The organism is Erwinia sp. PsM31, assembly GCF_030433775.1.
GTDB classification, from domain to species: domain Bacteria; phylum Pseudomonadota; class Gammaproteobacteria; order Enterobacterales; family Enterobacteriaceae; genus Erwinia; species Erwinia aeris.
Window position 1 is genome coordinate 1 of sequence record NZ_JARUWZ010000035.1, and the last position, 42,853, is coordinate 42,853.

Annotated in this window: 38 protein-coding genes, 1 tRNA gene and 4 pseudogenes; 23 read left to right on the forward strand and 20 right to left on the reverse strand. The window is 55.9% G+C overall.

Going from position 1 to position 42,853, the window contains the following annotated elements; genetic code table 11:
- From QCD69_RS19890 to QCD69_RS19920, 8 genes and pseudogenes are all read right to left on the reverse strand, one after another.
- Window positions 1-745: pseudogene (locus tag QCD69_RS19890) on the reverse strand (peptidoglycan-binding protein LysM); the annotation flags it as partial.
- Window positions 746-763: 18 nt separating this feature from the next.
- Window positions 764-1,180 carry a DUF4431 domain-containing protein gene (locus tag QCD69_RS19895; RefSeq protein WP_301253295.1) on the reverse strand — a complete coding sequence of 139 codons (417 nt, stop codon included), beginning with the start codon at window positions 1,178-1,180 and terminating at the stop codon, window positions 764-766.
- A 3-nt stretch (window positions 1,181-1,183) separates the two neighbouring features.
- Window positions 1,184-3,883, reverse strand: coding sequence for a type VI secretion system Vgr family protein (locus tag QCD69_RS19900; RefSeq protein WP_301253297.1), 2,700 nt, complete (start codon window positions 3,881-3,883; stop codon window positions 1,184-1,186).
- Window positions 3,880-4,081: pseudogene (locus tag QCD69_RS19905) on the reverse strand (hypothetical protein); the annotation flags it as partial. The gene QCD69_RS19900 and the pseudogene QCD69_RS19905, both read right to left, overlap by 4 nt.
- A 525-nt stretch (window positions 4,082-4,606) precedes the next feature.
- Window positions 4,607-5,098, reverse strand: a complete 492-nt coding sequence (gene hcp / locus QCD69_RS19910; RefSeq protein ID WP_301253299.1) for a type VI secretion system effector Hcp — start codon at window positions 5,096-5,098, stop codon at window positions 4,607-4,609.
- 4 nt (window positions 5,099-5,102) lie between these two features.
- Window positions 5,103-5,330: pseudogene (locus QCD69_RS19915) on the reverse strand (OmpA family protein); the annotation flags it as partial.
- Between the two features lie 59 nt (window positions 5,331-5,389).
- Window positions 5,390-5,668 (reverse strand): annotated as a pseudogene (locus QCD69_RS22910) (type VI secretion system contractile sheath small subunit); the annotation flags it as partial.
- 843 nt (window positions 5,669-6,511) lie between these two features.
- Entirely contained in the window at window positions 6,512-6,739 is a 228-nt protein-coding gene (locus QCD69_RS19920) for a putative hemolysin (RefSeq protein WP_301253300.1), read from the reverse strand.
- A gap of 183 nt (window positions 6,740-6,922) precedes the next feature.
- Here QCD69_RS19920 and QCD69_RS19925 point away from each other — a divergent pair, with 183 nt between their 5' ends.
- The 3 genes from QCD69_RS19925 to QCD69_RS19935 all read left to right on the forward strand — a co-directional run bounded on the left by QCD69_RS19925 (window position 6,923) and on the right by QCD69_RS19935 (window position 9,332).
- The gene (locus QCD69_RS19925) at window positions 6,923-7,246 is read left to right on the forward strand and encodes a hypothetical protein (RefSeq protein WP_253459578.1); all 324 of its coding nucleotides are present in this window, start codon (window positions 6,923-6,925) and stop codon (window positions 7,244-7,246) included.
- A 117-nt stretch (window positions 7,247-7,363) separates the two neighbouring features.
- Entirely contained in the window at window positions 7,364-7,576 is a 213-nt protein-coding gene (locus QCD69_RS19930) for a hypothetical protein (RefSeq protein ID WP_125290841.1), read from the forward strand.
- A 142-nt stretch (window positions 7,577-7,718) separates the two neighbouring features.
- Window positions 7,719-9,332 (forward strand): NAD-dependent malic enzyme, encoded by a 1,614-nt coding sequence (locus QCD69_RS19935; protein ID WP_301253301.1) that lies wholly within the window; start codon window positions 7,719-7,721, stop codon window positions 9,330-9,332.
- Window positions 9,333-9,438: 106 nt separating this feature from the next.
- On the opposite strand, the gene QCD69_RS19940 is transcribed toward QCD69_RS19935, so the two are convergent.
- Entirely contained in the window at window positions 9,439-11,358 is a 1,920-nt protein-coding gene (locus QCD69_RS19940; RefSeq protein WP_253459572.1) for a methyl-accepting chemotaxis protein, read from the reverse strand.
- A gap of 283 nt (window positions 11,359-11,641) precedes the next feature.
- On the opposite strand from QCD69_RS19940, the gene QCD69_RS19945 reads away from it, so the two are divergent.
- Both QCD69_RS19945 and QCD69_RS19950 read left to right on the forward strand, forming a co-directional pair.
- Window positions 11,642-12,886 carry a mechanosensitive ion channel family protein gene (locus QCD69_RS19945; RefSeq protein ID WP_253459568.1) on the forward strand — a complete coding sequence of 415 codons (1,245 nt, stop codon included), beginning with the start codon at window positions 11,642-11,644 and terminating at the stop codon, window positions 12,884-12,886.
- A gap of 285 nt (window positions 12,887-13,171) precedes the next feature.
- The gene (locus QCD69_RS19950; protein ID WP_301253304.1) at window positions 13,172-14,395 is read left to right on the forward strand and encodes an L-lactate MFS transporter; all 1,224 of its coding nucleotides are present in this window, start codon (window positions 13,172-13,174) and stop codon (window positions 14,393-14,395) included.
- Window positions 14,396-14,414: 19 nt separating this feature from the next.
- Here QCD69_RS19950 and QCD69_RS19955 read toward each other — a convergent pair whose 3' ends face one another.
- Window positions 14,415-15,296 carry an SMP-30/gluconolactonase/LRE family protein gene (locus QCD69_RS19955; RefSeq protein ID WP_253459563.1) on the reverse strand — a complete coding sequence of 294 codons (882 nt, stop codon included), beginning with the start codon at window positions 15,294-15,296 and terminating at the stop codon, window positions 14,415-14,417.
- 290 nt (window positions 15,297-15,586) lie between these two features.
- Between QCD69_RS19955 and QCD69_RS19960 the strand changes: the two genes are divergently transcribed.
- Window positions 15,587-15,730 carry a hypothetical protein gene (locus QCD69_RS19960; protein ID WP_301253305.1) on the forward strand — a complete coding sequence of 48 codons (144 nt, stop codon included), beginning with the start codon at window positions 15,587-15,589 and terminating at the stop codon, window positions 15,728-15,730.
- 111 nt (window positions 15,731-15,841) lie between these two features.
- Here QCD69_RS19960 and QCD69_RS19965 read toward each other — a convergent pair whose 3' ends face one another.
- The 3 genes from QCD69_RS19965 to QCD69_RS19975 all read right to left on the reverse strand — a co-directional run bounded on the left by QCD69_RS19965 (window position 15,842) and on the right by QCD69_RS19975 (window position 17,707).
- Window positions 15,842-16,126: a hypothetical protein gene (locus QCD69_RS19965; RefSeq protein ID WP_253459560.1), complete on the reverse strand. Its 285-nt coding sequence runs from the start codon at window positions 16,124-16,126 to the stop codon at window positions 15,842-15,844.
- 333 nt (window positions 16,127-16,459) lie between these two features.
- The gene (locus QCD69_RS19970) at window positions 16,460-16,912 is read right to left on the reverse strand and encodes a universal stress protein (protein ID WP_301253307.1); all 453 of its coding nucleotides are present in this window, start codon (window positions 16,910-16,912) and stop codon (window positions 16,460-16,462) included.
- Between the two features lie 12 nt (window positions 16,913-16,924).
- The gene (locus tag QCD69_RS19975; protein ID WP_253459558.1) at window positions 16,925-17,707 is read right to left on the reverse strand and encodes an IclR family transcriptional regulator; all 783 of its coding nucleotides are present in this window, start codon (window positions 17,705-17,707) and stop codon (window positions 16,925-16,927) included.
- A 162-nt stretch (window positions 17,708-17,869) separates the two neighbouring features.
- Here QCD69_RS19975 and QCD69_RS19980 point away from each other — a divergent pair, with 162 nt between their 5' ends.
- From QCD69_RS19980 to ypdK, 3 genes are all read left to right on the forward strand, one after another.
- Window positions 17,870-19,462 (forward strand): MFS transporter, encoded by a 1,593-nt coding sequence (locus tag QCD69_RS19980; RefSeq protein ID WP_301253309.1) that lies wholly within the window; start codon window positions 17,870-17,872, stop codon window positions 19,460-19,462.
- 5 nt (window positions 19,463-19,467) lie between these two features.
- Window positions 19,468-20,490, forward strand: coding sequence for an HlyD family secretion protein (locus QCD69_RS19985; protein ID WP_301253310.1), 1,023 nt, complete (start codon window positions 19,468-19,470; stop codon window positions 20,488-20,490).
- A gap of 198 nt (window positions 20,491-20,688) precedes the next feature.
- Window positions 20,689-20,760 (forward strand): membrane protein YpdK, encoded by a 72-nt coding sequence (gene ypdK / locus QCD69_RS22915; protein WP_125290871.1) that lies wholly within the window; start codon window positions 20,689-20,691, stop codon window positions 20,758-20,760.
- 574 nt (window positions 20,761-21,334) lie between these two features.
- Here ypdK and mchS3 read toward each other — a convergent pair.
- The 3 genes from mchS3 to QCD69_RS20000 form a co-directional block, all read right to left on the reverse strand.
- Complete coding sequence (gene mchS3, locus QCD69_RS19990; protein ID WP_301253312.1) at window positions 21,335-21,748, reverse strand: MchS3 family protein; 414 nt, start codon at window positions 21,746-21,748, stop codon at window positions 21,335-21,337.
- A 119-nt stretch (window positions 21,749-21,867) separates the two neighbouring features.
- The gene (alaC, locus tag QCD69_RS19995; protein ID WP_301253314.1) at window positions 21,868-23,112 is read right to left on the reverse strand and encodes an alanine transaminase; all 1,245 of its coding nucleotides are present in this window, start codon (window positions 23,110-23,112) and stop codon (window positions 21,868-21,870) included.
- A gap of 105 nt (window positions 23,113-23,217) precedes the next feature.
- On the reverse strand, window positions 23,218-23,742 hold the full coding sequence (locus QCD69_RS20000) for a GNAT family N-acetyltransferase (RefSeq protein WP_253459546.1): 525 nt from the start codon (window positions 23,740-23,742) through the stop codon (window positions 23,218-23,220).
- A gap of 218 nt (window positions 23,743-23,960) precedes the next feature.
- On the opposite strand from QCD69_RS20000, the gene QCD69_RS20005 reads away from it, so the two are divergent.
- Together QCD69_RS20005 and QCD69_RS20010 are read left to right on the forward strand one after the other, a co-directional pair.
- On the forward strand, window positions 23,961-25,640 hold the full coding sequence (locus QCD69_RS20005) for a sensor histidine kinase (RefSeq protein WP_301253332.1): 1,680 nt from the start codon (window positions 23,961-23,963) through the stop codon (window positions 25,638-25,640).
- 24 nt (window positions 25,641-25,664) lie between these two features.
- Entirely contained in the window at window positions 25,665-26,393 is a 729-nt protein-coding gene (locus tag QCD69_RS20010; protein WP_253459540.1) for a LytR/AlgR family response regulator transcription factor, read from the forward strand.
- A 28-nt stretch (window positions 26,394-26,421) separates the two neighbouring features.
- Here the strand turns inward: QCD69_RS20010 and glk are convergent, their stop codons facing one another.
- Window positions 26,422-27,387 (reverse strand): glucokinase, encoded by a 966-nt coding sequence (gene glk, locus QCD69_RS20015; RefSeq protein WP_125290855.1) that lies wholly within the window; start codon window positions 27,385-27,387, stop codon window positions 26,422-26,424.
- A gap of 181 nt (window positions 27,388-27,568) precedes the next feature.
- Window positions 27,569-29,215, reverse strand: a complete 1,647-nt coding sequence (locus QCD69_RS20020) for an alpha-keto acid decarboxylase family protein (RefSeq protein ID WP_301253317.1) — start codon at window positions 29,213-29,215, stop codon at window positions 27,569-27,571.
- Window positions 29,216-29,415: 200 nt separating this feature from the next.
- On the opposite strand from QCD69_RS20020, the gene mgrA reads away from it, so the two are divergent.
- The gene (gene mgrA / locus QCD69_RS20025; RefSeq protein ID WP_301253318.1) at window positions 29,416-30,405 is read left to right on the forward strand and encodes an L-glyceraldehyde 3-phosphate reductase; all 990 of its coding nucleotides are present in this window, start codon (window positions 29,416-29,418) and stop codon (window positions 30,403-30,405) included.
- Between the two features lie 155 nt (window positions 30,406-30,560).
- Complete coding sequence (locus tag QCD69_RS20030) at window positions 30,561-30,902, forward strand: DUF2502 domain-containing protein (RefSeq protein WP_253459530.1); 342 nt, start codon at window positions 30,561-30,563, stop codon at window positions 30,900-30,902.
- Between the two features lie 53 nt (window positions 30,903-30,955).
- Here QCD69_RS20030 and QCD69_RS20035 read toward each other — a convergent pair whose 3' ends face one another.
- Window positions 30,956-32,194, reverse strand: a complete 1,239-nt coding sequence (locus QCD69_RS20035) for an Nramp family divalent metal transporter (RefSeq protein ID WP_301253319.1) — start codon at window positions 32,192-32,194, stop codon at window positions 30,956-30,958.
- 363 nt (window positions 32,195-32,557) lie between these two features.
- Here QCD69_RS20035 and QCD69_RS20040 point away from each other — a divergent pair, with 363 nt between their 5' ends.
- From QCD69_RS20040 to QCD69_RS20085, 10 genes are all read left to right on the forward strand, one after another.
- Window positions 32,558-33,745: a NupC/NupG family nucleoside CNT transporter gene (locus tag QCD69_RS20040; protein WP_253459524.1), complete on the forward strand. Its 1,188-nt coding sequence runs from the start codon at window positions 32,558-32,560 to the stop codon at window positions 33,743-33,745.
- A gap of 165 nt (window positions 33,746-33,910) precedes the next feature.
- Window positions 33,911-34,402, forward strand: a complete 492-nt coding sequence (locus tag QCD69_RS20045; protein ID WP_301253320.1) for a hypothetical protein — start codon at window positions 33,911-33,913, stop codon at window positions 34,400-34,402.
- A complete protein-coding gene (locus tag QCD69_RS20050; protein WP_301253322.1) occupies window positions 34,380-34,538 on the forward strand; it encodes a hypothetical protein in 159 nt (52 codons plus the stop codon). Before QCD69_RS20045 ends, QCD69_RS20050 begins: the two co-directional genes overlap by 23 nt.
- A 492-nt stretch (window positions 34,539-35,030) precedes the next feature.
- Window positions 35,031-36,113 (forward strand): LLM class flavin-dependent oxidoreductase, encoded by a 1,083-nt coding sequence (locus QCD69_RS20055; protein WP_253459518.1) that lies wholly within the window; start codon window positions 35,031-35,033, stop codon window positions 36,111-36,113.
- The gene (locus tag QCD69_RS20060; RefSeq protein ID WP_301253323.1) at window positions 36,113-37,099 is read left to right on the forward strand and encodes an ABC transporter substrate-binding protein; all 987 of its coding nucleotides are present in this window, start codon (window positions 36,113-36,115) and stop codon (window positions 37,097-37,099) included. Before QCD69_RS20055 ends, QCD69_RS20060 begins: the two co-directional genes overlap by 1 nt.
- On the forward strand, window positions 37,092-37,685 hold the full coding sequence (locus QCD69_RS20065; protein ID WP_301253325.1) for a cysteine dioxygenase: 594 nt from the start codon (window positions 37,092-37,094) through the stop codon (window positions 37,683-37,685). The genes QCD69_RS20060 and QCD69_RS20065 overlap by 8 nt, the downstream gene beginning before the upstream one ends.
- Window positions 37,678-39,282, forward strand: a complete 1,605-nt coding sequence (locus tag QCD69_RS20070; RefSeq protein WP_301253326.1) for a rhodanese homology domain-containing protein — start codon at window positions 37,678-37,680, stop codon at window positions 39,280-39,282. The genes QCD69_RS20065 and QCD69_RS20070 overlap by 8 nt, the downstream gene beginning before the upstream one ends.
- A 236-nt stretch (window positions 39,283-39,518) precedes the next feature.
- Window positions 39,519-40,382: a glucose 1-dehydrogenase gene (locus QCD69_RS20075; protein ID WP_125290865.1), complete on the forward strand. Its 864-nt coding sequence runs from the start codon at window positions 39,519-39,521 to the stop codon at window positions 40,380-40,382.
- Between the two features lie 119 nt (window positions 40,383-40,501).
- Window positions 40,502-41,569, forward strand: a complete 1,068-nt coding sequence (locus QCD69_RS20080; protein WP_301253328.1) for a class I mannose-6-phosphate isomerase — start codon at window positions 40,502-40,504, stop codon at window positions 41,567-41,569.
- Window positions 41,570-41,578: 9 nt separating this feature from the next.
- On the forward strand, window positions 41,579-42,334 hold the full coding sequence (locus QCD69_RS20085; protein WP_301253329.1) for an alpha/beta fold hydrolase: 756 nt from the start codon (window positions 41,579-41,581) through the stop codon (window positions 42,332-42,334).
- 344 nt (window positions 42,335-42,678) lie between these two features.
- Here QCD69_RS20085 and QCD69_RS20090 read toward each other — a convergent pair.
- Window positions 42,679-42,754: transfer RNA gene (locus QCD69_RS20090), tRNA-Ala, on the reverse strand.
- Window positions 42,755-42,853 lie beyond the last annotated feature (99 nt).

Consider the following 42,853-nt stretch of genomic DNA (forward strand, 5'->3'; position numbering starts at 1 on the left):
TCTCGGAAAGTGTTTTTGCAGAGAATTGCGAAAATTTTCTTGTAAGCAGTATATTTTTCGTTTCATCCCCAGCAACACCTGAATAAACAACATCCTCTTTTCCAGCAGAATTCATATATTTGACAACAATAGCCATTCCTTGTTTCGTATGGATGATTGTCTTGAGCTTGCCGTAAGCATCTGTTTTCCACTCGTAGCTAGTGCTTCCTAGTGTCACTTTAAATGGCACATCAGCAACTGGTCGAGAGCCATCAGAAACAGTCACATTTGTCACATACACCCATTTTTCAGTGCCCGGCTTCAAGCCACCTTCCTTTTTGCTAATTGCCTTGATTACCTTACTGAATTTTGTATCGTCAAGATCTCCTACTTTCTCCCCCTTGGCGACCCCGCTTTCAGACATGATAAAATCGGCATAAGCTTCAGGGTTATTACCATCACTCCACGGTGCATATTTTTCCATCATTTCTGGAATAGTATAATCATTATATTTTCTTTTAAGAAGAGATCGTTTTGCATTATCACCAGCTTCTATGCTAGAAAATATAGCAAATGAATGTTTTCCTGGATTGTAGACAACCCCAACACCGATTTTTCCTTGCTGGTTTTTTACAGAAATGAGATTCCCCGGGTTATTGAATCGCCAATTCAGTGAGCCCCCAGTTTTTAACAATCTTGTGCCACTTGATGACTCATATTCTACCGTTTTCGTCGATGCATGATAGATAGCATTTATAAAGCGCATTTTAATTAATCCTCTCTACTATTTGCTTGCAACTTCAAACCTGGCATCATCTAATAAAACTGGCGTCATGTGATATCCGGTCTCGGCAAGAAATATTACACCATCAATAGTGACACTTTTCCCAAGAAGATTTTTATTTACTTTATACTCATTACTATCATGCATTATCAACTGAACGTCCTGATTCCAGTTTTGATTGTCAGTATCTGCGTCTATTACACATGTGAGTGGCTGTTTTAAATGCAATATCCACTCATATAGTTTCTCATCATTGATTTTATCCTCTCCCCAGCCAGGAGGGCCGTAGTATAATTCTTCGCTAACAACTCCTGTGAGACTTACTTTATCCCCTTCCTTTAGGCAAGTTGCAGATGCACTAAAGCCAGAAAGCACGATTATAAAGCAAAAAATAGACTTCCAAATTTCCTTTAACATAGTTCATCCTGTCGTAGTTAAATTTAATAGTTTTGCAATCATTGATTCAGTTAGCGCAGAAGTATGACTTTCAGCTGTCTCGGTATCATCCGAATCAGTATCAGGCTCCAGTGATTCTATATCTTCCGCACTATCTACCTCAGCCTCTGCAACTGATGTTGGAAGCTCTTCTTTAACCCAGGTTTCTCGCCCTATGATTAAGTTTAATGTATCGCTTTCAGGAAGCACTATTTTCGGGAAGCGACCTGAACTGTCTACTGTGCCGGTCGACAGGATTTTCCCATTGCTGTCAGTAATGTTGTATGGCTGATTTGTCATCCAGTCCATACTTTGAATGACACTATCGGCACCAGGGAAAGCAAAACGTAAACTTTGTTCGCCAGGTTCCATTACAGGAAATACAGGCAGCGTGACCTTTTCTGATGCGCTTGCCTTACGCCCATAGTGTCCTGCTTTCGTACGATATTCACCTGCAGTAGCAGATTCAATCGCACTTGCATCAATCCTGATATAGCTTCCACCACCATTCAGAGTCAGCTTCTTCTTCGCGATGATTTTGATTTCATCCTCCGTACTGACGATACTGAGTTCCCCACGCGCCACCAGTTCCATCAAATCATTCTGCGCCTGTATTTTTACCGGCCCCTGGTTCGCGATGAGCTTGATCCCCAGCTTCCGAACAAACATGCTCAGGGCATTACCCACGCCGATGAACAGATTTTTCACCACGCTGACGTCAGCATTTTTACCGGCAGTGGCTATCAGGTTCTGGCCAGCAGACACCTGCAGATGTTGTCCGCTGGTCAGCGCCATACCCTCCGGCGCGCTGAGCAGCAGCACCGATTTTTTGAGGCCCGTCAGCTGCTGTTCCAGCAGCATGACCTGCGCCTGGAGATCGGCCGGGTTCGCGGTCGCCTTCTGCGCGTCATCGGAGATGGATGTCATCTGCTCCCGGGCATTACCCAGATTGCTGACCGCCGGCTGCATCTCCAGCACCTGGCCCTGCGCTTTCGTCTGGCCATCAGCGCTGATGAACATCCCTTTCTGTGCCCGGATGGCTCCCCAGCTGTCGGTTCTGAGCTCAAAACCCTCACCGCGCTTCTGCTTCTCAGCATCCACTAAATGTCCCAGATTCAGCTGACTCTTGCCGCCGTACTCGGTGGAGACCTTGATATGCTCCTGATCACGACTGTCATCAAGGCGGATTTTGTTGTTCGCCGGGGTGCGCAGGACGTTACGTTTGTAGTTTCGGATAGTGACATGGTCGCCGTGGGCCGAGTCGTGCAGCACGCCGGAGATGTACGGCCGGTCCGGGTTACCGTCCTCAAAGCCAATCGCCACTTCGGTGCCCGCCAGCAGCGGCAGGTGCAGGCCGTAAGTATCGCCGGCATAGGGACGTGACTGCCGGACCCACAGGCTCTCGAACCCGGTCTCCCGGTTATCACGGTCAAACAGCATGTTGACGCGGTAGCGGCCGTCTTTATCGATATGGCCGTAGGTGTCATTTTCGATGGTGCTGGTGACGCGGGCCGGTAATGTGCCGGCCATCACCGGGCGTGAACCGGGCTCAGGACGATAACAAAAGTCGGTGCTGTCCGGGATACCGTCAAACCTGACGCCGAAGTCCTCATCACGCCGCGCATGGCTGTGCATCGCCGTGATGACCACGCCATGAGCAAACACGTCGGCCACTTCGTACCCGCCGGTGACTTTCATAACCTGACCCGGAGAGAGCGTCGGGCAGCTGGTGATGGCATGGGTCTGCGTCTGGCCATTCAGGTAGCGCTCATGACGAATGCGGGCATAAAACACCCCGGACTCCGGTGCCGGATGGTGGTCATGGGTATCACCCGCCGTCAGATAGTTATCCGCATAGTGATAGGCCTCACCGTAGGTGGTGGCATCCCCGCGGGTGGCATCGACCCGGGTGTCCATGTCATCCGTGGCCTGACGGTAGTTGTAATCACGGGTGCTGACCTGCTTCTGTACCACGTTATGGTGGCTCTCCATGCCCCAGACCGGGTCCACGCCCTCCGAATGCTGTCCTGATGGCGGAACCGATGGCAGCGTCAGGCCTTTTTCATACCCCTGCTGACCGTCGTAAAACTCCACGACGTCGATGTTCAGACGCGTATCAGTGGTAAAGCGGAACCAGATACCCACCTCACTCAACAGGCGGGTGATGAAGTGCAGGTCGTCTTCACCGTACTGCATCACCTGTTCACGCTGCGGGTATTCACGACTTAGCGAGAACAGAAAATCCTGACCGCGCATGTTGTGACGCTCGCGCAGGACTTTTTCCACGATTTGTGGCACCGACATGTCCTGGTAAATGGCGTTCTGGTGTGAACGGTCAAGCAGGGCCAGGCGTGGCCGGAGCGTCAGGGCATAATGCGTCTCATCTTTTGAGGTACTGAGACGTTCAAAGCCCGTAACCACGCCCTGAATTACTCGCACTGGCTGCTGCACTTTAATACCGTAACCCCGGTCAACCGGGGCCTGCAGCGTCAGGGAGGAGGCTTTCATCAGCATCATTTCTTTGCTGATGGCATGGTTACCGCTGGTAAATTCAATACGGTAGCTGAACGGCGTGCTCAGGGCTTCATCACCTTCAAACGCCAGCACATCAAGCTCCGAACTGCACTCTTTTACCGCCAGCTGATGGTGATTATGGCTGAATCTTATCGGCAAGTTGATGCTCATACGTTCACTCCTTGTGTACGGCCAAACTCCAGTCCGATACCCTCTTTCTCACTCGGGCTAAGGCGTACGACCGGGTTTCTGTTTTGCAGCCATGTGGGTCAGCAACTGCTGACTCAGCACCGGCAGAATTTGTTGATTGAGCAGACTGTTGACGTTGCGTGCGCCGGTATCCGGCAGCAGGCAGGCGGCGGTCAGCGCGGTTTTACCCACGCCAGGCTCGCCAACCAGGATCGGGTTGTTCTTACGACGAAGGGAAAGAATGTCCACCCTCTGATGGTCTTCCCCCTGTTCGGGCAGCGTCAGCAGCCAGTGCTCAGGCAGGATTTCTGCATGGGTGCGGGTCTGACACAGGGAGGCAGCCCCTTCCATCGCACGGGCGCAGTAGGGATTAAGACGTTGAAGAAGGCTTGCCGGATTCTCCATGAGATTCTCTCTTTATCGGTTCCTGGTCACGCTACCGCCCTTCGCTGTTTCCCTTTGTTCAGGGGACCAAAGCGCACAAGGTCAGGCTGGCAGACAGTTTGTCGGTTTCTTTGCTGAAAGCCCGCGTACTGCAGACGTTCAGCAAAACAGCAGAAAGGTTATCCCCTCCGCTTAAAAACGAGGATTACGCTAAAGAGTTCGTGTCGCAGGAAGGCGGCAAGTTCGTAAGTCTCCGGGAACATAGATAACTGTATGACCGGAGCGAGCCAACGCACCTGCGGCGCGAAATATGACGCGTAATCAGGCGGTGGCGCGTTCGTTCCAGGAGTCGGAATGAATGATGTTGCCGTCTTTGTAGGTCCAGGTGATTTTTTCGTAACGCAGCTCGATCTGCTCAAGGTGGTTATGCTTCTCGTAAGCAGGATCCTTGATGTCGTGCATCACCGGGTTTACTTTCACCACTTTCACGTTTTCCAGTTTGGTGTTGAAGTACTCCACTTCCTGGCCCGAGTTGTTGATTTTGTACCACTTGAATTCCGCAGATTTCAGGGTCTGACCGGTGGTCACCGCCTTGTACAGATACGGGCTGGACGAGTCGATTTCCTTGGTGAACAGGAACGGAGTGTGGATACGGGTACCGGTCAGCTTGCCGGTGTTATTGTTGGTCGGGATGTACAGGTTATGCTCCTGCGCCACCACTTCGATGCTGCCGCCACGCTCCTGAACGTCCACAGCCCCTTTGATGTCCGCGCCGCCGTCGTCTTTCAGCCAAAGATAAACAGGAATTGCCATGTAATTACTCTCCATTGTGTTGTGATGCGTCATCATCCTGCGATGACGCAAGGGTTTTGCCCGATATCTGACAGGCGTTGGCCTGCGGTACCAGACTGATTTCGACACGGCGGTTGAGTGCACGGCCCTTCGGGGCGTCATTGGTTGCGATCGGACGGCTTGCGCTATAGCCCTGCACCGCAAAACAGCTTTCCGGCACATCGCCGGTGTCACGCATCCAGTCGCGTACCGCTGCGGGATTTGTCGGGAAACCTGCTCCGGGGAGAATTCATTTATGCTCCGGAACGTCAGACTGACGTTGTCTTCGCAACCGTCACCGGCAAGCTTATTTTTAACGGTCAGATTTATTTTTGGGGAATATTCAGAAAGAACTGAGTCAAAGTTATTTTTGTTCAGATTAACTTTTTTGCGCTCAGATAGTGGTGCAGACTCCCGGCCGTTGCTGAAATCGCCCGCAACCAGTAATTTCAGGGGAAGCTCGGTTTTCTTGCTCGCTCCACCCGTATGCAAATCAATTTTTAAATTAATACGTGCCTTGGGTATTTCGCACTGAAAGGAAGAGTCAGACATGGCTGTCCCTGTTCTATGAAATTATAGAAACGGTCAATACCAGTGAGAAATTAACAAAAAAGGCAAACCCTGCCAGAACAACATCCCGGTTCTCGTCATCCGACAAGAATCAACACCCCGGAATTAAAAGCGAGCGCATTCCATTCACCAGCATATCGACACTATATTTTTTGGGATTTTATCTGAAATCGAAGATTTTCGGACAAGACCTTATAGCCGGAGTGTAAGAATGTTTGCGCATGACTAAAAACAAAATAATGTAACTAAATATTACATCGAAAAGGTTTAACAAAATTAGATCATCTTTATGATTTGTATGAACTTTATTGCATAGCCCTTTCAGACCTTATGGAATAAGGGTGTGCAACAAAAGATCAATTTAACTTAGGGATAAAACCGTATAAAACCTCCTTCAATCACGTGAATTTTTGATTTTGTATTTTTATCAAAAATGAGAGCCAGGACGTGACTGAGCATGTACAAAACTGATGAAATATACAGAATTTCATACCTTTTTATTATTCACTTGAACGAGGCTTATTTATTTTCATCAAAACAATAACGTCAGCCAGCCGGTACAAATCCAACTGTGTAGACCCACGGCCAGCGTAAGATTGTCGGTGGCGAAGGATGACGAGCCTGCAGGCGTTGACGCGAATACTCACTCATACGCAACCAGACTTCAAAAATACATTGCAGCTTTGCCTTAAAATACTCAATCAACTACGGCATAGCAAAAACGTACCTTTATAATTTTACAAGACAGATAAACCGCGTTGTACAGCAATGCCGGCACATAAAGTTATTCCCTTTACTACCGGCATTTCTTTGTTGAGCCCGCCTTTATTTATGATCCCGTCGATAAAGCTGCCACTCGTCGATGCGCTCGCCGCCAGGCAGCGTGCAGTAGCCTCTCTGGTCCTGCGCCGTTTTCACGATCTCTGATGTACCGCCCTGCTCAACGCACCAGGCCGCCGCCGGGTTTTTCATGTTCAACGAGGTTGGTTTACTGGCATTCTGCGCACAGCCGGTTGCCAATAAGGCACAGATAAACAATAAATTCTTTCTCATTATCACCTCTGTTCAGATGGATCCCATTGCGTCTCATTATCAGTCAGATAACAATAGTAAGCGCTATAGTTTAAGGTGTTGTACGTCAATCACCGCTCACTGAGTTAACGATTAACGCCAAAGGATTGGGATTGATACTCGCCTCAGCGCCTGCAACGGCCGACTAACGACAAGGAATGCTCTATGCGAACCGCCACTTTTACCCTGCGTCTTACCCGGGACGTCAGCCAGTTTCTGCTGCCGGATCTGCGCGCGCTGCTGCCGCCGGAAAGCGTACAGTTTTTTTCCAACGAGCTGGATGAGGAGTGGCATTACACGCTGCTCTGTCTGCAAAGCGACCATACCTGCTCGCTGACGGTTTCCGCTATCCTGGTCTGGCATCAGCTGAAGAAAATCCATGTGATGCGCTACCGTTCACCGCAGCTACAGCAGGAGCTTGCTGACCCTTCCTCTGCGGAGCTTTACACCCTGCTACAGGTGCCGGGCGCGGTGCTTTATCTTTCCTGACGCCTGCACCGCCGGGATTTGACGCCGTTATTCTGCGGTATTCCACTGATTGGTTTTTACGCGCCCGCCGTAAAATCACCATAAAGTCACTGGAAAACCGTACCGGAGTCCCCCCTGATGCCAGATAAAGATCCTGTTGTTGAACGTCTTACCGTCGAGCTGCTTGCGCTCAGGCAGATCGTGCAGATGCTGATTGCCTATGGCAACGTGCCGACCGGCGGCAAGCTGAATAAATACCTGCAAAAAGTGGCCGATGATACGGAACAGCGCGAGGATCACCGCGGGCCGAACAAAGCCATTGCTGAGGCTATCCGCAGCTATATTAAGTAGGTTCCTGACCTCGCCAAGGCGAGGTTTTTTTTTGCCCTTACCGTTTATCCTCTTTGATTTTGTTACATTTTCCCTCCAGCAACGTTAAGCGCTTTCAGCCAGGCTTACCGAATTGATGTATTGCGACCAGTAAGGGAATGTGATGACCAGACCAGACTACCGCCTGTTGGCTTCCGCCACGCAGAATAAAGATACCGCTTTCAGCCAGCAGGAAAGAGCGGACGCGCATCTTGAAGGGCTGCTGCCGCCTGCGGTGGATTCGCTGGCAACGCAAATGCAGCGTGTGCTGGAACATCTGGACAACAAACCCGACGATATTGAGAAGTATATCTATTTGCAGGAGCTGGCTGACCGCAACGAAACGCTGTTTTACGCCACGCTGATGTCCGATCCGGTTACTTTTATCCCGCTGGTTTACGATCCGACTATCGCCGACGCCTGCCGAAAATATGGCCATATCTATCGACGTCCCAAAGGCATGTATCTGACCCGGCAAATGAAAGGCCGACTGAAAGAAGTTTTGCGTAACTGGCCGCAAAAAGAGGTGCGCTTTATCTGCGTCACATCTGGTGGCCGCATCTTAGGGCTGGGCGACATCGGCGCCAACGGCGCGCCCATTCCGGTGGGCAAGCTGCAGCTTTATACCGCCTGCGCCGCCGTGCCGCCTCAGGGGCTGCTGCCGGTGCATCTGGATATCGGCACCGGCAACGAACAGCTTCGGGACGATCCGCTTTATACCGGCCTGCGGGAAGCAAAGCTTGACCAGCAGGCGCTGGACGAGCTGCTGGATGAATTTGTCGCCGCCGTCAACGACGTATTTCCCGGCTGCTGCATCCATTTTGAGGACTGGCAGGGCGACGACGCCATCCGCTATCTCCAGCGCTACCAGCAGCAGGCGCTGGTGTATAACGATGATATTCAGGGCACTGCCAGCGTGGTGCTTGCGGGCCTGCTGACCGCGCTGGAGACAACCGGCGGCAGGCTGGCGGAACAGCGCGTGCTGTTTGCCGGTGCAGGTTCGGCAGGCACCGGTATCGCCAATATGCTGGTTGACGCTATGGTGCAGGAAGGTGCCGATCGGAAACAAGCGCAACAGGCAATTACGCTGTTTGATAAACAAGGACTGATTACCGCTGAGCGCGACGACCTGAATACATCGCAAAAAGCCTATGCGCACGACATGCCCGCAGAAAGCGATCTGCAAAAAGTGGTTGAGCGCGTTAAGCCCACCATGCTGATTGGCGTCAGCACTCAGGGCGGGCTGTTCAGCGAAGGCGTGGTAAAAGCGATGAGTAAGCTGAACGACCGGCCAATCATTTTTGCGCTCTCCAATCCCACCGAAAATGCGGAATGTACCGCAAAACAGGCCTATGAATGGAGCGACGGCAAGGCGCTGTTTGCGGCGGGCGTGCAGTTCGGAGAAGAAAAAATTAACGGTGAAACGCGCTATCCCGGCCAGGCGAATAATTTTTATATTTTCCCGGCGGTCAGCCTGGCGATTTACGCCGCCAGACCGGCGCGCGTGGACGACAAGCTGTTTATCGAAGCGGCCCGCCTGTGCGCACAGCAGGTCAGCAAGGCGGAGCGGGAAAAAGGCAAGCTCTATCCTTCCCAGGCCGATATCGTTAAAACGGAAATCGCCATAGCCAGCGGCCTGATACGCTACCTGTTTAAGCACGGTTTGGCCGGTGTGGAAGAGCCGCAGGAGATTGACAACTGGCTGCAAACGCTGATCTACAGGCCGGATTACGCCTGATAAAGATCGCGTAACCCTTTATCCTGAAGCCATCGCCCTTCTCCATAAAGCGATGCAGGAACGAAAATAAAAACCCGGCACGATGCCGGGTTTTTATTAGTTAGCGTCAGGCCACTCTGAACGCGGAGATATCCTGCGCCAGCTGGGCGGCTTCCGTGCGCAGCGCTTCGGTGTTTTCCGCCGTCTGCGTCACCAGCAGCAGGTTCTGCTGAATGCCGCGCTCCATCTGCGACACCGCCAGGGTGACCTCGCTGATGCCTTTGCTCTGTTCGTCGCCCGCTACGCGGATTTCACCCACTACCTCTTTGACTTTCAGCACGTCGTTCACCAGGCCCGCCAGCTTTTCGCCCGCGCCTTCCACCAGCCGACTGCCGGCCAGCACCGTGGTGTCGGACTCGCTAATCAATGCTTTGATCTCCTGCGCCGCAGCGGCGCTGCGCTGCGCCAGAGCACGCACTTCCGCCGCGACCACGGCAAAGCCACGCCCCTGTTCGCCCGCCCTGGCCGCTTCCACCGCCGCGTTCAGCGCCAGTATATTGGTCTGGAAGGCGATCCCATCAATCACGCTGAGGATTTCGCCCACGCGGCTGGAGGACGTTTTGATCGAAGCCATAGTAGCAATCACCTGATTCATTACCTCGCTGCTGCTGCGGGCGATCTGCGCCGTCTGCTCCGTAAAGGAGTCCGCCAGACGGGTATTTTCCGCATTCAGCTGTACCGTGGCGTTGAGCTGCTCCATTGCCGCCGCGCTCTGCTCCAGCGCCGCCGCCTGATCGCTGATTTTCGCCGAGAACGCCTGGTTGCCTTCCGCCAGCGAACTGGCGCTGGCGGCCACGTTGACGCCGCTGGCCTGTACGCTGGTGATCACGCCTGCGATTTTATCGACGAACTGGTTAAACGACACCGCGATTTCGGCGATCTCATCTTTACCGACCGTGGCCAGACGACGGGTCAGGTCGCCGTCGCCGTTGGCGATTTCATCCAGCGCCGCGCGGGTTGACTCCAGCCTTGCCGCCAGACGACGGGCAAACAGCCAGACCAGCACAAGCAGAACCACCAGCGCCGGGATCAGCACGATAAAGATATCCTGCAGGATATTATCCGCCAGCGCGGTGACTTTCGCCTGCGGCGTTACCAGGCCGATAATCCAGCCTGTGTCGGGCATCCTGAACAGCGTAACCTGCGCCTGCTTATTCAGTACGCCATCCTGAATGTGATTCAGGGTAGTCATGGTTTTATTTTCCGCGATGCCCTTCAGCACCGGTGCCAGCCAGGGTTTTTCCGCCGCCAGCGCGCTGAACTTCTTCAGCGCCTTATCTTTACCGCCGGGGAAATAGAGCACGTTGCCCGCGCCATCCAGCGCAAAGGCGTAGCCGCCGGTCAGATTGCCGTGGCTCTGCATAAAACCGGAAAGGTTATCCAGCAGCACGTCAAAAGTCGCCACGCCGGCAAACTTTTCGCCCTGCACGTAAGGCACGCTACAGGTGACCATATTCACCTGGGAAATCGGATCCTGATAAACTTCCGACCAGCTGCATTTGCTGCGCGACGCTTCCCGGGCAGAGGTATACCAGCTCTCATTATGGTAGCCCGCGCTGCCCGGCTCGTTGTAGCCGTCTGACCAGACCAGCGCGCCGCCTGCGCCACGAGACCAGAAGAAGCTACGGCGAGCAACGCCTTCGGTAAAGGCGTTGGGTTCCGGCCAGATACCGCCGCCCGCAATGCTTTTATCGCCCTTGCTGTCGATAATCTGCGGCAGCACGCTTTTCACCAGCGTCTCCTGGTGCGGCAGCACTTCCGCCAGGCGCGCCATGCTCACCACTTCACCTTCAATGCGCAGCAGTTGCTGATTCAGCTGGCCCACGATGTTTTCACCGGTTTGCTGGATCAGGCTGTTGCTGGCCTCGACCACGCGCGGCTGTCCGCGCAGGGTAATAGCGAACCAAACCAGCAGCATGGTTAACAGCAGCATCGAAATGCCGCCAAAGATCAATTTCCCTGACAGACGAACTGGTATCCCCGGCATAATGTATTCCTCAAAACAGAACAGTGGCAAAACGGCGCCTGAATAGTTGAATTGCGCGATATTTCGTCAGCGCTTACGCGGATTATCGGCAAAGCTGGCTAAAACCTGAACGCGCCTGCCGGGTGATAACGCCCGTAGCGCAGCATAAAACCCTGAGGAAAATCCGATTTGATTTTGCCACAGCGGCCAGGCTACCCTGACGCCGCGCAGAACGTCTGCTTCTGCGTCATAACGCGCTGTTTTCGCGCGTTCTGGACTGACCTGATTAGAGGGAACTAACCATATGCACCATTTTATTCTTGCGCAGCTCAACGCGTTCGCTGTGCCCTGGGCGCCGCTGATTGCGCTCGTGGCCGTTCTGGCCGTCATTCTGCTGATTTCCCTGATAGCGCACGGCCTGTTACACCGCGTGCTGCTGCCTCTGCTGCGGCGTATGGCGGAAAAATCGAGCCGTCAGTGGCCAAAATCGCTGATAGATAACAAGCTTTTCAGCCGCTTTGCGCTGCTGATGCAGGGCGTTTTTCTGCAAATCCAGCTGGAGCTGTTTCTCTCCGGCCTGGAACCGGCTTACAGCGCGCTAATGATCCTTAGCGAGGTCTGGATCATGGTATTCGGCCTGCTGATGTTCTTCTCGCTGCTGGATATCTTTCTGGAGCTGTCGGAGAAAAGCGCAATGGCCAGCCAGATGCCGCTGCGCGGGATTTTCCAGAGCCTGAAGCTGATTGCCGCGCTGCTGGTGGCGCTGATGATTATCTCGGTGCTTATCGGTAAATCGCCGCTGGTGCTGCTGACCGGTCTGGGCGCGATGACCGCCGTGCTGATGCTGGTCTTTAAGGATCCCATTCTGGGGCTGGTGGCCGGGATCCAGCTCTCCGCCAACAATATGCTGAAGCTGGGCGACTGGCTGGATATGCCGAAATATGGCGCGGACGGCTCGGTGGTGGATATCGCGCTGACCACGGTAAAAGTGCGCAACTGGGATAACACTATTACCACTATTCCTACCTACGCGTTGATTTCCGACTCCTTTAAAAACTGGCGAGCAATGTCGGAGTCGGGCGGCCGCCGCATCAAACGCAGCATTAATATCGATACCACCAGCATTCACTTTCTGAGCGAAGATGAGGTAGCCAGACTGAAGCGCGCTCAGCTGCTGACGCCCTACCTGGAAAGCAAAATGCAGGAGGTTTCGGCCTATAACGCCGGTCTGGATACCAGCACGCCGCTGAACGGCCGCCGCATGACCAATATCGGCACGTTTCGCGCCTGGCTGGAGGCCTGGCTCAGGGCGCATCCGCACACGCATAAAGGCATGACGCTGATGGTGCGTCAGCTGGCGCCGGGCGCGGACGGCCTGCCGCTGGAGATCTACGTTTTTACCAACACCACTGTCTGGCTGGAATATGAAAGGATCCAGTCCGATATCTTTGACCATATTTTTGCCGTTCTGCCGGAGTTCGGTTTGCGCGTGCACCAGACGCCGACCGGCAACGATCTGCGTAACCTGCGCATCCAGTCGGCGGAGTAACGCCTCGGACGGGCGCAGCCTTGCGCCCGTCGCTTAGCCTGTTTTTGTTCGCCTGCGCCCGTCGTTTCGCCGCTGCTCTTGTCCGCCTGCCCCCGTCGTTTCGCCGCTGCTCCTGTCTGCTTGCGCCCGTCGTTTCCCTGCTTTCGCTGCATTTTACGCCGCCGTTCATTCCGCCTCAGCGGCATTTCATTCCTGAATGACGGCAGTTCATGCCCTCTTCGCCCCGCATTGCTAAAACCCGCCGTATTCTGTGCTTAATTTATTACTCTTTCCGGGAGCATCCCCATGAGCACACCAACCGTCAGTTCTCGCGTTCGCTGGCTAACCCTGGCCGGCACCATTATTACGCAGTTTGCGCTGGGTTCGGTTTATACCTGGAGCCTGTTCAACGGCCAGCTCTCCCACAAGCTGGAGGCGTCGGTTAGCCAGGTCGCCTTCTCTTTCGGCCTGCTGAGCCTGGGGCTGGCCATCTCCTCTTCGCTGGCCGGAAAGCTTCAGGAACGCTTTGGCGTGCGCAACGTAACGATCGGCGCGGGCGTGCTGATGGCTTTCGGCTTCTGGCTGACTTCGCAGGCCGACAGCCTGTTTATGCTCTATCTGAGCGCGGGCGTACTGGTTGGTCTGGCTGACGGCGCGGGCTACCTGATGACGCTTTCCAACTGCGTGAAGTGGTTTCCCGAACGCAAAGGCGTGATTTCGGCCTGTGCGATTGGCGCTTATGGGCTGGGCAGCCTGGGCTTTAAATTTATTTGCAGCTATTTGCTGAGCGTAAACAGCCTGGAGCACACTTTCCTGATCTGGGGCGGTATAGCGATGGCGATGATTATCGCCGGCGCGCTGCTGATGAAAGACGCGCCGAAACAGCAGGCGGTAGCAGGCGACGCCGCCAGCGTTCGCGACTTTTCGCTGACCCAGGCGGCGCGTCTGCCGCAGTACTGGATGTTAGCGGTAATGTTTCTGACCGCCTGTATGAGCGGGCTGTACGTCATTGGCGTGGCGAAGGATATTGGCGAAGGCATGGTTAATCTTTCCACGCAAACCGCAGCCAGTGCCGTTACGGTTATTGCTATTGCCAACCTGAGCGGTCGTCTGGTGCTGGGGATCCTTTCCGACAGGATGGCGCGCATTCGCGTGATTACGCTGGCGCAAATCGTTTCGCTGGCGGGCATGGGCATTTTACTGTTCAGCCATATGACCGAAACCACCTTCTTTATTTCCGTAGCCTGCGTGGCCTTCAGCTTCGGCGGCACCATCACCGTTTATCCTTCGCTGGTCAGCGACTTTTTCGGTCTGAACAACCTGACCAAAAACTACGGCCTGATCTATCTGGGCTTCGGCATTGGCAGCGTGCTGGGTTCGCTAATTGCTTCGCTGTTTGGCGGCTTTATGGTGACCTTTAGCCTGATTATGGCGCTGCTGGTGCTGTCGCTGATTATGTCGCTGACTATCCGTCTGCCGCACTGTCCGGCTAAAGCCGCAGAAGGGCTGCGCCAGGCGCAGCCGCTGTAGTTGACTCTTCTTACTTACCTTATGCCTGCCGGAAAAGCGGTTCCGGCAGGCCCGCAACGGCGACCTCCACGGCAAACACATCGCCAGACTGCGGATAAGCCGCCAGCTCCTCTGCGCTTCGATCTTCGCGTGAACTCGTAATATAAAGCGTTTTCAGATCCGGCCCGCCAAAAGCGACCATCGTCGGCCAGCGCACCGGCAGCGGGATCTCGTCCACGATTTCGCCGGTGACCGGATTAAGACGAATGACCCGCGAGCCGTCAAACATTGCCGACCAGTAGAATCCTTCGCTGTCTACCGCTGCGCCATCGGGCAGGCCGCCTTGTTCCTGCACAAAATGCCGGATGACTTCACGCGGGCCGATATCGCCCTTGTCATCGACCGGATAGCGATAAAGCACACCGTTGGGCGTGTCGGTGTGGTACATCCATTTATCATCAGGCGAAAAGGCCAGCCCGTTGGAAATTTTGATGTCTTCCGCCTCGACGGTCAGGCGCAGATGCTCGTCCAGGCGACAGAGCTTGCCGCCGTTGCGATCCTGCGGCTCCCACAGGCTGCCGCACCAGAAGCGCCCGTGTCGGTCAACGCGGCCGTCGTTAAAACGGCTGAAGGCAGCTTCACCAGGATTGGCCGCCACGCGCCGGGTGATGATGCCTTCTTCATCCAGCAGGCAAACGCCGCTGCGCAGCGCCGCCACGAAGCCGCCCTGCTCGTTCAGGCCAAAACAGCCGATATGTTCCGGCACCGGCATGATTTTATGCTCGCCGCTTTGCGGATCGAAGCGATGCAGCGCAGGCGCCAGAATATCGACAAAGTAAAGCGCCTGTTCGCGCACTGACCAGACCGGGCACTCGCCCAGCTCTGCCTGGGCCGCCAGCACATTTTTAACCTGATAACGCATAGCATGTCCTTGTCTTGAAAAATTGCCTTAAGTCTATCGCATAAATCCTTTTCTGCCGTTATTAACGCAAATTTTTCATTCGACCGGATAAAGAAGTCTATTTAAGAACATTCTGTGTTAAAAGTGGGTCTTTTAAGCCTTCTCTTATTTCTTTCTGGTGGAATAGATCGCAAAATTTCCATACTGAATTATTTGGAAATATTTACTCTAATAACTCTACAAAAGCGGCATTATTCCTCCACTTTTGTTTTGTAGAGTGTTAGCTATTGGAAAGCGAGAGAGTAAGAATAATGAAACTAATTAGATCGATTGCGCTTCTGGGCGTAATAAGTATGCTGAGCGGCTGTATTATTCATGACGGCTATCGCGGCCACCACCACGGCGGGCCGGGCTATCATCACGGCGGACACCATGGCCAGCACAGGAGCTGGTAAAGAATTATAAATGGGTGAAGTTCTTTCATCCTGAAAGCGGGCAAAGCCTGCACACGGCAATATAAAAATAAAATGCAGTCTTCAAGGCGGGTAATTACCCGCCTTCTTTTATTAGCTTTTAATGCTGTAATTACACTGATACCAGGCTTTCATTAACCCTGGCAGTCGACTTTCCTGCGGCTTTATCGGCTCGACTTTATCAAAGCCGCGCTCCGCGCAATAATGCTCGACGTCCTGCTCCATGGCCGTTTTGTTTACCGTATCGGGATCGAAACGATAAAGCACGCTATTTACCGCAGGGTCTTCTGCTACCTTTTCAAAAGCGCCGGGCTTGTGGGAAGTACAGCCAGCGGACAGCAAAACAGCAAGCGCCAGCGCGCCAATTATTTTTTTCATCTTAACTCCTTTCTTTGCCGACGCATCTTACTTAAGCGGCACGGCGATACCATCGGAAAAAACCGCTTTTGCACTTCTTTAACCGTGATGCAATATTTTACCGATTGAATCGATTCAGGCTGCCGTGTAGCGCGAGGCGAAAATGAATGCCAATATACATCCAGACACAGCGACATGTCTGCGCAACACCAGGAATTTTATTTATAATTACAAAGATTTATGCCCGCGGCGAGCGGGCTTTTTTTTGCGCTAAATTCGGGAAGCGGACGCTATTATATTCGCTGCGCCCGCGGAGAAATTAACCTGAAGTGCCGTTATTAAAACGCGAGGTTCTTAGTCGGCGCGCACGTCGACCAGTACCGGGCAGCTGGCACGCTCTATAACGGCAGCGCTGACCGATCCTTTCAGCAGGCGATTAAAGGAAGAGAGATGGCGGCGGCCCATAATAATCATTGCGGCGCCAATCTGATTGGCGTGGGCCACGATGGTTTCGGCGGACTCGCCCGCCAGCACCCGCCCCGTGGCGCGAACGCCGCGGCCTTGCAGCTCCGCCAGCGCCTGGCGAACGGCGGCTTCCGCCGTGTTTTGTTCGTCCAGCGCGCTGCCGAAGTCGCCGGGATCTTCCCCCGCCTCAATAACGTAATCCGCCGTCGTGCTGGCATAGCTGGCGTCGACACAGCACAACACCACCACGTCCGCATCAAGCGCGCGCGCCTGCTCCGTCGCCAGGGAAACCACCTTGCGCGCCAGCGCCGAATTATCCACCGCCACTAAAAGCTTTTTCATTTGCCGCTCCTGTCAGTCACGTAAAGTCGCTTTGCCAATTTCATCCACCAGAGCCTCTTTGCACTTCAGGATCTCTTCGCGGAAGAGCGCTTCGTGCTTTTGAAAACGGGCAGAAGGCACCAGCAGGCTGATGGAAAAGCGTCCCAGTATGGTATCTATCGCTACCGCCATGGTGGAGATCCCTTCCAGCGTCTCGCCACGATCGTAAGAGAGACCGGTGCGGCGGATTTCCTGCAGTCTTTCCATCAAATCGGGATACGCTTTGACGGTCAGTTCGGTAATCGCTTCGTAGGCATCACCTACCCACGCCCTGGCCTCTTCGTCGCTGTCCAGCGCCAGCAGCGCACGGCCGCCGGAAGTGCTGTAAAGCGGCAGGTTCAGCCCGATGCGCGGCACCACGCGCAGCTCGCGATCGGCGACCACGTAATGCACGATAGCCAGCTGTAATCCGCTGGCGCGGGCCAGCGACACTGTTTCGCCCGTGGCGTCGCTCAACGCCTGTAGCCACGGCTGCACAATCGCCACTACATCGGTGTGCACGCTGGCGATCAGCCGCAGCAGCGCCGGGCCAAGACGTACGCCGCCCGCGCCGTGACTGCGCACCAGCTGCACCGAATCCAGCGCGCCAACGATACGCTGCACGGTTGAGCGAGGCAGATCGACGGCCTGAGCGATTTCGCCCAGGCTCATGCCGTTGGGGCTGTCGCCCAACGCGTCCAGAATTTTTGCCGCGCGTGAGATAACCTGGATACCGCCGGTACGCTCCTCGTCGCGTAAAGCTGCAGGTTCAGACATGAGATCTCCTTCCTTGTTGATGGCGATACTGTAGCACTCTTTTCCCCTCTCCGGCAGGCTGTATCGCATTGCAATACAGCCAATCACCATGTAATATCTGCCGCCAATGTATCACAATGCAATACAGTGCATCACTTCATCTTTTCTTGCGGAGCACCGGCTATGAACGCTCAACCCGCAGCCCCGGCCACCCACCCTTTTACCCTGCGTCTGGCGCTGGGTCTGGTGGGCGTGCTGATTGCTGCGCTGACCTCAGGACTTAACGATCGCGTAACCGACTTAGCGCTGGCCGACGTTCGCGCCGCTATCGGTTTTAGCTACGATCGGGCGACCTGGATTACCTCGGCCTATCAGGCTGCCGAAGTGGCGGCGATGATGGTCGCGCCCTGGTTTGCGGTGACCTTCTCGCTGCGCCGCTTTGCGCTGGCCGTCGCGTTTGGTTTTGCGCTGGCCGGCATACTGCAGCCCTTTGCCGCGACGCCAGGGCTGTTTATCGGCCTGCGTGTTATCCAGGGCCTGTTCGGCGGCGCGCTGCCGCCGCTGCTGATGACGGTAGCGCTGCGTTTTTTGCCGCCGGGCATCAAGCTTTACGGGCTGTCCGCCTATGCCTTAACCGCCACTTTCGGCCCCAACGTGGCCGCCTCGCTGGCAGCTTTCTGGACCGATGCCGTCGGCTGGCAGTTTGTGTTCTGGCAGATTGTGCCGCCGCTGCTGCTTGCCGGCGTGCTGATTGGCTGGGGATTGCCGCAGGATCCGCTGCGCCTGGAGCGTTTTAAGCAGATAGATTTGTTCGGCATGCTGACCGGCTGTAGCGGCGTTGCGCTGATGGTGCTGACGCTGTCGCAGGGCGAGCGGCTCGACTGGCTGCAATCGCCGTTGATTACCGGCATGCTGTGCGCGTCCATCGCGCTGCTGGTAGCGTTTTTAATCAACGAGTGGTCGCATCCGTTGCCGCTGTTTAAATTGCAGCTGCTACAGCGTAAAAATTTAACGCACGGGCTGCTGGTGCTGGCTGGCGTGCTGCTGGTGGCGCTTTCCGGCTCCGCCCTGCCTTCGGCTTATTTCGCTCAGGTGGAAGGGTTCCGCACCGTGCAGTTTGCGCCGCTGGCGCTGGCTATCGGCCTGCCGCAGCTGCTGATTGCGCCTTTTATGGCTTTCCTGCTGAACCTGCGCTGGATCGACTGCCGCTGGATGCTGACCTGCGGCGCGGCGCTGCTCAGCGTGTCGTGCCTGATGGGCGCGCAGCTGACCGACGACTGGGCCAGGCAAAATTTCTGGCTGATCCAGTTGCTACAGGCTTTTGGGCAGCCAATGTTGATTCTGCCGGTGTTGATGAGCGCCACCAGCGTGATCCTGCCGCCTGAAGGGCCGTACGCCTCGGCGATGTTTAATACCGTGCGCGGCTTTTCCAGCGTGGCGGCCGGCAGCCTGGTAGAGAATTTTCTGACCCACCGGGAAAAGTTTCATTCACACACCCTGGTCGATCAGCTGGGCAATCGTCCGTGGCTGATGACGGCGGCGAACAGCGCTGATGCCTCGGCGATGAAGCCGCTGCTGCCGGACGGTTCAGCCAGCTCGGCCGAAAATTTAGGTCATTTCGCCACGCTGCTTAAGCACCAGGCGGTGCTCCTCAGCATCAGCGACGCCTACCTGCTGCTGATCGGCTTCGCGCTGCTGCTGGTGCTGCTGACCGCCTGGCTGCCTAAACGTGTCTGGCCGCCGCAAACCCTTATTCAAACTAAAGCCGTGAGATAATAACAATGTTCACACCTGCAAAAAGAACCTTAACGCTGGCCGCGCTGCTGCTGGTCCTGCTGGGGATCGCCTTTTTCGTCTGGTCGGCCATGAGCCGCCATCAGGCCCGTACCGATGATGCCGTAGTGACCGCCGACTACACGGCCATCGCGCCGAAAGTTTCCGGCTATATTCGCACCGTTAACGTCGGCGATAACCAGCAGGTAAAAGCGGGCGACGTGCTGGCGACGATTGACGATCGTGACTACCGCGTCGCGCTGGAAACTGCCGAAGCGAACCTGGCGGTCAGCCAGGCTAAGCTGGCCAGCGTTCAGGCCCAGCTTGAGCAGCAACAGGCGACCATTGCGCAAAACGACGCCGCCGTCGCGGCCAGCCAGGCGACCCTGAACTATGCCGGGCAAAATGCCGAACGCTATCGCCGCCTGCTGAAAAGCGGCACCGCCACGGCAGACGAGCAGCAGAAAACCAGCGCATCCATGCAGGAAGCGGCGGCGCAGCTGCGTCAAAGCCAGGCCGCCGCGCTGGCCGCCCGTAAAGAAGTGGGCGTGCTGGAAGCCAGCCTGCGCCAGGCTAAAGCGGATATTGCCGCGTCAACCGCCAGCGTCGATCAGGCTCGGCTGAATCTTTCTTATACCGTTATCACCGCACCAATCGACGGCGCCGTCGGTCAGCGAGCGGCACGCCAGGGCGCCTGGGTTGCCGCCGGGACGCGTCTGATGGCCGTGGTGCCGCTACAGCAAACTTACGTGGTGGCAAACTTCCTGGAAACGCAGCTGGCTGGCGTAGAGGCCGGTGCTGGCGTCACGCTGAGCGTGGACGCGCTGCCTGGCGTCACGCTGCGTGGCCATGTGGATAGCATAGCGCCTGCCACCGGCTCGACGTTTGCCGCTATCGCCGCCGATAACGCCACGGGCAACTTCACCAAAGTGGCGCAGCGTTTGCCGGTCAAAATCCTGCTTGAACCGGGCCAGCCCGATCTGGCGCGCCTGAAGGTAGGTATGTCGGTGGTGCCGGAGCTGGCCCGCTGACCGGACGCGGGCGGTTTATTTAACGCCCGCGCCTAAAGCAGCTTCCTGAAAAAAAAGATAATTCCTGGAAATGCCGGCTTTATTTTGCCGCCCGGTGCGGGTAAATTAGCGGGCGATCCTGTGACGAAAGCTGACGGCCCGAGCCGGAAAACGCGGCGACGCAGGTTCCGGCTATCATCGCTCAAAGGAGTTTTTTTCGTGAAATATGCATTAATGGGCATTTCGTTTCTGTTGCTGGCCTGGGCAGGCACCTTCTATCTGATGCTGTAGTCCGCTGGCTAACGAAGAAGGCAGGCGCTCCACTTTATACTTGTTGTTAAAAATAACCCGATCGCTCTGGTTTTTAATTTATAAAGGGTTTGTATTTCTGAGCGAACCCTTTATAAGCAGAGGACCTTCATCAGCTCTGACCTTACTTACTCTAAAGTTGCGAGCAGGATGTAGATCCTGAACCAATATATTTATGAAACTTTCACCCATTAAAACCTCATGGTTAAGCACCTTACATTTTTGTACCGGATACTTAGCCTGATATAAAATTTAAATATTGGATTGAGGTTTGTAAATGATAGCGTCCTGTCTTTTAAAGAAGACCACCGCCGCCTTCACGATCTTTCCTCAGAAACGCCATTAAATCCATAAAGGTACTCGACGTGCCGCTCGGAAACATTATATCGCTAGTCGTACCGGGCGCCATTAGCGTCTATCCATGCTCCCATATCAACTCCTCGAAGATCGATAACATTTGATGATTCACGAAGCCCGTCAATATTCATCCCACCTGAAACGCACCTTAATTCTAATGCATTGATATTTCTCATTTCATTTTTTCTCCTTGTTATAATCAACATCCATTGTCGATTATGTTTTCATAGATTTCCTGATATGAAAATTTTCTTAGCACATCGCCTTTAAGGACAGACAGATTTACTTCTGAATTTTTATACATTATCAAAGAGCTTTTACTTACCTTCTTTTTTACCAGGCCACATAATGCATATATTTTAGCCTCTGGGGTGGATAAATCAGACTCCAGTAACTTCCTAAAAATAAGCTCACTATCAGCACCATGAAAAATCTTATTATAAAGCACCTCACCTCTACTCATTTTTCCGACAAACCCATTGTTCCCTAAAGAAAAAACGGTGACTTCAGATAGTTCTTTAACGTCATCATTATTACTTTTGGCAGCACAGATCGGCCCACAGAAAGCCAAAAAAAATAAAATAAATAAAAAGTTAATTTTGGAAATTTCCATATCTCCCTCACTAAAAACCAATAAATTCTAAAAAAACCATCACGGCGAATCATTCCCTGAATGCCATTAATTTAGAAAAAAAGCCTGAAGGACATTCTGCCTCCAGGCTATTATTTTTATTAACCTGTATAGCCCTGGTCCGCCTCGCTTTTTACCGTTCCCGGCAGAATACCGTCGGCGCGGAACATCGCTTTAATCCCTCTTACCGCCTGGCGAATACGGTCGCTGTTTTCAATCAGCGCAAAGCGCACGTGCGTATCGCCGTAGTCGCCAAAACCGATACCCGGCGAGACGCAGACCTTCGCCTCCTGCAACATATGCTTAGCGAATTCCAGCGAACCCATATGCGCATAGTGGTCCGGGATTTTCGCCCAGACATACATCGAGGCCTTGGGCGTTTCCACCATCCAGCCCGCCTCGTGCAGCCCTTTCACCAGCACGTCGCGGCGGCGCTTGTACTGCTGCGCGATATCCCGCACGCACTGCTGATCGCCCTCCAGCGCGGCGATGGCGGCAACCTGCAGCGGCGTAAAGGTGCCGTAGTCGTGATAGCTTTTGATCCGCGCCAGCGCGGCGACCAGCTCTTTGTTGCCGACCATAAAGCCGATACGCCAGCCCGCCATATTGTAGCTTTTGGAGAGCGTGAAAAACTCTACTGCCACGTCGCGAGCGCCCGGCACTTCCATAATCGAAGGCGCTTTCCAGCCATCATAGACGATATCGGCATAGGCCAGATCGTGGATCACCAGCACGTTATATTGTTTGGCCAGCGCGATCACGCGCTCGAAAAAGTCCAGCTCGACGCACTGCGCAGTAGGATTGGACGGAAAGCCAAGGATCATCATTTTGGGTTTGGGATAGCTTTCCCGAATAGCACGCTCCAGCTCGTTAAAGAAGTCCACGCCTTCCACCAGCGGCACGGAGCGCACCTGAGCGCCCGCGATAACCGCGCCGTAAATGTGGATGGGGTAGCTGGGATTCGGCACCAGCACGGTATCGCCATGATCGAGCGTAGCCAGCATCAGGTGCGCCAGCCCCTCTTTCGAGCCGATGGTCACAATCGCTTCTGACTCCGGGTCGATATCCACCTGATAGCGATCGGCATACCAGCGTGAAATTGCCCGACGCAAACGCGGGATGCCGCGCGAAGTCGAATAGCCGTGCGTGTCCTCTCGTTGCGCCACCGAGCAGAGTTTTTCAACGATATGGGGCGGCGTAGGGCCGTCCGGGTTGCCCATGCTGAAATCGATAATATCTTCGCCGCGACGGCGCGCCGCCATCTTCAGTTCGGCAGTGATATTAAAAACATAGGGCGGAAGGCGTTCAATACGGGAAAATCGGCGTGCGGAGCTGTTGTCAGCCATAAAGACCTCTGAGTACGTTAGCGCCCGGAACCGTCCGAGCGACGCTGACCAGAAAATGGTCGAAGAGCCAACATAGCGCAGAGTTCGCCAGGCTGTCGAGCCGAATTAATCTGATTCCAGCTTGCCGAACAGCCAGTCGTCAACCCACTCGCCGCGCAGCAGATAATTTTCCCGCAGCGTGCCCTCAAGCCGGAAGCCGTTTTTTTCCAGAACGCGTCGCGAAGGCCAGTTGCCCTCCACCACCTGCGCGGTCAGCTTGTGGAAGCGACACTGGCTGAGCAGGTAAGCGGCCATCGCGCCAAGCGCCTCGCTGCCGTAGCCCTTGCCGGTATAGCGGTTCAGCAGCGAGTAGCCGACTTCGGCCTGCCGCCAGGGCGTCCATTCCGCATTCGCGCCTATCAGCCCTATCGCTTCGCCGCTTGCCCGCAGCCGCACAGTTAAACAAAGCATATGCAGGCTGGTTACCTGCCAGGGCTGTAGTCGGGTCTGAAAGCGCTGCCGGATATCCGCCAGCTGCGGGACGGCGCTGATAAACTGCATACTGACGGGATCGCTGTGCACCTCGTGGAACAGCGACCAGTCTTCCGGCTGGAGCTTTTCCAACAGCAATCTTTCGGTCGTTAATTGCATGATACATCCCCTTTTTGTTACCAGGGTTTCCCCTTTTCACCCAGGCTTTGCAGCGAGGCTACCTTGATACCTTACGCACGGCTAATCGTAACAAAATTGATCCAGACAGGGATTGACTGAAATCGGCGCGCGCTTGCCTGGCGCATCCCGCTCGCTTTCCTTATTATGTCGCTACTGTTTCTCCGCCAGCCGAGGCGCCCGTGCATTCGATGTTTGAGATGTTGCTTGCGGTATTAGATCGCGCCGCTCTTATGCTTATCTGCCTGTTTTTTATGACACGCACCCGTCATTTTCGTCAACTGTTACAGAAAGATGAGCACTCACGTCAGGAGCTGGTGGCGGTAACGGCTATCTTCTCGCTGTTCGCGCTGTTTGGCACCTGGAGCGGCATCAACGTTGACGGCTCGCTGGTGAACGTGCGCACCATTGCGATTATGGCCGGCGGTATCCTGTTTGGCCCGTGGGTCGGTATTGTGACCGGCGTGGTGGCCGGGCTGCACCGTTTTTTAATCGATGTCCACGGCGTCACCTCGGTGCCCTGCCTGATTACCAGCATTATCGCGGGCATCGCCGCAGGCTGGATTAACCTGAAGGTCGCCAAAGCGCGGCGCTGGAGCGTCGGCATTATCGGCGGCATGCTGTGTGAGTCGTTAACGATGATCCTGATCCTGGTCTGGGCCAGACCTTACGCGCTGGGCCTGGCGATCGTCGAAGAGATCGCCGTGCCGATGATCCTGGGCGCGGTCAGCATCGGCCTGATCGTGCTGCTGATCCAGAGCGTCGAGGGCGAAAAAGAGGCGATAGCCGCCCGTCAGGCCAAGCTGGCGCTGGATATCGCCAATAAAACGCTGCCGCTGTTTCGCCAGGTCAACAGCCGTTCGCTGCGTAAAGTCTGCGAAATTATTCGCGACGATATCAGCGCGGATGCGGTTGCCATCACCAACAAAAATCAGATCCTGGCCTATGTCGGCGTCGGCGAGCAGAATTACCGCGAAGGCGACGACGGCATCAGCCCGACCACGGCCAGAGCTATCGCCAATGGCGAAATCATTATCCGCAACAACGATGAGGCGCACCGCACGCCGGAAATCCATTCAATGATTGTGATCCCGCTGCGGGAGCTGGGCGAAGTCACCGGCACGCTGAAAATTTACTATCGCCACGCGCACCGCATTACCTGGTCGCTGCGGGAAATGGCCATCGGCCTGTCGCAAATTATCTCCACGCAGCTGGAAGTTTCCCGCGCCGAACAGCTGCGTGAAATGGCGAATAAGGCCGAGCTACGCGCGCTGCAAAGCAAAATAAACCCGCACTTTCTGTTTAACGCGCTGAACGCCATCTCGTCGTCGATCCGCCTGAATCCCGATACCGCCAGGCAGCTGATCAGCAACCTTTCGCGCTATCTGCGTTACAACCTGGAGCTGAACGACGACGAAATCATTGATATCAAAAAAGAGCTTTATCAGATCAAAGATTATATCGCCATCGAACAGGCGCGTTTTGGCGATAAGCTGACGGTCATTTATGAAATTGACGAAGACATCAGCTGCTCGCTGCCCAGCCTGCTGATCCAGCCGCTGGTGGAAAACGCCATCGTGCACGGCGTACATCCCTGTCGCGGCAAAGGTGTGGTCACCATCAGCGTGCAGGACGCGGGCGAGCGGATACGTATTGCGGTGCGCGATACGGGCAACGGCATCAGCGAAGAGGTGATCCAGCGCGTGGAGCGCAACGAGATGCCCGGCAACAAGATAGGCCTGCTCAACGTGCATCACCGCGTCAGGCTGCTTTACGGCGAGGGGCTGCATATTCACCGTCGCCATCCGGGCACCGAAATTGCTTTTTATATCACCAAAAAAGGGGCGACTCTGCCCGAACGTGTTTCACTGACGGCTTAGGGCCGCATTCACCGGGAAAGCGATGTGAAAGCCATTATTGTCGAAGACGAATTTCTGGCGCAGCAGGAGCTGAGCTGGCTGATCCGCCAGCACAGCCAGCTGCAAATCGAGGCCACGTTCGACGACGGGCTGGACGTGTTGAAATATCTGCAAAACCATCAGCCGGACGTCATCTTTTTGGATATTAATATTCCGTCGCTGGATGGCGTGCTGCTGGCGCAAAATATCAGTAAATTCGCCCATCGTCCGCATATCGTTTTTATCACCGCCTATAAAGAGCACGCGGTAGAGGCCTTCGAGCTGGAGGCGTTTGACTATATCCTTAAGCCCTACCATGAAATGCGTATTATCACCATGCTGCGCAAGCTGGAAAATACGCTACAGCAGGCCGCTTCCGGCGGCACAGACAGCCCGCGTAGCCAGGTGCATACCATTAACCTGACGCGGGACGAGCGCATTATCGTGACGGATATCAACGATATTTATTACGCCGAAGCCCATGAAAAAATGACGTTTGTTTATACGCGGCGGGAGGAGTACGTGATGTCGATGAATATCACTGAATTTTGCAGTCGACTACCCGAAGAGGCTTTTTTCCGCTGCCATCGTTCTTACTGCGTGAATCTGAGCAAAATCCGCGAAATCGAACCCTGGTTTAACAATACCTATATTCTGAAGCTGCGCGACCTGGAGTTTCAGGTGCCGGTCAGCCGCAGTAAAGTGCGGGAGTTTCGCCAGCTGATGCGGCTGTGAAAAAGGCCGGAAAACCGGCCTTTTTTGCTTACAGAATGGTGCCTAACGTCTGACGCAGATGCGCACCCGCGCCCAGCAGGCCAGGCTTTTCATGCGTAATCAGGTAGACAGGAATATTCTGCACGTAATCTTTAAAACGGCCCTTGTCTTCAAAAGCGGCACGGAAACCGGAGGCTTTAAAGAATTCCAGGAAGCGAGGCACGATGCCGCCAGCGATATAGACGCCGCCGAAGGTGCCCATGGTCAGCGCCAGGTTACCGCCGAAACGGCCCATGATCACGCAGAACATCGCCAGAGCGCGACGGCAGTCGGTGCAGCTGTCGTCCAGCGCGCGCTGAGAAACGTCCTTCGGCTTCAGGTTCTCCGGCACGCGGTTGTCGGCTTTGACAATCGCGCGGTAAAGGTTGACCAGGCCCGCGCCGGACAGCACGCGCTCGGCGGACACGTGGCCCAGCTCTTCGCGCAGCACTTCCAGGATCAGATCTTCCTCTTCGCTGTTGGCGGCGAAATCCACGTGGCCGCCCTCGCCCGGCAGGCTCACCCAGCGTTTATCCACATGAACCAGATGCGCCACGCCCAGACCGGTTCCGGCGCCGTAGACGGCGACCGGTTTGTCTTTAACCGGCGTCGTGCCGCCAAACTGCATCACGTCCTGCTCCGTCAGCATCGGGATCGCCATCGACACGGCAGTGAAGTCATTGATGATCTCAAGATGATCAAAGCCCAGATTCGCCTTCATCTTGCTGGTGGAGAAAGCCCAGTCGTGGTTGGTCATATCCACCCAGTCATCGGTGATCGGGCAGGCGATGGCGATGCAGCCATCCGTGACATCCTGCTGCTGCTCGGCAAGATAAAAACGGATGACTGCCTCAAGGCTATCGTAGTCTGCTGTGGAGAACGTTTTGGCTTGTGAGATGGCACCGTTCTCGACTTCGCACAGTGCCAGGCGCGCATTGGTGCCGCCTACATCACCTACCAAAGCATACTTAGTCATTATTGTTTTGCTCCGCTTACGTCATTTGTACACACTATAAATTTCCCCCACTCAAACAACAACGCCCAACCCTCACGGGCGAACGTAAAATCGCGCTGCGACCGACTACCTTACCTGCACTGGCCGCAATTTCCCACGGGCATCAATCTGAATCTGGCGTCTGAATTCGTTATCAGATTTTTCAGGACGCGTTGCGCTTGTCCAGCGCCGCCGTTACCGCCTGCAAAAGGGGCGGCACATCCAGCTGCGGCAGCATAACCTCCACCAGCGAGAGACGCGAGGTCTGTTCAATCACTTTTACCACTTCCTGCAATTGAGCGCTCTCTTCTACCCGCCAGCTTTGCGCCTCGCCGCGCGTGCTCAGCGCCTGCGGCAGCTGTGTCCAGTTCCACTGAGCAATGTCATTGTAGCGCTGATGCTCGCCGTGAATAGCCCGCTCAACAGTATAGCCGTCATTATTAAGAATAAAGACGATCGGCTTCAGGCCGTCGCGCAGCATCGATCCCAGCTCCTGGATGGTCAGCTGGGCCGCTCCGTCGCCGCAGAGCAAAATCACGCGCCGCGCCGGACAGGCAAGCTGTGCGCCCCAGGCGGCGGGCAGCGTAAAGCCGATCGATCCCCACAGCGGCTGACAGATAAAGGTAACGTCTTCAGGCAGCCGCAGCGCCGCCGCGCCAAACGCGGCCGTGCCCTGATCGGCCAGCACGATATCGCCGGGACGCAAAAAGTCCTGCATGATGCGCCAGAACGCATTCTGACTCAGTGCGCCAGCGGTCAGCTCGGGCAGCGCCGGCGGCAGCGCCTGCACATCGCGCCAGCCTTCGCCATAGCGTGTTGCCAGCTGATGCAACACGGCAACGGCATCCTTCATGGCGATCTGACTGAACGTCTGTGTACCAACCCGGCAGCGATACAGGCCAATATCAATATTACGTAGCGGATCGATATGCTGGGTGAACCCGGCAGTGATGGTATCCGTCCAGAGCGTGCCGACGGTGATCACCACGTCGCGCTGTTCGATATGCCGCTGCGTATCGCCCGCGCTGGCGGCGCCTGAGTAGGTGCCGACAAAGCCCGGCTGCTGTTCCGGCAGCACGCTTTTGCCCATCAGCAAGGTTGAAAAAGGCAAAGCCGTTGCCGTTACCAGTTTATGCAGCGGCTCACGCATTGCGGCGCGATCGGCAAGAAAATCGGCCAGCAGCGAGACGCTTTCAGCTTCCGCCAGCAGGGCTTCCGCCGCCGCGCTGAAGGCATCCAGACTGCTTTGCAGCGATTCGGCCCGGTAAGTCAGCGTGCCGATGGGCGGCTGGATGGGCGCTTCCGCCACGTCCGTAGGCATAAAGAGGTAAACGGGACGATGTTCGCGCAGCGCGGTAATCAGCAGCCGGTCGATTTCCGCCGCCGCGTTTTCTCTGGTCAATACGGCCTGCGCTATGGTGACCTCACGGGCAATGCGTAGAAAATGCGCGTAGTCGCCGTCGCCCAGCGTATGGTGCAGTAACAGCTTCTCTTCCTGCGCCGCGCTGGCTGGCGCGCCGACAATATGGATAACCGGCAGATATTCGGCATAGCTGCCCGCCACGCCGTTTAAGGCACTCAGTTCACCCACGCCGAAAGTGGTGAGCAGCGCCGCCGCGCCGCGACAGCGCGCATAGCCGTCGGCGGCATAGGCCGCGTTCAGCTCGTTGCTGCTGCCCGCCCAGGCAATCTTTTTGCTGGCGATAACGTGATCCAGAAACTGCAAATTGTAATCGCCCGGCACGCCGAACAGATGCCCGATGCCGATTTCCTGCAGACGCAGCAACAGATAGTCTCCAACGCTTTGCATGGCTTTCTCCTCTGATAGGTTGTAATGAGTATTGCGCATCCTTTGCGCGCCATGTGAAATCCGTCGTCGCCCGCGATGGCAAGCAAAGATGACGCCTGAGACTTTTCCGCAAGTTGCGATCCGCCGCGCGAACCGGTTCGGTGTAACCGTATACACTGCTATGCTCATTTTGCCTTTCCTTCTGAGCACAGGAACTTTTCATGGTTTATCAGCCTGACGAAAATCGTTATCAGACAATGAGTTATCACCGCTGCGGCCGCACCGGCCTGAAGCTGCCCGCCGTCTCGCTCGGCCTGTGGCATAACTTTGGCGACAGCACGCTGGTAGAGAACAGCCGCGCGCTGCTGCGCCACGCCTTCGACCAGGGCATTACCCATTTTGACCTTGCCAATAATTACGGCCCGCCGCCCGGCTCGGCAGAAGAAAACTTCGGTCGCATTCTGCGTCAGGATTTCGCTTCGCTGCGCGACGAGCTGATTATCTCTTCCAAAGCGGGCTATACAATGTGGGACGGGCCTTACGGCGACTGGGGTTCACGTAAATATCTGATCGCCAGCCTCGATCAGAGCCTGAAGCGTATGGGCCTGGACTATGTCGATATTTTTTATCACCACCGTCCCGATCCGGAAACGCCGCTGGAAGAAACCATGACCGCGCTGGATCACCTGGTGCGCCAGGGGAAAGCGCTTTACATCGCGCTTTCTAACTATCCGGCGCAGCTGGCGGCGGAGGCCATTGCCATCCTGAAGCAGCTGGGTACGCCCTGCCTAATCCACCAGCCGAAATACTCCATGTTTGAACGCGCGCCGGAAAACGGCCTGCTGGATGTGCTGCAGCAGCAGGGCGTCGGCTGTATCGCTTTCTCACCGCTGGCGGGCGGCGTGCTGACCGATCGTTATTTGCAGGGCATTCCGGAAGATTCACGCGCCGCCAGCGGCAGCCGTTTCCTCAGCAGCGAGCAGCTGACGCCGGAGAAGATGGAGAAAGTGCGGCAGCTGAACGAGCTGGCGCAGCAGCGCGGCCAGAAACTGTCGCAAATGGCGCTGGCCTGGGTACTGCGCGGCGGTCACGTCACGTCAGTGCTGATTGGCGCCAGCAAAACCAGTCAGATAGACGATGCCATAACGATGCTGAACCAGCGCGAATTCAGTCAAAGCGAGCTGGATCGCATCGACGCGATCCTCGCCTGATCCCTTTGCCGCCGCGTCCTGCGGCGGCCTGTCTTACTGACATTTCCTTTAACACTTTTTCGACACTTTTAGGAATTAGCCAGGCGAAACCCCTGCGCTCTCCTTATAATACTGGCATCAGGGCGGAGCAGTTGTGCCGCTGATAAGGAGAGAAAATGAAACATCTATTGCTTATTGCCGCTTTGCTGGCAGGTTCAGCCTTACACACAGCACAGGCTGACAGCGCCCGGATTATGTTAGCGCCGGGCGTTTCGCTTCATCTGGGCGATCGCGATCGTCACGGGCGTTACTGGGACGGCGGCCGCTGGCGCGAAGGCCACTGGTGGCGTAACAACTATCGCTATGGCGAGGGCCGCTGGTGGCGCCATGAACAGTGGCGCCGTCAACAGGAGATGCGTCAACGGCATGAATGGCGACGCGACCAGCGCTGGCGCGACCACGAAAGGCAGCGCGAATGGCGTCACGAGCGGGATCGTCACCACGACGGACGCTGGTAAAAAAAAGGGTGCTCACAGGAGCACCCTTTTTCACTTGTTGCTTAGCGTCTCGCCTAAAGCTCCATCGCCATAGATATCAGCAGATAGAAGTTCAGCGCCACCACCACCACCACGATAACCTTGCCTGCCGCCTGCATCAGGCGCGAGTTCACCAGTTCGCCCATCAGCTCGCGGTTGCCGGTAAAAGAGAGCAGCGGGATAAGCGCCAGCGCGATACCGAAGCTGAGCAGCACCTGGCTCATCACCAGAATGCGCGTCGGCTCCCAGCCTGCCAGGATCACGATAAACGAGGGCAGCATCGTCACAACGCGCCGCACCAGGAGCGGAATACGTATATGGATAAAGCCCTGCATTACCACCTGCCCCGCCATCGTTCCCACGACGGTGGAAGAGAGTCCGGCCGCCAGCAGGCTCAGACCGAAGACTATGGCCGCCGCACGGCCCAGCAGCGGATCGAGCGTCAGATAGGCCTGATCCAGATCCGCGATGCCGGTATGGCCGCTGAAGTGAAAAGCCGCCGCCGCCGTCGCCATCATCGCCAGATTCACAAATCCCGCGATGGTCATGGCGACCGCCACATCCAGTTTTGTCGAGGAGTAGCGCTCTGCGCGGCTGCCGCCGTCAGGGCTTTGCGTTAAGGAAGAGTGCAGATAAATCACGTGCGGCATAATCGTTGCGCCCAGCACGCCCGCCGCCAGCAGCACCGCATCGGCGGTCGGCAGCGTCGGCACGGCAAGGCCCTGCATCAGATCCATCACTTTTGGCTGAGAGAAAAACAGCTCGATCACATAGGCCGCCGCCACAAACAGCAGCAGGCCGCCGATGACCAGTTCCAGCGGCTTCTGGCCCCGGCTTTGCAGCATCAAAATCAGGAACGTCACCACGCCCGTCAGCACCGCACCCTGCAGTAAACTGACGCCAAAGAGCAGCTTAAAGCCGATAGCCGCGCCGATAAACTCGGCCAGGTCGGTGGCCATGGCGATAATTTCCGCCTGGATCCAGTAGAACCATACGGCAGGACGCGGAAAGCGATCGCGGATATGCTCCGCCAGGTTTTTGCCGGTGGCGATGCCCAGCTTAGCGGACATTAACTGGATCACCATCGCCATGATATTGGCCCAGACCACCACCCACAGCAGCTTATAGCCATAGGAAGCGCCAGCCTGGATATTGGTCGCGAAGTTGCCGGGATCGATATAGCCAATCGCCGCAATAAAAGCGGGCCCCATCAGCGCGAATTTGATTTTACGGGAACTACGGACCGTCTGCTCCGCGGTGCGGCCTTCAAACATCGTCTTACCCCTTAATACACCCGAGGAAGGTATTGTCATTCAAATGATAATGATTATCAACATCATTTGCACTGGTTAAACTTATCGCTGTAATAGCCTACGCTAAAAAGTATAGCCTTTGCTATACCCAAAGGTAGCGTTTCGTGTGGCCGATTTGTAAGCGATAAACTTACTTTAGGTTAAAAAGTATTCCCCCACAAGTTGACGGGTGGTTTTTTAAACAGTATCAGGATGTGACAGGAAAGCAGAATGTCGATTTAAGCCGATAGGAATTTATTATATTGAGGCTTTAGTCTCGTTTTTCTGCAACTTGTTACATAGAATGTGCAGCGAAATATAACAGCCTTCAAATTTGGAGCACTCATGTCCCGCATTCTGCATTTTGCTTTGGCGCTGGTGGTGGTGACGTTACTGGCCTTACTGGTCAGCAGCGATCGGAAAAATATCCGCGTCCGTTTTATTATTCAGCTTCTGGTGATCGAGGTGCTGCTGGCCTGGTTCTTCCTGAACTCCGAAATCGGCTTAGGGTTTGTCAAAGGCTTTGCCGGCTTCTTCGACAAGCTGCTGGGCTTTGCCGCTCAGGGCACCAGCTTTGTCTTTGGTGGCATGAACGATAAAGGCCTGGCGTTCTTCTGGCTTAACGTACTCTGCCCTATCGTCTTTATCTCCGCCCTTATTGGTATTCTGCAACACTTCCGTATTCTGCCCGTGGTTATCCGGGCAATCGGCACCGTGCTGTCAAAAGTCAACGGCATGGGTAAGCTGGAATCTTTTAACGCGGTAAGCTCGCTGATTTTGGGACAGTCAGAAAACTTTATCGCCTATAAAGATATTCTGGGCAAAATGTCGCAGCGCCGCATGTACACCATGGCCGCTACGGCGATGTCGACCGTATCGATGTCCATCGTCGGCGCCTATATGACCATGCTCCAGCCGAAATATGTGGTGGCCGCGCTGATCCTGAATATGTTCAGCACCTTTATCGTGCTGTCGTTGATCAACCCGTACCGCATCGAAAACGAAGAAGACCTGAAGCTGAACGATCTGCATCAGGGACAGAGCTTCTTTGAAATGCTGGGCGAATATATCCTTGCCGGTTTCAAAGTGGCGGTCATCGTCGCCGCGATGCTGATTGGCTTTATCGCGCTGATCTCCGCCGTCAATACGCTGTTTGATACGATTTTTGGTATCAGCTTCCAGGGCGTGCTGGGCTATGTGTTCTATCCTTTTGCCTGGGTAATGGGCGTGCCCGCCAGCGAAGCGTTGCAGGTCGGCAGTATCATGGCGACCAAGCTGGTTTCCAACGAATTCGTGGCGATGATCGACCTGCAAAAAATTGCCGGTACTCTGTCGCCGCGCGGCGAAGGCATCCTTTCCGTGTTCCTGGTTTCTTTTGCCAACTTCTCCTCTATCGGCATCGTGGCGGGCGCTATCAAAGGCCTGAACGAAGAGCAGGGCAACGTAGTGTCGCGCTTCGGCATGAAGCTGCTGTACGGTTCGACGCTGGTTAGCGTGCTCTCCGCTTCCATTGCAGGCCTGGTGCTGGGCTGATAGCGGTCTGGCTCGACAAGAAAGGCGAATCTCCGGGTTCGCCTTTTTTTTGCGTATCGTCTCGCAGTAAAACATTTTATGTCGCGCATCCGGGAAGATCGCCTTTAACCCATAATAAAAGTAATGCTATAAAGCAGCCCATGAGACTCAGGATGAGGATTTGTTATGGCGGGCTGCCACTATGAAATCTTACATAGCGAGCTGCAGGGATTTGATGTCTACAGGACGATGGATATCAGATTTATGTTTGCTGCCCAGGTAAATCGGCAGATGACTTTCCGATTGGCCTTTTTTGCGAAAGCGGCAGCCGAAATACCGCTACTCATAAAGCTGTTCGGTGATGAAGTAGCTGACGCCAACCAGGCCGTCGTCAGCTTTTACAACCTTGAAGCACAGGATAATCCCGACTGCGATATGTTCGACAGGCCGCCAGCCGCCGCCGCGCTTACGCTACATGAAACGCTGTTTTTTTACGCGTCTCTGATCGACATCATTCTGCAGGTTGCCAGGCGAGAAAACATACAACTCCTGGCCTTCCAGGCGTATACTCCTCAACTGATTAAAGTTTACGATCGGCTGGTCAGACAGCAGGCTGGCCAGCGCAACCTCAGGGTATTTAAAGAAGGAGCGAACTATGTGCTACAAATGGACAATTGAAACCCCAACCCAACATATTGATTTCGACGCTATCCGCATGCAAAAAAAGGCAATGATTAGGCACCTCCTGCAGGCGAAGAAAAAAGCGGAACAGGCAGGCGAGATAGTCAGCAAGCCTTTTAAGATGGGTGACTGAAAGCTTTTGCCTTTCCTGACCCGCCTTTCGCGGGTCGGTTCGATAAGCCTTCCAGGCTTCCGGCGCGCTGCTTGCTTCGCGTTATCTTCTTAGCCAGCACGCCTTCTCTTTTAATCAGCACGCCGCAGCATTCAGCCAACATACCTCAGCGTTAAATCAGTGCACCTCAGCGTTTAGCCAGCATCTCGCCCGTTTAGCCAATACACTTCAGCGTTTAGCCAGCACCTCGCCCGTTTAGCCAATACACTTCAGCGTTTAGCCAGCGGCTCGCCCGTTTAGCCAACACACCGCAGCGTTTAGCCAGCGTCTCGCCCGTTTAGTCAACACACCGCAGCGTTTAGCCAGCGGCTCGTTCGTTATGCGCCAAAAGCCGCCTTCGCCATAGCTGTTTTTTAACTTTCCTCAGCACATATAAGAATTTCACAGCTTACGTCTCTGAAAGTAGGGTTCCTTCTACGCCCTTTTCTGCCCGCCCACTTCGGAGAATTCAGGATGAGCATTCAGTTTCTTGGCATGATCGGCCATCGCCTGGCCTCGGAAATCATTCCGCCCAGCGGCCCCATTTTTAACAAACAGTATATCGCCGACTTCGCCCGCGCCCATGAACAGGCCGGCTTCGATCGCGTTCTGGTCGGTTACTGGTCAGATCAGCCCGACGGCTTTCTGGTCACCGCCCACGCGGCGGCACATACCTCAAAAGTGAAGTTCCTGCTGGCGCACCGTCCCGGCTTTGTCTCCCCTACCCTTGCCGCCCGCAAGCTGGCGACGCTGGATCAGCTGACCGATGGCCGCCTGGCGGTGCATATCATCAGCGGCGGCAACGATGCCGAACAGCGTCGCGACGGTGATTACCTTAACAAAGCCGAACGCTATGCGCGCACCGATGAGTTTTTGCAGGTACTGAAAAACAGCCTCACGGCCGAAGCGCCTTTCGACCATCAGGGCGAGCTTTATCAGGCTGAACAGGCTTTTTCCGCCGTCAAGCCGCTACAGCCGCAGCTGCCGGTCTATTTTGGCGGTTCCTCGCCGGAAGCGATTAGCGTGGCGGCGAAACATGCCGACGTTTTCGCGCTGTGGGGCGAACCGCTGGCGGGCGCGGCCGAAACCGTGCGTACGGTACGTGCCGCCGCCGCTCGCCATGGTCGACAGATCGGTTTTAATATCTCTTTCCGTCCGATTATCGCCGCGACCGAAAAAGAAGCCTGGGAAAAAGCGGAGTATATCCGCGAAACGGCCCGGCAGAAGCTGCTCGCTACCGGCCACGACTTCGGCCTGCCAAAACCGCAGAGCGTCGGTGCGGAACGGCTGTTCGCCGCTGCTAACGAAGGCGATCGCCTGGATAAAAATCTGTGGACCGGCATCGCCAAACTGGTCGGCGGCGGCTATAACTCCACTTCGCTGGTCGGCACGCCGGATCAGGTTTCCGACGCGCTACTGGATTACTACAACCTGGGCATCGAAAGCGTGCTGATCCGGGGTTTCGATCCGCTCAACGACGCGCTGGAGTATGGCAAAGAGCTGATCCCGCTGACGCGCGAAAAAGTTGCGGCGCGCCGTGTCGCAAGGAGCGCCTGATGCGTGTGGTCGTCGCCATCCTGCTTTCGGTTATGGCTGGCGCCGCTACGGCGGCAGAAAAAGTGACGCTGCGCCTGGGTGACGTTAAGGGCGATCGCTTTATTTCGCTACGAGAGTCCGGCGAGCTGAATAATTTACCTTATGAGCTGAAACTGACCTCATTTGACTCCGGCGCGCCGGTGCAGGAAGCGCTGAATGCCGGCGCGCTGGACGTAGGTTTTACCGGCGATCTGCCTTTCCTGTTTGTCTATGCCGCCGGCGCGCCGGTGAAGGCGGTAGGCGCATGGCAAAACAATCCCGACAGCATCGCCCTGCTGACGCGGCCAGACAGCGGTATTCACAAGCTGAGCGATCTGAAAGGCAAACAGATCGCCGTTAATCGCGGCGGCTGGGGACACTATCTGGTGCTGGGGCTGCTTGAGCGAGCCGGACTGAAGCCCGCCGACGTTAAGCTGCGTTTTCTTGGCCCGGTTGATGGCCGCGCCGCGCTGGCCAGCCATGCCGTAGATGCCTGGGCGACCTGGGAACCCTATGTCTCTTCGGCCATCGTGGTGGATAACGCGGTACTGGTGCCGCAGGGCGGCGGCAAGGGCATTCTTTCCGGCTATTCGTATGCGCTCGCCCGCGAGGAAGCGTTAAAGGATCCGGCTAAACGTCAGGCGATCGCCGATCTTCAGGGCCGACTGGCCAAAGCGCAGATCTGGGCGATACAGCATCCGGCAGCCTTTGCCGACGCGCTGAGCAAATCGCTGGGGATGCCGCCCGCCATTACGCAGCGCTGGATCGCCAGCGCGCAGATCCGTCCGGTCAATTTCACGCCCACGCTGGCGGATTCGCTCCAGCATTCCGCCGACTTTTTCTTACGTTACCGCGTGCTGCCGAAAGCGGTGAATGTCCGCCAGGCTTTCGATTATCAGCTGGCGGGCCAGGCTAATCAGGCGGCCGCCGGATTAACACAGCCTGCCGGGGAGAACAGCCATGAGTAACCTTCAGCACCATCGTTTGCGCGCCTTTGTCGGCGATCTGGCCGCGCTGCTGGACACAAAGCCTCCAGAACAGCGCGTGCTGCAAGAAGGCAGCGAGCTGCTAAAACAGCTTATCCGCCACGATGACTGGCTGGCTGAGCCTTTTGCGCAGACCGATCCGCAGCGCTATCAACAATATCTGCTGTATGCCGACGCGCAGCAGCGCTTTTCTGTTGTCAGTTTCGTCTGGGGAGCGGGCCAGTCAACGCCGGTGCACGACCACCGGGTCTGGGGGTTAATTGGCATGCTGCGCGGCGCGGAAGTTGCGCAGCACTTTCGTCGTGATGAGCAAGGCGCACTCTGGCCCGAAGGCGAGCCCGTTCGCCTGAATGCTGGCGACGTAGAGGCCGTTTCGCCTGAGGTGGGTGATATCCACCGCGTCAGCAACGCTTTTGCCGATCGCCCCTCCATCAGCATTCACGTTTACGGCGGCAATATCGGCGCGGTGAAACGGGCCGTTTATGACGAGGACGGCAGCGAAAAACCGTTCATCTCCGGCTATAACAACGCTTTTTTACCAAATATTTGGGATCTCTCACATGGCTAAGCAATCACTGCCTTTACGTCACTACAGCGATATTCGCTACGCCCTGCTCCAGCGCCAGGAAACTGCGCTGCTGGACGTGCGGGAAGAGGCTTATTACGCCGAAGGCCACCCGCTGTTTGCCGCTAATATTCCCTTGTCGAAGCTGGAACTGGAGATAATTAACCGCGTCCCACGCCTGGCGACGCCCGTCACGCTGTATGACAACGGCGAAGGCCTGGCGCAGGCCGCCGCCGAAAGGTTAATCGCGCTGGGCTACAGCAACGTGGCGCTGCTGGCGGGCGGCCTGCAGGGCTGGATCGAAGCGGGCGGCGAAATCTTTATCGACGTCAATTCGCCGAGCAAGGCGTTTGGCGAACTGGTCGAAAGCCGTGCCCACACGCCTTCGCTGCCCGCGCAGGAGGTCCATGCCCTGCTGCAAAGCGGTGAGCCGGTAGTGGTGCTGGACAGCCGCCGCTTTGACGAATATCAGACCATGAGCATTCCGGGCGGCATCAGCGTGCCGGGCGCCGAGCTGGTGCTGCGGGTCAGGGATCTGGCCCCGTCGCCGGAAACAAAAATTATCGTCAACTGCGCCGGACGCACTCGCAGCATTATCGGTACGCAGTCGCTGGTCAATGCGGGCGTGCGTAATCCGATTTATGCGCTGCGCAATGGCACCATTGGCTGGACGCTGGCCGGGCTGGCGCTGGATCATCAGCAGAACCGCCGTTACGGCGAGGTGAGCGAGACCGCGCAGCTTCAGGCCGCACGCAGCGCCCGGAAGGTTGCCGATCGCGCTGGCGTCAGGCAGATTACGCTCGCTGATTTGACCGCTTTGCGGCAGCAAACCCAGCGCACGGTTTATCTGTTTGACGTGCGCGACGCCGAAGAATACGCAGCGGGTCATTTACCCGGCGCTCGCCACGTGCCGGGCGGCCAGCTGGTGCAGGAAACGGATCACTATGCCAGCGTGCGCGGTGCAAAAATCGTGCTGGTTGACGACAAAAAAGCGCGCGCCGGTATGAGTGCCTCCTGGCTGACGCAGATGGGCTGGGACGTTGCGGTTGTGGATAATATCAGCCGACAAGATTTTATCGAGCACGGCGACTGGAAACCCACGGTGCCGCCCCTGCCCGCCCTGCCGGAAGTGGAGCCAGCCGGGCTGGCCGCATGGCTGGAAGCGGGCGACACGCAGGTGCTGGATTTCACCACCAGCGCGAACTATGTGGCGGGCCATATCCCCGGCGCGTCCTGGCTGCAACGCTCGCTGCTGACGCGGACGGGCAGCGCTGCGCTGCCGCCGGCAGAGCGTTACGTGGTGACCTGCGGCAGCAGTCTGCTGGCTCGCTACGCCGTAGAAGAGCTGTCCGCGCTGACGCAAAAACCGGTAACGGTTCTTAAAGGCGGCAACGCAGCCTGGCGAGCTGCCGGTTTACCCATACAGCAGGGTGAAACAAGATTGCTGCAACCGCGGGACGATCGCTACCGTCGCCCTTATGAAGGCACCGACAACGCCGCCTCTGCGATGCAGGCCTACCTGGACTGGGAATATGGCCTGATTTCGCAGCTGGATCGCGACGGCACGCACGGTTTTAACGTCCTTACGCCCTCCGCCTGACTTTGCCAGGCCGTGTTGAAGCGGCCTGGTTTCCCGTCCGCCGCTTTTCTGCCCCGTTGGTCGAATCGGTTTAGCACTTTCGTTTTTTTTGACTATGCTTATTCCTTAACGGTCAGAAATCACCGAATCCGTTGTAAAAATCATTGTTATTCATTCTGTTGCCGAGCGAACTCCGGTTCCTGCGGCAGCATAATTCATTTATCACCGGCATTCTTGCTGGTTCAAGAGGAGAGCCTATGTCGACGACAAATCGCCCCCAACCTCCACTCCCAGAACAACAGCAAACATGGCCGGGAGCGACTAACGAAATGCAGCCCGTTCCCGATCACGGCGAAGCCAGCTATCAAGGCTCCGGCCGTCTGAAAGGTAAAAAAGCCATTATTACCGGTGGCGACTCCGGTATCGGCCGCGCCGTGGCTATCGCCTATGCTCGTGAAGGCGCGGACGTGCTGATTTCCTATCTGGACGAGCACGAAGATGCGAAAGAAACCGCGCGCCTGATTGAAGAAGCGGGACAGAAAGCAGTACTGGTGGCTGGCGACGTGACCGAAGCGGAACACTGCAAGGCTATCGTCAGCAAGGCCGTGGAAGCCTTCGGCGAAATCAATATCGTGGTCAATAACGCCGCCTTCCAGATGACCCGTGAGTCGCTGGATGAGATCAGCGATGACGAGTTTGACCGCACGATGAAAACCAATATCTATGCCATGTTCCGCATCTGTAAAGCGGCGGTGCCGCATATGCCTGCGGGCGGCTCTATTATCAATACCGCCTCGGTTAATGCCGATCAGCCCAAGCCGAAACTGATTGCCTATTCCGCCACCAAAGCGGCGATTATCAACTTTTCCGGCAGCCTGGCTGCTCTGCTGGCGGATAAGGGTATTCGCTCCAACGCCGTGGCCCCTGGCCCGATCTGGACGCCGCTGATCCCTGCCACGATGCCGACCGAACAGGTTAAAAACTTCGGCAGCGAAGTGCCAATGCAGCGCGCCGGGCAGCCTGCCGAGCTGGCACCTGCCTATGTGATGCTGGCCAGCGACGAAGCCAGCTATATCTCCGGCGCGACCATCGCCGTCACCGGCGGCGTTGCCGTCATCTGATCGTCTGGCTATGGGGCTGCGGCTCCATAGCCTTCTCGCCCGTTCTCTTCCCGCTTTCCTGCCCGGACGGCCTTGTCACGCCCTAAGGACAGAGAACGGACGTCTTTTAAGGAGCGAAGATGAAAGCCTATCCCTTACGGCTGACGCTGCCGATTGCCACCCATATCTTCGGTGGCGAACTGATTAAAACCCGCCTCGCCAAAACGGGCCTGCCTGACGGACGCATAGCGGAAACCTGGGAAGTTAGCGATGTGGAAGGCATGCGCGCCACCGTTAAAAACGGCGACTATGCCGGTATGAGCCTGCACGAGCTGACCGAACGCTATCCCGACGAGCTGGTTGCGCCCGGCTGGCGCGGCCCGCATTTCCCGCTGCTGAGCAAATTTATTGACGGCACCGGGATGCTGCCGGTGCATCTGCACGCCAACGATGAGGCAGCGCAGCGCCTTGAGCAGCAGCCCAACGGCAAAAGCGAGGCCTGGCATATTTTATGGGCCGCGCCCGGTGCCAGCTGCCTGGCAGGCATCAAGCCCGGCGTCAACCAGCCACGCCTGCGCGCTGCTCTGCTGGCTGAAGAATACGACGAGGTAATGGAACGCTATCCGGTTAAAACCGGCGACACTTTTTATGTGCCGGGCGGCATGCTGCACTCTTTCGGCCCGGATACGCTGATTTATGAAATTGAGCAAACGTCCAATATCCAGCAGCACGCCATGCCGTGGCAGATGGAGGACGGCAGCAAAATATCGCCGCAGGAGCGGGAGAAGAACATCGACGCGCTGCTGGCGGAGCTGCGTCCGGAGCTGACCACGCGGCCGCATCAGGGCCTGACCGTGGAAGAAAACGATCGGGTCACGCGGCTGTTTTGCTGTGCCGGGCCTTATTTCGCGCTGGAACGCTGGCGGGTTTCCGCCGCCTGTGACTACGGCTTCACGCGCGCGCGCATTATTTCCAACCTGGGCGAGCCGCTGCAAATTGAGGCGGCGGGCGAAAGCTGGACGTTGGAACGCGCGGAAACGCTGCTGCTGCCCGCCGCGCTGGGCAAAGTCACTTTCAGCACACCCGGCGAGTTCCTGGTGGGCTATGTGCCGGATCTGGAAGCCGAAGTGAACCAGCCTTTGCGCGCGCGCGGTTATGACGAGCAGACTATCGCCATGCTCGGTGACGTCAAAGATCAATTACGTTAGGAGTGTTTTATGCTGCCCTGTTCTCTGCACGGCAAGGCGAACGATGCGCCGGTTTTCGTCCTGCTGCACTATTTAGGCGGCTCTGGACATACCTGGTATCCGACCATCAGCTGGCTGGACGAGCACCACCGCTGCGTCACGCTGGATACGCCAGGCTTTGGCGCAGCGACCAATATTCCCGGTTATGACGTAGCGTCGATGGTAGCGCAGTTCGACGAAAGCATTCGCGCACTGCAGCTCAACAACTGTATCCTGGTCGGTCATTCGATGACCGGAAAAGTCGCCCTGGCGCTGGCGGCGCGTCGGCCAGACTACCTGAAAGGACTGATTCTGGTCGCGCCTTCGCCGCCCGGCCCGCAGCCGATGAGCGAGGAAGATCGCCGTAGCCAGATTAACTATGGCGGCAGCCGGGAAGAAGCGGAACAGTTTGTGGATACGGCAGCCAGCGAGCGTTTGCCCGATGTGGTGCGCGAGATAGCTATCCGCGACGCCCGCCGCGCGAATCTTAACGCCTGGCGTGCCTGGCCTGAAGCAGGGAGTCGGGAAGACTGGTCGACGCGTATCGGTACCGTCGACTGTCCGGCCTTGTTGATCGCCGGCTCGGCCGACGATCAGGTGCCTTCTGCTGAAGATCAGCAGAAAATGACGCTCTCGCACCTTCCCGCCGGGCGGCTGGAAGTGATTGCGGGCGCGGGCCACCTGATGCCGCTACAAACGCCACAAGAGCTGGCTGAAAGAATGCTGACCTTCGCCGCCACGCTTTAACCTGCCCCAGCGGAGACGGACGTCTCCGCTCTTTCTCAATCACTGGCGCGCGTTTTGTAAACGGGATTAGCGTAATCTTCCATATTAATGCCGTCGTTGCGGCGTTCTCAGGAGAAATCCGTGGAGCTGGTCTTACGGAAGATCTAACCCAGATTTTAGCTGCGGCCCCTTGTTCAGCTATTCAGCTGGAGGATTTAACGCATTTACAGGATTAAGGCCCGATTTATCAGGTAACAGGCAAAACAGGATCGGGAGCTGATAAGCAGAACAGATAAACAGAAGAAAAAAACAGGGATGCGGCTGCGCAAGCGCTGCCAGAAACAGAGAAGGACGAAAGAAGTGATTGGTGGAGATAAGCGGGATCGAACCGCTGACCTCTTGCATGCCATGCAAGCGCTCTCCCAGCTGAGCTATACCCCCACAACAAAATACCGGTTTTTCGCGCCAAATCGTCTGGTGAAGATTTGGTGGAGATAAGCGGGATCGAACCGCTGACCTCTTGCATGCCATGCAAGCGCT

Excerpts from the sequence above, each read along its gene's own strand:
- QCD69_RS20075 (WP_125290865.1), top strand. The coding sequence starts at position 39,519 with ATGTCGACGACAAATCGCCCCCAACCTCCACTCCCAGAACAACAGCAA.
- QCD69_RS20000 (WP_253459546.1), bottom strand. The coding sequence starts at position 23,742 with ATGCAATTAACGACCGAAAGATTGCTGTTGGAAAAGCTCCAGCCGGAA.
- QCD69_RS19935 (WP_301253301.1), top strand. The coding sequence starts at position 7,719 with ATGACCAGACCAGACTACCGCCTGTTGGCTTCCGCCACGCAGAATAAA.
- QCD69_RS20035 (WP_301253319.1), bottom strand. The coding sequence starts at position 32,194 with ATGTTTGAAGGCCGCACCGCGGAGCAGACGGTCCGTAGTTCCCGTAAA.
- QCD69_RS19985 (WP_301253310.1), top strand. The coding sequence starts at position 19,468 with ATGTTCACACCTGCAAAAAGAACCTTAACGCTGGCCGCGCTGCTGCTG.
- QCD69_RS19950 (WP_301253304.1), top strand. The coding sequence starts at position 13,172 with ATGAGCACACCAACCGTCAGTTCTCGCGTTCGCTGGCTAACCCTGGCC.
- QCD69_RS19955 (WP_253459563.1), bottom strand. The coding sequence starts at position 15,296 with ATGCGTTATCAGGTTAAAAATGTGCTGGCGGCCCAGGCAGAGCTGGGC.
- QCD69_RS19900 (WP_301253297.1), bottom strand. The coding sequence starts at position 3,883 with ATGAGCATCAACTTGCCGATAAGATTCAGCCATAATCACCATCAGCTG.
- QCD69_RS20045 (WP_301253320.1), top strand. The coding sequence starts at position 33,911 with ATGGCGGGCTGCCACTATGAAATCTTACATAGCGAGCTGCAGGGATTT.
- QCD69_RS20080 (WP_301253328.1), top strand. The coding sequence starts at position 40,502 with ATGAAAGCCTATCCCTTACGGCTGACGCTGCCGATTGCCACCCATATC.
- hcp (WP_301253299.1), bottom strand. The coding sequence starts at position 5,098 with ATGGCAATTCCTGTTTATCTTTGGCTGAAAGACGACGGCGGCGCGGAC.
- QCD69_RS19940 (WP_253459572.1), bottom strand. The coding sequence starts at position 11,358 with ATGCCGGGGATACCAGTTCGTCTGTCAGGGAAATTGATCTTTGGCGGC.
- QCD69_RS20065 (WP_301253325.1), top strand. The coding sequence starts at position 37,092 with ATGAGTAACCTTCAGCACCATCGTTTGCGCGCCTTTGTCGGCGATCTG.
- QCD69_RS19895 (WP_301253295.1), bottom strand. The coding sequence starts at position 1,180 with ATGTTAAAGGAAATTTGGAAGTCTATTTTTTGCTTTATAATCGTGCTT.
- alaC (WP_301253314.1), bottom strand. The coding sequence starts at position 23,112 with ATGGCTGACAACAGCTCCGCACGCCGATTTTCCCGTATTGAACGCCTT.
- QCD69_RS19930 (WP_125290841.1), top strand. The coding sequence starts at position 7,364 with ATGCCAGATAAAGATCCTGTTGTTGAACGTCTTACCGTCGAGCTGCTT.
- QCD69_RS20005 (WP_301253332.1), top strand. The coding sequence starts at position 23,961 with ATGTTGCTTGCGGTATTAGATCGCGCCGCTCTTATGCTTATCTGCCTG.
- QCD69_RS19925 (WP_253459578.1), top strand. The coding sequence starts at position 6,923 with ATGCGAACCGCCACTTTTACCCTGCGTCTTACCCGGGACGTCAGCCAG.
- QCD69_RS20070 (WP_301253326.1), top strand. The coding sequence starts at position 37,678 with ATGGCTAAGCAATCACTGCCTTTACGTCACTACAGCGATATTCGCTAC.
- glk (WP_125290855.1), bottom strand. The coding sequence starts at position 27,387 with ATGACTAAGTATGCTTTGGTAGGTGATGTAGGCGGCACCAATGCGCGC.
- QCD69_RS19975 (WP_253459558.1), bottom strand. The coding sequence starts at position 17,707 with ATGTCTGAACCTGCAGCTTTACGCGACGAGGAGCGTACCGGCGGTATC.
- QCD69_RS20055 (WP_253459518.1), top strand. The coding sequence starts at position 35,031 with ATGAGCATTCAGTTTCTTGGCATGATCGGCCATCGCCTGGCCTCGGAA.
- QCD69_RS19970 (WP_301253307.1), bottom strand. The coding sequence starts at position 16,912 with ATGAAAAAGCTTTTAGTGGCGGTGGATAATTCGGCGCTGGCGCGCAAG.
- mchS3 (WP_301253312.1), bottom strand. The coding sequence starts at position 21,748 with ATGGAAATTTCCAAAATTAACTTTTTATTTATTTTATTTTTTTTGGCT.
- QCD69_RS19920 (WP_301253300.1), bottom strand. The coding sequence starts at position 6,739 with ATGAGAAAGAATTTATTGTTTATCTGTGCCTTATTGGCAACCGGCTGT.
- QCD69_RS20030 (WP_253459530.1), top strand. The coding sequence starts at position 30,561 with ATGAAACATCTATTGCTTATTGCCGCTTTGCTGGCAGGTTCAGCCTTA.
- QCD69_RS20060 (WP_301253323.1), top strand. The coding sequence starts at position 36,113 with ATGCGTGTGGTCGTCGCCATCCTGCTTTCGGTTATGGCTGGCGCCGCT.
- QCD69_RS19980 (WP_301253309.1), top strand. The coding sequence starts at position 17,870 with ATGAACGCTCAACCCGCAGCCCCGGCCACCCACCCTTTTACCCTGCGT.
- QCD69_RS20020 (WP_301253317.1), bottom strand. The coding sequence starts at position 29,215 with ATGCAAAGCGTTGGAGACTATCTGTTGCTGCGTCTGCAGGAAATCGGC.
- QCD69_RS20050 (WP_301253322.1), top strand. The coding sequence starts at position 34,380 with ATGTGCTACAAATGGACAATTGAAACCCCAACCCAACATATTGATTTC.
- QCD69_RS20040 (WP_253459524.1), top strand. The coding sequence starts at position 32,558 with ATGTCCCGCATTCTGCATTTTGCTTTGGCGCTGGTGGTGGTGACGTTA.
- QCD69_RS19960 (WP_301253305.1), top strand. The coding sequence starts at position 15,587 with ATGAAACTAATTAGATCGATTGCGCTTCTGGGCGTAATAAGTATGCTG.
- QCD69_RS20085 (WP_301253329.1), top strand. The coding sequence starts at position 41,579 with ATGCTGCCCTGTTCTCTGCACGGCAAGGCGAACGATGCGCCGGTTTTC.
- mgrA (WP_301253318.1), top strand. The coding sequence starts at position 29,416 with ATGGTTTATCAGCCTGACGAAAATCGTTATCAGACAATGAGTTATCAC.
- QCD69_RS19945 (WP_253459568.1), top strand. The coding sequence starts at position 11,642 with ATGCACCATTTTATTCTTGCGCAGCTCAACGCGTTCGCTGTGCCCTGG.
- QCD69_RS19965 (WP_253459560.1), bottom strand. The coding sequence starts at position 16,126 with ATGAAAAAAATAATTGGCGCGCTGGCGCTTGCTGTTTTGCTGTCCGCT.